Annotated in this window: 66 protein-coding genes and 2 pseudogenes (1 of these 68 running past the window's edge); 6 read left to right on the top strand and 62 right to left on the bottom strand. The window is 43.9% G+C overall.

Annotated features, from left to right (window positions below; all coding sequences use genetic code 11):
• The 5 genes from ADS79_RS14945 to ADS79_RS14925 form a co-directional block, all read right to left on the bottom strand.
• Positions 1-390, bottom strand: the 5' portion of a protein-coding gene (locus tag ADS79_RS14945; protein WP_049739239.1) for a hypothetical protein. 135 nt of this gene lie to the left of the window's left edge; only the first 390 of its 525 coding nucleotides appear in the window; its start codon is at positions 388-390; the stop codon falls past the left edge of the window.
• Positions 391-480: 90 nt separating this feature from the next.
• A complete protein-coding gene (locus tag ADS79_RS14940) occupies positions 481-1,371 on the bottom strand; it encodes a nitrilase-related carbon-nitrogen hydrolase (protein ID WP_049739238.1) in 891 nt (296 codons plus the stop codon).
• Positions 1,372-1,407: 36 nt separating this feature from the next.
• The gene (gene hydA / locus ADS79_RS14935; RefSeq protein ID WP_049739237.1) at positions 1,408-2,793 is read right to left on the bottom strand and encodes a dihydropyrimidinase; all 1,386 of its coding nucleotides are present in this window, start codon (positions 2,791-2,793) and stop codon (positions 1,408-1,410) included.
• 113 nt (positions 2,794-2,906) lie between these two features.
• Positions 2,907-4,184 (bottom strand): NAD-dependent dihydropyrimidine dehydrogenase subunit PreA, encoded by a 1,278-nt coding sequence (preA, locus tag ADS79_RS14930; protein ID WP_049739236.1) that lies wholly within the window; start codon positions 4,182-4,184, stop codon positions 2,907-2,909.
• Positions 4,185-4,272: 88 nt separating this feature from the next.
• On the bottom strand, positions 4,273-5,619 hold the full coding sequence (locus ADS79_RS14925; RefSeq protein WP_049739235.1) for an NAD(P)-dependent oxidoreductase: 1,347 nt from the start codon (positions 5,617-5,619) through the stop codon (positions 4,273-4,275).
• A 187-nt stretch (positions 5,620-5,806) separates the two neighbouring features.
• Between ADS79_RS14925 and ADS79_RS14920 the strand changes: the two genes are divergently transcribed.
• Together ADS79_RS14920 and ADS79_RS14915 are read left to right on the top strand one after the other, a co-directional pair.
• On the top strand, positions 5,807-6,319 hold the full coding sequence (locus ADS79_RS14920) for a hypothetical protein (RefSeq protein ID WP_049739234.1): 513 nt from the start codon (positions 5,807-5,809) through the stop codon (positions 6,317-6,319).
• A gap of 9 nt (positions 6,320-6,328) precedes the next feature.
• Entirely contained in the window at positions 6,329-6,766 is a 438-nt protein-coding gene (locus ADS79_RS14915) for a hypothetical protein (protein WP_049739233.1), read from the top strand.
• Positions 6,767-6,771: 5 nt separating this feature from the next.
• On the opposite strand, the gene ADS79_RS14910 is transcribed toward ADS79_RS14915, so the two are convergent.
• The 6 genes from ADS79_RS14910 to ADS79_RS14885 all read right to left on the bottom strand — a co-directional run bounded on the left by ADS79_RS14910 (position 6,772) and on the right by ADS79_RS14885 (position 13,665).
• On the bottom strand, positions 6,772-6,960 hold the full coding sequence (locus ADS79_RS14910) for a hypothetical protein (RefSeq protein ID WP_049739232.1): 189 nt from the start codon (positions 6,958-6,960) through the stop codon (positions 6,772-6,774).
• Positions 6,961-6,985: 25 nt separating this feature from the next.
• Positions 6,986-8,239: a hypothetical protein gene (locus tag ADS79_RS14905; RefSeq protein ID WP_049739231.1), complete on the bottom strand. Its 1,254-nt coding sequence runs from the start codon at positions 8,237-8,239 to the stop codon at positions 6,986-6,988.
• A 234-nt stretch (positions 8,240-8,473) separates the two neighbouring features.
• Positions 8,474-9,790: a hypothetical protein gene (locus ADS79_RS14900; protein WP_049739230.1), complete on the bottom strand. Its 1,317-nt coding sequence runs from the start codon at positions 9,788-9,790 to the stop codon at positions 8,474-8,476.
• Between the two features lie 176 nt (positions 9,791-9,966).
• Positions 9,967-10,548: an LOG family protein gene (locus ADS79_RS14895; protein WP_049739229.1), complete on the bottom strand. Its 582-nt coding sequence runs from the start codon at positions 10,546-10,548 to the stop codon at positions 9,967-9,969.
• Positions 10,549-10,778: 230 nt separating this feature from the next.
• Complete coding sequence (locus tag ADS79_RS14890) at positions 10,779-12,143, bottom strand: aspartate aminotransferase family protein (RefSeq protein ID WP_049739228.1); 1,365 nt, start codon at positions 12,141-12,143, stop codon at positions 10,779-10,781.
• Positions 12,144-12,156: 13 nt separating this feature from the next.
• Positions 12,157-13,665 (bottom strand): CoA-acylating methylmalonate-semialdehyde dehydrogenase, encoded by a 1,509-nt coding sequence (locus ADS79_RS14885; RefSeq protein ID WP_049739227.1) that lies wholly within the window; start codon positions 13,663-13,665, stop codon positions 12,157-12,159.
• A gap of 174 nt (positions 13,666-13,839) precedes the next feature.
• Here ADS79_RS14885 and ADS79_RS14880 point away from each other — a divergent pair, with 174 nt between their 5' ends.
• On the top strand, positions 13,840-15,513 hold the full coding sequence (locus tag ADS79_RS14880) for a PucR family transcriptional regulator (RefSeq protein WP_049739226.1): 1,674 nt from the start codon (positions 13,840-13,842) through the stop codon (positions 15,511-15,513).
• Between the two features lie 27 nt (positions 15,514-15,540).
• On the opposite strand, the gene ADS79_RS14875 is transcribed toward ADS79_RS14880, so the two are convergent.
• The 10 genes from ADS79_RS14875 to ADS79_RS14830 form a co-directional block, all read right to left on the bottom strand.
• Entirely contained in the window at positions 15,541-17,784 is a 2,244-nt protein-coding gene (locus ADS79_RS14875; protein WP_307725642.1) for a S8 family serine peptidase, read from the bottom strand.
• Positions 17,785-17,843: 59 nt separating this feature from the next.
• A complete protein-coding gene (locus ADS79_RS14870) occupies positions 17,844-20,222 on the bottom strand; it encodes an AAA family ATPase (RefSeq protein ID WP_049739225.1) in 2,379 nt (792 codons plus the stop codon).
• A gap of 91 nt (positions 20,223-20,313) precedes the next feature.
• Complete coding sequence (locus tag ADS79_RS14865) at positions 20,314-21,486, bottom strand: MFS transporter (RefSeq protein WP_049739224.1); 1,173 nt, start codon at positions 21,484-21,486, stop codon at positions 20,314-20,316.
• 70 nt (positions 21,487-21,556) lie between these two features.
• Complete coding sequence (locus ADS79_RS14860) at positions 21,557-22,054, bottom strand: MarR family transcriptional regulator (protein ID WP_049739223.1); 498 nt, start codon at positions 22,052-22,054, stop codon at positions 21,557-21,559.
• A 109-nt stretch (positions 22,055-22,163) separates the two neighbouring features.
• On the bottom strand, positions 22,164-22,367 hold the full coding sequence (locus ADS79_RS14855; protein WP_236699990.1) for a hypothetical protein: 204 nt from the start codon (positions 22,365-22,367) through the stop codon (positions 22,164-22,166).
• 81 nt (positions 22,368-22,448) lie between these two features.
• Positions 22,449-23,126, bottom strand: a complete 678-nt coding sequence (locus ADS79_RS14850) for a metallophosphoesterase family protein (RefSeq protein ID WP_049739221.1) — start codon at positions 23,124-23,126, stop codon at positions 22,449-22,451.
• 56 nt (positions 23,127-23,182) lie between these two features.
• Positions 23,183-23,845, bottom strand: coding sequence for a nitroreductase family protein (locus ADS79_RS14845; protein ID WP_049739220.1), 663 nt, complete (start codon positions 23,843-23,845; stop codon positions 23,183-23,185).
• A 222-nt stretch (positions 23,846-24,067) separates the two neighbouring features.
• A complete protein-coding gene (locus ADS79_RS14840) occupies positions 24,068-24,394 on the bottom strand; it encodes a hypothetical protein (protein WP_049739219.1) in 327 nt (108 codons plus the stop codon).
• A gap of 28 nt (positions 24,395-24,422) precedes the next feature.
• Complete coding sequence (parC, locus tag ADS79_RS14835) at positions 24,423-26,960, bottom strand: DNA topoisomerase IV subunit A (RefSeq protein ID WP_049739218.1); 2,538 nt, start codon at positions 26,958-26,960, stop codon at positions 24,423-24,425.
• A gap of 2 nt (positions 26,961-26,962) precedes the next feature.
• Entirely contained in the window at positions 26,963-28,933 is a 1,971-nt protein-coding gene (locus ADS79_RS14830) for a DNA gyrase/topoisomerase IV subunit B (protein WP_049739217.1), read from the bottom strand.
• Between the two features lie 498 nt (positions 28,934-29,431).
• Between ADS79_RS14830 and ADS79_RS14825 the strand changes: the two genes are divergently transcribed.
• Complete coding sequence (locus tag ADS79_RS14825; RefSeq protein ID WP_049739216.1) at positions 29,432-29,809, top strand: YflT domain-containing protein; 378 nt, start codon at positions 29,432-29,434, stop codon at positions 29,807-29,809.
• 65 nt (positions 29,810-29,874) lie between these two features.
• Here ADS79_RS14825 and ADS79_RS14820 read toward each other — a convergent pair whose 3' ends face one another.
• The 9 genes from ADS79_RS14820 to ADS79_RS14780 form a co-directional block, all read right to left on the bottom strand.
• On the bottom strand, positions 29,875-30,180 hold the full coding sequence (locus tag ADS79_RS14820; protein ID WP_049739215.1) for a DUF1292 domain-containing protein: 306 nt from the start codon (positions 30,178-30,180) through the stop codon (positions 29,875-29,877).
• Positions 30,181-30,262: 82 nt separating this feature from the next.
• On the bottom strand, positions 30,263-31,696 hold the full coding sequence (locus ADS79_RS14815; RefSeq protein ID WP_049739214.1) for a PAS domain-containing sensor histidine kinase: 1,434 nt from the start codon (positions 31,694-31,696) through the stop codon (positions 30,263-30,265).
• Positions 31,697-31,854: 158 nt separating this feature from the next.
• A complete protein-coding gene (locus tag ADS79_RS14810) occupies positions 31,855-32,058 on the bottom strand; it encodes a hypothetical protein (RefSeq protein ID WP_049739213.1) in 204 nt (67 codons plus the stop codon).
• Positions 32,055-32,921 (bottom strand): ABC transporter permease, encoded by an 867-nt coding sequence (locus ADS79_RS14805; protein ID WP_049739212.1) that lies wholly within the window; start codon positions 32,919-32,921, stop codon positions 32,055-32,057. The genes ADS79_RS14810 and ADS79_RS14805 overlap by 4 nt, the downstream gene beginning before the upstream one ends.
• Positions 32,921-33,850: an ABC transporter ATP-binding protein gene (locus tag ADS79_RS14800; RefSeq protein ID WP_049739211.1), complete on the bottom strand. Its 930-nt coding sequence runs from the start codon at positions 33,848-33,850 to the stop codon at positions 32,921-32,923. The genes ADS79_RS14805 and ADS79_RS14800 overlap by 1 nt, the downstream gene beginning before the upstream one ends.
• A complete protein-coding gene (locus ADS79_RS14795; RefSeq protein ID WP_049739210.1) occupies positions 33,844-36,078 on the bottom strand; it encodes a hypothetical protein in 2,235 nt (744 codons plus the stop codon). The genes ADS79_RS14800 and ADS79_RS14795 overlap by 7 nt, the downstream gene beginning before the upstream one ends.
• 17 nt (positions 36,079-36,095) lie before the next feature.
• The gene (locus ADS79_RS14790) at positions 36,096-37,169 is read right to left on the bottom strand and encodes a PD40 domain-containing protein (protein WP_049739209.1); all 1,074 of its coding nucleotides are present in this window, start codon (positions 37,167-37,169) and stop codon (positions 36,096-36,098) included.
• On the bottom strand, positions 37,166-37,729 hold the full coding sequence (locus ADS79_RS14785) for an RNA polymerase sigma factor (protein ID WP_049739208.1): 564 nt from the start codon (positions 37,727-37,729) through the stop codon (positions 37,166-37,168). Before ADS79_RS14785 ends, ADS79_RS14790 begins: the two co-directional genes overlap by 4 nt.
• A 153-nt stretch (positions 37,730-37,882) precedes the next feature.
• Entirely contained in the window at positions 37,883-39,031 is a 1,149-nt protein-coding gene (locus tag ADS79_RS14780; protein ID WP_049739207.1) for a trans-sulfuration enzyme family protein, read from the bottom strand.
• A gap of 414 nt (positions 39,032-39,445) precedes the next feature.
• Here ADS79_RS14780 and ADS79_RS14775 point away from each other — a divergent pair, with 414 nt between their 5' ends.
• On the top strand, positions 39,446-39,916 hold the full coding sequence (locus tag ADS79_RS14775; RefSeq protein ID WP_084765884.1) for a peptidylprolyl isomerase: 471 nt from the start codon (positions 39,446-39,448) through the stop codon (positions 39,914-39,916).
• Between the two features lie 4 nt (positions 39,917-39,920).
• Here the strand turns inward: ADS79_RS14775 and ADS79_RS14770 are convergent, their stop codons facing one another.
• The 25 genes and pseudogenes from ADS79_RS14770 to thyA all read right to left on the bottom strand — a co-directional run bounded on the left by ADS79_RS14770 (position 39,921) and on the right by thyA (position 53,128).
• Positions 39,921-41,540: a recombinase family protein gene (locus tag ADS79_RS14770; RefSeq protein ID WP_049739206.1), complete on the bottom strand. Its 1,620-nt coding sequence runs from the start codon at positions 41,538-41,540 to the stop codon at positions 39,921-39,923.
• Between the two features lie 80 nt (positions 41,541-41,620).
• Positions 41,621-41,806: a hypothetical protein gene (locus ADS79_RS14765; protein ID WP_049739205.1), complete on the bottom strand. Its 186-nt coding sequence runs from the start codon at positions 41,804-41,806 to the stop codon at positions 41,621-41,623.
• A gap of 95 nt (positions 41,807-41,901) precedes the next feature.
• Entirely contained in the window at positions 41,902-42,513 is a 612-nt protein-coding gene (locus tag ADS79_RS14760) for a hypothetical protein (RefSeq protein ID WP_049739204.1), read from the bottom strand.
• Between the two features lie 39 nt (positions 42,514-42,552).
• On the bottom strand, positions 42,553-43,119 hold the full coding sequence (locus tag ADS79_RS14755; protein WP_049739203.1) for a hypothetical protein: 567 nt from the start codon (positions 43,117-43,119) through the stop codon (positions 42,553-42,555).
• Between the two features lie 234 nt (positions 43,120-43,353).
• Positions 43,354-43,539, bottom strand: a pseudogene (locus tag ADS79_RS36660) (peptide chain release factor family protein); the annotation flags it as partial.
• Between the two features lie 45 nt (positions 43,540-43,584).
• Positions 43,585-43,755, bottom strand: a complete 171-nt coding sequence (locus ADS79_RS35330) for a hypothetical protein (protein WP_161807293.1) — start codon at positions 43,753-43,755, stop codon at positions 43,585-43,587.
• 20 nt (positions 43,756-43,775) lie between these two features.
• Positions 43,776-44,171, bottom strand: coding sequence for a hypothetical protein (locus ADS79_RS14745; protein WP_049739201.1), 396 nt, complete (start codon positions 44,169-44,171; stop codon positions 43,776-43,778).
• 21 nt (positions 44,172-44,192) lie between these two features.
• Positions 44,193-44,408 (bottom strand): hypothetical protein, encoded by a 216-nt coding sequence (locus ADS79_RS14740; protein WP_141261135.1) that lies wholly within the window; start codon positions 44,406-44,408, stop codon positions 44,193-44,195.
• Positions 44,409-44,462: 54 nt separating this feature from the next.
• The gene (locus ADS79_RS14735) at positions 44,463-44,810 is read right to left on the bottom strand and encodes a ribonuclease H family protein (RefSeq protein ID WP_049739199.1); all 348 of its coding nucleotides are present in this window, start codon (positions 44,808-44,810) and stop codon (positions 44,463-44,465) included.
• Complete coding sequence (locus tag ADS79_RS14730; RefSeq protein WP_049739198.1) at positions 44,803-45,531, bottom strand: metallophosphoesterase family protein; 729 nt, start codon at positions 45,529-45,531, stop codon at positions 44,803-44,805. Before ADS79_RS14730 ends, ADS79_RS14735 begins: the two co-directional genes overlap by 8 nt.
• A gap of 15 nt (positions 45,532-45,546) precedes the next feature.
• Complete coding sequence (locus ADS79_RS14725; RefSeq protein ID WP_049739197.1) at positions 45,547-45,825, bottom strand: hypothetical protein; 279 nt, start codon at positions 45,823-45,825, stop codon at positions 45,547-45,549.
• Positions 45,826-45,844: 19 nt separating this feature from the next.
• Complete coding sequence (locus ADS79_RS14720; protein WP_049739196.1) at positions 45,845-46,051, bottom strand: hypothetical protein; 207 nt, start codon at positions 46,049-46,051, stop codon at positions 45,845-45,847.
• Positions 46,052-46,495: 444 nt separating this feature from the next.
• Complete coding sequence (locus tag ADS79_RS14710; protein WP_049739194.1) at positions 46,496-46,759, bottom strand: hypothetical protein; 264 nt, start codon at positions 46,757-46,759, stop codon at positions 46,496-46,498.
• A gap of 36 nt (positions 46,760-46,795) precedes the next feature.
• Positions 46,796-47,086 carry a hypothetical protein gene (locus ADS79_RS14705; RefSeq protein WP_049739193.1) on the bottom strand — a complete coding sequence of 97 codons (291 nt, stop codon included), beginning with the start codon at positions 47,084-47,086 and terminating at the stop codon, positions 46,796-46,798.
• 21 nt (positions 47,087-47,107) lie between these two features.
• Positions 47,108-47,308, bottom strand: a complete 201-nt coding sequence (locus tag ADS79_RS14700; protein ID WP_141261136.1) for a hypothetical protein — start codon at positions 47,306-47,308, stop codon at positions 47,108-47,110.
• Between the two features lie 3 nt (positions 47,309-47,311).
• Positions 47,312-47,884 carry a thymidine kinase gene (locus ADS79_RS14695; protein WP_049740997.1) on the bottom strand — a complete coding sequence of 191 codons (573 nt, stop codon included), beginning with the start codon at positions 47,882-47,884 and terminating at the stop codon, positions 47,312-47,314.
• Between the two features lie 164 nt (positions 47,885-48,048).
• Complete coding sequence (locus tag ADS79_RS14690) at positions 48,049-48,315, bottom strand: hypothetical protein (protein WP_049739191.1); 267 nt, start codon at positions 48,313-48,315, stop codon at positions 48,049-48,051.
• Positions 48,316-48,380: 65 nt separating this feature from the next.
• Positions 48,381-49,010 (bottom strand): hypothetical protein, encoded by a 630-nt coding sequence (locus ADS79_RS14685; RefSeq protein WP_049739190.1) that lies wholly within the window; start codon positions 49,008-49,010, stop codon positions 48,381-48,383.
• Between the two features lie 97 nt (positions 49,011-49,107).
• The gene (locus ADS79_RS14680; protein WP_049739189.1) at positions 49,108-49,479 is read right to left on the bottom strand and encodes a hypothetical protein; all 372 of its coding nucleotides are present in this window, start codon (positions 49,477-49,479) and stop codon (positions 49,108-49,110) included.
• Between the two features lie 377 nt (positions 49,480-49,856).
• A complete protein-coding gene (locus tag ADS79_RS14670) occupies positions 49,857-50,108 on the bottom strand; it encodes a hypothetical protein (RefSeq protein ID WP_049739187.1) in 252 nt (83 codons plus the stop codon).
• A gap of 426 nt (positions 50,109-50,534) precedes the next feature.
• Entirely contained in the window at positions 50,535-50,690 is a 156-nt protein-coding gene (locus tag ADS79_RS35325) for a hypothetical protein (protein ID WP_161807292.1), read from the bottom strand.
• Positions 50,691-50,707: 17 nt separating this feature from the next.
• Positions 50,708-50,887, bottom strand: a complete 180-nt coding sequence (locus ADS79_RS14665; protein WP_049739186.1) for a hypothetical protein — start codon at positions 50,885-50,887, stop codon at positions 50,708-50,710.
• A 40-nt stretch (positions 50,888-50,927) separates the two neighbouring features.
• Positions 50,928-51,311 (bottom strand): annotated as a pseudogene (locus ADS79_RS14660) (reverse transcriptase-like protein); the annotation flags it as partial.
• A 426-nt stretch (positions 51,312-51,737) separates the two neighbouring features.
• Positions 51,738-52,238, bottom strand: coding sequence for a dihydrofolate reductase (locus tag ADS79_RS14655; protein ID WP_049739184.1), 501 nt, complete (start codon positions 52,236-52,238; stop codon positions 51,738-51,740).
• Positions 52,238-53,128, bottom strand: a complete 891-nt coding sequence (gene thyA, locus ADS79_RS14650; protein WP_049739183.1) for a thymidylate synthase — start codon at positions 53,126-53,128, stop codon at positions 52,238-52,240. The genes ADS79_RS14655 and thyA overlap by 1 nt, the downstream gene beginning before the upstream one ends.
• Before the next feature lie 126 nt (positions 53,129-53,254).
• Here thyA and ADS79_RS14645 point away from each other — a divergent pair, with 126 nt between their 5' ends.
• Positions 53,255-54,007, top strand: coding sequence for a geobacillin-26 family protein (locus tag ADS79_RS14645; RefSeq protein ID WP_049739182.1), 753 nt, complete (start codon positions 53,255-53,257; stop codon positions 54,005-54,007).
• Positions 54,008-54,272: 265 nt separating this feature from the next.
• Here ADS79_RS14645 and ADS79_RS14640 read toward each other — a convergent pair whose 3' ends face one another.
• The 7 genes from ADS79_RS14640 to ADS79_RS14610 form a co-directional block, all read right to left on the bottom strand.
• Positions 54,273-54,497, bottom strand: a complete 225-nt coding sequence (locus ADS79_RS14640; RefSeq protein ID WP_049739181.1) for a hypothetical protein — start codon at positions 54,495-54,497, stop codon at positions 54,273-54,275.
• 19 nt (positions 54,498-54,516) lie between these two features.
• Positions 54,517-54,810, bottom strand: coding sequence for a hypothetical protein (locus ADS79_RS14635; RefSeq protein WP_049739180.1), 294 nt, complete (start codon positions 54,808-54,810; stop codon positions 54,517-54,519).
• A 39-nt stretch (positions 54,811-54,849) separates the two neighbouring features.
• On the bottom strand, positions 54,850-55,263 hold the full coding sequence (locus tag ADS79_RS14630; RefSeq protein WP_049739179.1) for a hypothetical protein: 414 nt from the start codon (positions 55,261-55,263) through the stop codon (positions 54,850-54,852).
• A gap of 3 nt (positions 55,264-55,266) precedes the next feature.
• Positions 55,267-56,433 (bottom strand): hypothetical protein, encoded by a 1,167-nt coding sequence (locus tag ADS79_RS14625; protein ID WP_084765879.1) that lies wholly within the window; start codon positions 56,431-56,433, stop codon positions 55,267-55,269.
• A 1-nt stretch (position 56,434) separates the two neighbouring features.
• Entirely contained in the window at positions 56,435-56,701 is a 267-nt protein-coding gene (locus ADS79_RS14620) for a hypothetical protein (RefSeq protein ID WP_049739178.1), read from the bottom strand.
• A gap of 41 nt (positions 56,702-56,742) precedes the next feature.
• On the bottom strand, positions 56,743-56,988 hold the full coding sequence (locus ADS79_RS14615; RefSeq protein WP_049739177.1) for a hypothetical protein: 246 nt from the start codon (positions 56,986-56,988) through the stop codon (positions 56,743-56,745).
• Between the two features lie 112 nt (positions 56,989-57,100).
• The gene (locus tag ADS79_RS14610) at positions 57,101-57,622 is read right to left on the bottom strand and encodes a pyrophosphohydrolase domain-containing protein (RefSeq protein WP_049739176.1); all 522 of its coding nucleotides are present in this window, start codon (positions 57,620-57,622) and stop codon (positions 57,101-57,103) included.
• Between the last annotated feature and the right edge of the window lie 49 nt (positions 57,623-57,671).

Here is a 57,671-nt window from a genome sequence, read left to right as displayed (position 1 = left end):
GTATAGACGCACCTCATCGCCTGTCCATTCCAGCCACTCCTGAGTATCCATCGTTCGGGTACGAGATTTCAGGTCTTTGGTAGAATGTCGCGTACGCAGAGCATCCATCCGTAGTTCGTTTTCTCCGTAACGCTCGTCCAGGCAAAAAAGTCCTGGCAACAAAAGTTCCTGACGAAGCACCGCAGCTTTATCCCACATTGTCTCTGCATGACATATGGCATACTGTGCAGCGATTTCAGGATTACTCACCAAATATACGCCTGAGCCAAATACTGCTTTTGCTCTGGCGCCATTCAGAAATAAGCGGCGTTCCTCTCTTTCATAGCGCTGCGCCTGTACCACTCGCAAGGCTTCTCCATGTTCCACACCGCGATAAACAATTTGCTTCATCCCTGTAACTCCCCTTATGTCCCCGTGATAGGAGCCTGTCTGCTCATGCCAAAACGAGGAAGGTGCCTGGCTAGCACCTCCCTCTCCTTGTTACGGCAACAGTTTTACCATGTCATCGTAAGTCTCCGGACGACGATCGCGATAAAACTGCCAAGTGTCTCTTACCTCGTGAATTCGGTCTCGGTCCATTTCCGCTACGATCACTTCATCCTGATCGCGGCTTCCTACCGCTACAAACTGACCACGCGGGTCGACAAGATACGATTGTCCGTAAAACTCGCCCATGTTCCAAGGAGCCTCGAAGCCTACCCGATTGATTGCTGCCACATAATAGCCATTGGCAACTGCATGCGCTGGCTGCTCCAGCTTCCACAAGTATTCCGATAACCCGGCTACTGTCGCGGAAGGGTTAAACACGATTTCCGCGCCATTTAATCCAAGCAAGCGTGCGCCTTCTGGGAAGTGGCGATCATAGCAAATGTAGACCCCAATCTTGGCAAAAGCCGTATCAAAGACCGGATATCCAAGATTACCTGGCTTAAAATAATACTTCTCCCAAAAACCGCATCCGTTGTTTCCAACTCCCACATGTGGAATGTGCTGTTTGCGGTATTTTCCCAGATACTTCCCGTCCGCATCAATGACTGCAGCGGTATTGTAGTAGGTCCCGATTCCCACTTTTTCGTACACCGGGAGTATTAGAACCGTTCCCAGCTCACGTGCCAGGGAGGAGAAAAGCTGTACCGTCGGACCGTTTGGCACTTCTTCCGCCGATTCGTACCATTTTGTATTTTGTTCCGAGCAAAAGTATGGTCCGTAGAAAATTTCTTGTAAACAAATGATTTGAGCTCCCTTAGCCGCAGCATCTCTAACCAATCTGACATGCTTTTCGATGGCTTTTTCTTTGTGGAGATGAACAGGTTCGTCTCCATGCACGTCGTTTTTCGCTTGAATTAATCCGATGCTTACTTTATTCCCCATTCTGCTCCTCCTCTCTTTTCCTGATTTTCCACGCTTCTATGGTCTGGCAAAGGTGGATCGATTGATATATCGCCCTGTTCCTGCTTGCCCTACGAACTGCTTGTTTCGGACAACGAATGAGCCACGTGACAAGACCGAAACGACTTCCCCGTAAACCTCTTTGCCTTCAAACGGGTTGTAATCTACGTTCATGTGGTGCGTCTCAACGGAAATCGTACGCTGAGCCATCGGGTCGAATAAGACGATATCCGCATCAGAGCCTACCGCAATCGTCCCTTTTTGCGGGAACATCCCAAACAGTTTGGCTACTTTCGTAGAAGTGATATCTACGAACTGATTGAGACTGATTTTTCCTTTTCGTACCCCTTCCGAGAAAAGAAGGGTCATCCGGTCTTCAATAATCGGACCGCCGTTCGGTATTTTCGTAAAATCCTCTCGGCCCAATTCCTTTTGACCAGAGAAATTAAACGGGCAGTGATCTGACCCAACCGTTTGCAGGATGCCATTTTTCAGAGCATTCCATAGCACTTCTTGATTCCACTTCTCGCGTAGAGGAGGTGACCATACGTATTTCGCACCTTCAAAATCCGGTTTTTCCAGATCAGTAATATCCAACACGAGATATTGCGGGCAAGTCTCACCGTAAATATTCCAGCCTTTTTCACGAGCTTCGGCAATGCGTCTTACCGCATCCGCACACGACACATGTACGACATATAGCTGGGCATCCGCCAAAGCAGTCAAAGCAATCGCCCTGCCTGTCGCCTCTCCCTCTGCTTCGGGAGGACGAGTATGCGCATGATAAACAGGATCTGTATTTCCGTCTGCCAGAGCTTTTTTGGTCAAATAGTCGATCACGTCTCCATTTTCGGCGTGAACCTGAACCAGTGCCCCTAGTTCTTTGGCACGAATGAGTGTTTTGAACAAGGTCTCGTCATCTGCCATCAAAACGTTTTTATAGGCCATGAACACCTTCAGCGAGGTAATACCATCAGAAGCAATAACCGATTGCAATTCTTCGAGAACCTGATCGTTCGCATCGGATATCATCAAGTGAAACCCATAGTCGACGACAGCTTTCCCTCTGGCTTTTTCATGCCAGGTTGAGATTGCCGAATGCAGAGACTCGCCCTTGTTCGTCAGGCAAAAGTCAATTACACTCGTCGTTCCGCCAAATGCTGCCGCTTTCGTTCCTGTAAAGAAGTTGTCAGACGTAACTGTGCCTCCGAATGGCATGTCGAGATGCGTATGGGGGTCAATTCCACCCGGCAACAGGTAGCAGCCTGTAGCATCAACAACCTCCGCACCTACCGTATCCAGGTTAGAGCCAATCGCGACTACCTTTTCTCCTTCAATCAGAATGTCCGCCAGGTACGTATCGGACGCAGTCACAATGGTGCCATTACGAATCCATTTTTTCATGCCTGCTACCTCCCTTTCCATCGCTAGAATAGGCACGTAAAAGACGTGCCTCCCCTAGTACACGCTATGCGGGGCGAGCCTAAATCATTCTTCTTCCCTACTCATTTGCTCCTTTACGTTTCGCAGGTTCCACCAGCAGCCAGTGCTGCCTGTCTCTGGTTCCAGCTCAGCGGTGGCAGATCATTCGGAATTTCGACCATATCAATCGTGCCTTCCACCGGGCAAACGATCGAGCAAAGATTGCATCCTACACAGTCTTCTTCACGCACAACAAGTCGTTCTTTTCCCGTCGCAGCATCGCTTATGATATCAATGCATTGATGGGAAGTGTCCTCACATGCGATATGGCATTTGTTGCAATTGATACAGGTTTCTTCGTTGATTCTAGCCACTACCTTGTAATTGAGGTTGAGGTGTCCCCAATCTGAATACGTCGGTACGGCTTTTCCGACGATATCCATGACAGAAGCGATTCCCCGCTCATCCAGGTAGTTGTTTAGCCCGTCAATCATGTCTTCTACAATCCGGAACCCGTGATGCATAGCCGCAGTACATACTTGAACCCCAGATGCACCCATAAGTAAAAACTCAACGGTATCTCGCCAATTCGATATCCCGCCGATTCCTGAGATTGGGATGCCAATCTGAGCATCGCGGGCACATTCTGCCACCATATTCAGCGCAATCGGCTTTACCGCAGGACCACAGTAACCACCATGCGCACCCTTCCCATCCACATGAGGAATTGGCAGCCATTTGTCCAAATCCACACCCATCAAGCTGTTGATCGTGTTGATCATGCTGATGGCATCTGCACCGCCCTGCCTCGCCGCTCGAGCTGTAAACCGGATGTCGGTTATATTGGGGGTGAGCTTGACGATTACTGGCGTCTGGGCCACTTCCTTTACCCATTCCACTTGCTGACGGATGAGATCAGGATGCTGCCCGACCGCTGAGCCCATTCCGCGCTCTGCCATTCCATGCGGACAACCAAAGTTGAGCTCAAGTCCATCGACACCAATTGCTTCCACTTTTTTGACAATCTCATGCCACGCTTCTTGCGTATGCTCTACCATCAGGGAAGCGATCAGCGTATGGTTTGGAAAACGCTTTTTCGTTTCATCCATTTCTTTGAGATTGACCTCGAGTGGTTTATCCGTAATCAGCTCGATGTTGTTAAATCCGAATACGCGCTGACCGCCATAGGTCAAACCAGCAAAGCGCGAAGTCACGTTAATAATCGGTTCACCCAATGTCTTCCAGACGGCTCCACCCCAGCCCGCTTCAAATGCACGCTGTACCTGATATCCGGAATTGGTTGGAGGTGCGGAAGCCAGCCAAAAGGGATTCGGGGATGTGATGCCCGCCAGATTTATACGAAGATCAGCCATGATAGGACTCCTCCATCTTTATAGCGATTGTTGAATCGCCGTACTCTCTGACACAAGCTTTGCCTTGTATCAAAGGCCCCTCTTTGCTTTATACCGGCTGCTTCTGATCGCTGAGTGCACGGTGAATGGCGTGAGCGGCTCGCTTTCCATGGTTTGCAGCATCTACAACCATCGCATCTGTCTTCCCGCCACCAAAAATGACATCGCCTGCGGCAAATACTTTGGAATGACTGGTGCGATACGTATCGTCTTCCACAGTCACTACACCGTTTTTATGGGTAATGCCAAACGATTCAATCATCGCTTGATGACGTGTTTGGCCGATCGCCTTGACAACAAAATCCACATCAATGACAAACTCGCTGCCCGGTACTTGCGCCGGACGCTTTCGTCCTTTTTCATCCGGTTCACCTAATTCCATTCGTATCAATTCCAGACCAGTGACTTGGCCGTTCTCTCCGATAATGCGAGTCGGAGCGACTAACCAGCGGAATTCCACACCGTCTTGTTTGGCAAACTCGTATTCAAATTGATAACAGGACATTTCATGCTCGGTCCGTCGATACAAAATTTGAACATTGCCTGCTCCCATCCGCTTTGAACAGGTTGCCGCGTCGATTGCTGTATTCCCTGCTCCGATGACCACTACTTTTTTGCCGAGCATCTCATCGGTCAATGGCTTCGTTTTTGTCTCCTCCACCAAGCTAATGGCATCGAGGACACCGCTCAGGTCTTCACCTGCAATGTGGAGATTCGGCACATTTCCCATTCCTGCAGCAAGCAATACGGAGTCATAGTCAGTCAACAGCTCCTCAGGCTGCACATCTACTCCAATACGCGTATTCGTCCGAATCTCTACCCCCAATGCTTCTATTTGCTCTACTTCCCAGAGAGATATTTCCTGAGGCAGTCGGAAGGATACAATCCCGTACGTATTTAAGCCCCCCGCTTTTTCTTTTGCTTCAAAAATCGTTACCTGATAGCCAAGCCGCGCCAGCTCCCGTGCTGCTGACAAGCCTGCTGGACCTGCCCCTATGATTGCGACACGCTTGCCATTGTCCTCTCCTTTTTTAAACAATGCGGCCTTGTTGTTAATTGCCCAATCTGTAGCGTGACGCTGGAGCAGCCCGATCATGATCGGTTTGGAAGCGTGATTGAGCACACAGGCGCCCTCGCATAGCTCTTCGGTTGGGCATACACGGGCACAGCTTGCCCCCACTGGGTTAGAATCCATGATCGTCCGAGCAGAGCCATGGAGATTACCAGTCGCAATTTTCTGAATAAAAGAAGGGATGTCAATGGAAGTCGGGCACGCCTTGATACAGGGCGCATCATAGCAATACAGACAACGATTTGCTTCATCGATGGCTTCCTTTGGCTTTAAAGCTGGTACGACTTCCATAAAATTTTTCTGCAATTCGTTGGAGACGCCCATCTCTTAACAACCTCCTTACCTGATCTAAAAACTAGCTTGCTATTAATCAATGTGGCGTTTTGGCATTTTATGATTGTTTCATTTCCTTTTTCACTACCTGCATGACGAAATCATTACTTCTGTCATGGAATGAATGATTTCACGGACGAATAAGCTGGAAGAAAGATGATGGAGAGGAAGGAAACGAATGAGGGATTACGAACAGGAGATTGCGCGGCTTAAGAGCCAGGTAACGGAAGCAACAACATTGCTAGCCGAGCTCGAAGCGGAGCATCATGCCTACGTCACACAATGCGAGCGACGCACCGTATACCTCTCTTCGCGTGAAATTCTGGAGCTTTTGGAATCCCGAAAAGGCAGAGTCGGGAGTATGGCAACGATAAAGAGGTGGGCGGATCAAGGCTATTTGGGCAAAGTCGTTGACGAACGAGAGGCTTTTCCACTTCTTGTCAGCAAGCAAGGAAACAAGCGATTTTTATATCCGCGTGAAGCCGTTTTTCGCTTTCTTCATGAAAAAGGCCTCCTCCTCCCTCTCTACGATGTCTTGGATCGTGTGCAGATTCGGATTGCAGAGAAGAAGGTATCAGGCTTGGTCACCGCGATCGAACGCTACGATCAGAACTTCTCCTATCAAGTTCAACTGGAAGCAACGGGAGAGATCCTTTCGTCGATTGCTGAGGAAGACTTGTTTCTCCCATAAGGAGGCGCTATGGAGCTCGCAACGATCACTTTGGAAAATACGGTACAAAATCAGGAAGTATCGCGACAAATCCGCGATTATCATAAAAAAAAGGGGCAGCCCCTCGCAATTCGTTTTAGCGAAGAACTGACCCATATTATTTTGGAGGCACCCTGCCTGTATGTGCCTGATCTCGAACAACTAACTCAAAATATCGTCATAGAAGGCCATCTGCGAAAATGCTCGACTCATAGCGAGGTACACCCACGTGGCAAGGGGAAAACGGTCAACCTGCATCTCGATTCAGAGCTGGTGGCTGAACTGGAGCAAATCCGTTCACACGTTAACAGCAAAACACAGCAGGAGGTCATCCGCGAATTGTTTATCCGTGGTATGCGTTCTTATTTGGCTGAACAGGATGAGCAAAAGGAAAATGCCTCTCCTCTATCCAAGTCCTCCGATGCCTAAATGTCCTATCCTTGTCTACCTTGTGGTCCGGCAGGCGTTTTCCATTTGCGAAATCGATCCTTTTCCTTCCGATTCCAAAAATACTCAAAAAGACTGACCAAAAGCTCTCCCGAACCAGCAAGCACTCTAATGGTAAGAGTCGCACCTTTTTTGATTATGCTTCCGAGTCCTTCCAGTGCATCTAACACTTCCATGCGAAACACCTCCTAAGCAAACCACTTATCTGGAAAACTTGATTTGATTCCCATTAATTTGATAGGTTAGCTTGAATGGCTTTTGCTGGTCAGAAGCTAAATCAAACAGGATGGCTTTATTTTTGATATCTACGCTCACACGATCAACATCGTAGAAATCCGACAAGCCCTCTGGCTTCTTATTTGGGGAAAGCAGCACAATATGCTCACCTGTGACCTGATTAAAAACGCCGCTGCCCTCCATTGTCGTATACAAGATCCAGTGATTGTCCAGCCAAGTGACATCATCCACAAAATAGCCTGGGTACAGCTGCGTGAGCGGAGTAAAGTCTTTCCGATAAAAACGAATATTGGCGGAGCTATACAACCCATCAGAATCAATCAGGGCGATCGTTTGTTTATCGGGGGAAGCCACTCCCTCGTTTTTGGCGTACTGAATCATGATTTTTTCCCAAACGACCCGGTTCTGTTCTTCCAGGAAGATAGCATCCTGGTTGGAAAAGACGACGTTCTTCGCATTTTTTATGGCAGCAAGATCATTCTTAGCTGAGAAATTGCTGTAAATGGTCAGGGTCGCGTCTTCCTCTAAACCATCATACGCAATCCCTAGCGATGGATACTCCCAAGCGAACGTCCCGATCCCGTGCAAATGATGGGTAAAATCGGGTGCTCCCCATTCTCCAAAAATCGAAAAGGTTTGAGCAGTTGAAGGAGACGAGAGCTTCTCTCCATAGGCTTGCAAATTTTTTGCCATATCAATCAGCGTACTTGTATTCTTTGCTTGATCACGACGGTAGATTGAGATCCCTTTGATTTTTTCTTGGGCGAAGGTAGCAAACAAATAGTAGCCTTCGTATTGGTAGCCCAGTAGCTCATTGGTCTGATCAACGAATGCAGGAGTTCCAAGCAGGCGTGTGAAATCTTTTTTGGAGGTCTTGACAGTGATCCCCTTGACGATCTCACCCGTGTACGCAGGATCAACCAGAATACCGTAGGCTCGGTTGTTTTCATCCCATCTAACCTTGATTGCATTTGCATATGTCTCATAATCATCAAAGCTTGCAAGCGACTTCCCGAGCAGATTTGTGAGGGAGTCTTTTTTCCATGCGTTCGTCAAAAAGGTTTCTACCAAAAGCCCTTTCGTCAGGACTTGAGCATTTTGTACCGTGGTTCCAGGTACGGAAACCTGAGTTGTTGGTGTACTGCTCAAACTCTCTGCAGAAGCTTCTGTCGCAAAGCAGAAGCAGGACAGCAGAAGGATCAGGTGCTTCTTCGACACTGTATTCCCTCCCAAGCTCTACGCCTAATATCGGCTGTCGTCATTGCCATGAATGGCTTATCCCTAAATTATACCAGACTTTCTCCTAAAACCGAGCAAGCAATTTTCAACGTTTTTCCAAAATACCCTACGTTTTGCTTCATGTCAATTGTACAAATAAAAAAGCGCCTCTCGACCCATCCAAAGAATCCTTAAAATTGGATTTCATTGAACAGGAAGTAGAGGCACTAGATTTTACTTATATTCACCAATCAGGTAGTTATAAAACGGTTGATCAACCCAAAACTTGTAGGATTCAACTTCTACCTTGCTGTCGAGCTTTTTGAAGCCTTCGATCACTTTTGCAGATTGATCATTCAGCGAGAAGGACTGGACGACAAAGCGTCCCTGCTTCAACACGTTGTTTGTAATGACAGGATAGTCGGCAAGCTCTGTGCGGGAATGATACAGCGGCTGCCACCAAGAGCTCTTCAAAAGACCAGTCATATCCTCGTCATCTTTTTTCGCATACTGCAAAACGAGTGGCTGGAAACGTTTTTTCTCTTCTACAGAAGCAAATTCAAAGCTCAGATCGTATTCTTTTGCATAGGCAATAAAGTTGCCATTCTCAATTTGAACGACCTGATAATCATCGGTTTGGACTGGCTCGCCCCACTCTTTCAAGTAAATGAAAGCAGATGTTTTTGGTTCAAACTGCACTTTTGCATCGATGCCTTCACTCTTCAGCAGACCGATGAGCTGAATCGCATGAACAATATCGCTATGACCATAAGTAATCGTGCGCTCTGGGTCAAAATGCGGGTCGAACGCAGCATCCTTCAAATTGTAGCCTGTAATCAAATTTTGCTTTAAGCCTTTGTCTACCAGATCTTGCAAAGCTCCTGCCTTGATCAGCTGGGACTCATTCCATGCTTGAGCCAACTTGCCATAAATGCTCTCTTCGGAAGTCGTGCCCAGATAGTTTTTGTACTTTCCGTGGAACTCTGCAACCTTGCCGAGCAACTGGTTAGCTAAGTCTGCCGTTACCTCCCCGTCCGTTTTCAAGGAAGAGAGTGTCGAAGCGCTTACCAATCCGGTATCAATCGCAACTGCCAGCTCTTGTGCCGCAGAAAGAGTCAGTGCTCCGTCTTTTTTGTATGTCAGGCCCGCTTTTTTTAGCGAAGCTGCTAGCTTGTCTTCCTTATAGGTGTAAGCCAGCTCCTTTAGCTCCGCTGCCTTCACTGCTGCGCTGATTGCTTCCCAAGCTACGAGCTTGGTTGTTCCTGCTTTTACTTCCGGCAAGAAAGATTTGGCTGCGGCTTCTTTCTCCGCTATACTAGCAGTAGATGCACTAATCTTTGCCAATGCCTTCGCGAATTCATCACGCGTAACCGTTTTGGCGAAAGTAATGCCGTACTGTTGTTTTACATAGCTATTCCACTCAGCTTGAGCTGCTGCAGGATTCAGTAAAGCAACCGGTTGACCTGCTGCTCCAGCAACTGCCGGGAATACGAGCGCTGTGAGCAATGTTGCCGATGCGGCAAGCTGTACCCATTTGGTAGACTTGTTCATCTGTGGTTCCCCCTCTTATGTATGAAGCTGTGCCATATTAATATTATTCCTATTTGTTTACTAGGGAATATTGCTATACCTTATCATCTATCCTTGTGCGTTGTCAAGGACTCATACAAAGGAATTGAAAAAAAGCAGTTCCCTGGAGCCCCAGGGTGAACTGCTTTCTTTATTGACTACTTTTCAAGCTCCGACCATTTATTGACTTTGACAGGCGGCTTGTAATCTCTCATCCGATCCAACAACACTGCAGGGTCACTCTCACAAATGACGAGATCTCCTTGCATGGCGGGGATAAAACCTGCCAAGGTTGCATGATTGACCATTTCCATTAACGGAGTGTAAAAGCCGGCCACATTTAAAAGACCAATCGGCTTGCTATGAATACCAATTTGCCCCCAGCTGATCACTTCAAATATTTCTTCGAACGTGCCGTATCCGCCCGGCAGCGCGATGAAGCCATCCGACAAATCGTTCATCATGGCTTTTCGCTCATGCATCGTACCTACCTCATGCAAATCAGTCAGACCGGTATGCACGATTTCTCCACGAAACAAGCCAGTTGGCATCACTCCAATTGCCTTTCCTTCTGCTGCTAGGACTGCATTGGCTACGCGCCCCATCAATCCCATATTGGACCCACCATACACCAAATCAAGGTCACGTGTGACCAGCTCCCGCCCCAACTCTTGCGCAACCTGCTCAAAAGCTGGATTCACCCCTGGATTTGATCCTGCAAATACACAGATACGTTTCATGTTATCCTCCCAAGATTCGATGAAGTAGAACGGCTTTCTACAATTGCCACTCTTTGCGTATGGTCCTATTATACAAAAATACAAAAAGAGCAGAAACATGTGATTCATCCGTTTTCGGTCTGGGACAGACTTCATTTCATGTAAAAAAGCCGCTACCTCGCTGGGTTTCCCCCATAAACGAGCTGGTAGCGGCTGCAAATATTATTTTTGTGTAACATTTTTTGATGGTTCTATTCCAATGTTTCGAACGCTTCCTTCATGACATGGGCAATAAAATCAATATCATCACTTGTCGTTGAAAACGGTGGAGAAAGGGTGAGGACGTTATTGAAGCTAGGAATCGTATCGCCATTTCGCCCAATAATCAGCCCGCGCTTTTTGCACTCAGCAATAACCTGTGTCAATTTTGCTGGAGCTGCAGGTTCTTTTGTCTTCCGGTCCTCTACCATTTCAATACCCATCAAGAAACCAAAGCTGCGGATGTCACCGACAAACGGATGATCGGCTAAAAATGCCAGCTTGGCGCGCAGCTCTTCCCCTAGCTGCTCGGAGCGCTCAACAAGCTGTTCTTCCTCCATGAGCTCCAGATTCTTCAAGGCAAGTGCACAGGCTGCCGGATTGCCACCAAATGTATTTACATGGCGGAAGTGAAGGTTGTTACCCTGTTCATTAAACTTGTCTGCGATATCCGCCCGCACAGCAGTGGCAGACAGTGGCAAATACGCGCTTGTAATCCCTTTTGCCATCGTTACGATATCCGGTTTGACTCCGAAGTTTTGATGTCCAAATTTTTTGCCGGAGCGTCCGAAGCCACAAATGACTTCATCTACGATCATCAATACGCCGTACTTGTCGCAAATCTCGCGAACCTTTGGCATGTACTCCGGTGCAGGAACAATCACACCGCCACCTGTAATTGTCGGCTCCATGATGACGGCTGCCACAGTTTTTTCGCCTTCCCAGTTGATCACCTGATCGAAGAACTGCGCGCACTCCATACTGCATTTTCCGTAGGACTTCCCTACTGGACAGCGATAGCAATACGGCGGTGGAACATGCAAGAATCCAGGTGCAAGCGGTTCGTATTTTTCTTTGCGGATAGATTGGCCGGTCGCAGCAAGTGCGCCCATCGTATTTCCGTGATAGGCACGATGTCTGGAAATGAATTTGTAGCGTCCTGGCTCCCCGTTCTGATGATGAAATTGGCGGGCGATTTTAAAAGCCACTTCATTGGCTTCAGAGCCGCTATTTGAAAAGAAGACGCGATATTCTGCACCCAGCCACTCACTGACCTTTTCTGACAGCTTGATTGCTGGCACGTGGCTTTGTGTCAGTGGAAAATAAGCCAGCTGCTTGAGCTGCTCGTACGCCGCATCCGCCAGCTCCTGTCGTCCATAGCCGATATTGACGCACCACAGACCTGACATGCCGTCGAGATAGCGGTTTCCATCAATATCGGTAATCCAGGAGCCACTTGCCTCTGTGACGATCATCGGGTTTGGATTGTATGGCGACATATGATGCCACATATGTGACCGGTCCGAGTCTAGCAAGCTGTCCTTGTCATAAGATTGTGTCAGTTGATCTTGTTCCATCCTGAGCTCCCCCTTATTTTACAAAGATTCGTTGCGAGCCAATGCTCGTATCGCCGTCATCAAACCATCTCGAAGTCACCGTCTTTTTCTTGGTGAAAAAGAGCACGCCGTCCTTGCCGTTTGCATGCAGGTCACCATAGAATGACTCCTTCCAGCCAGAGAAGGCGAAGAAGCCCATTGGTGCCGGTACTCCCACATTTACTCCGACCATGCCTGCTTCTACGCGCTGGACAAACTCTCTTCCCCATTTGCCATTGTTCGTATAAATAACGGCACCGTTGCCAAAACGCGATTTGCTGATCGTGTCCAGTCCATCCTCAAAATCCTTGACACGCATCACGCTCAAAACAGGGGCGAAAATTTCATCGCGAACGATCACCATTTCTGCGTCCGCTTTGTCAAAGATAGTAGGTCCGAGGAAATAGCCATTTGGTTTGTTTTTGGCATCCTCGCGACCATCCCGAACAAGCGAGGCTCCTGCAGCCACACCTTTGTCGATATAATCATGCACCTTGGCCAAATGGGAATCGCGGATAACTGGTCCCAAGTCAATTCCTTCCTCAAGGCCATTACCCATAGCCAAAGCACTGGACTCTTCGATCAGATACTGTACCAGCTCATCTGCGATCTCTTCTACAGCTACAACAGCACTTGCCGCCATGCAGCGCTCGCCTGCACAACCAAAAGCCGAGCTGGTTATCGTCTTGGCCGCGCGTCGCAAATCCGCGTCAGACATGACCAAGTGATGATTTTTAGCTCCTGCCAGCGCTTGAACGCGCTTTCCGTTTGCCGCTGCAGTCTTGTACACGTATTCAGCAACAGGCTGCGAGCCCACAAAGGAAATCGCTTTGACATCTGGATGCTCTAGCAAGCCGTTTACGACATCATGAGCACCGTTCACTACGTTGAATACGCCGTCTGGCAAGCCCGCTTCTTTCAACAGCTCCGCAATGCGAATCGAGGACAGAGGTGTACGCTCAGATGGCTTGAGAACAAAAGTATTTCCCGCAGCAATCGCAATCGGGAACATCCACATAGGCACCATCGCAGGGAAATTAAACGGGGTGATTCCCGCAACGACTCCAAGCGGAAAGCGAATCGTTTGGCTGTCGATACTGCCTGCAATATTCGGCAGATTTTCCCCCATCAATAGCGTCGGCATTCCACATGCAAACTCGACCATCTCAATACTGCGCAGCATCTCAGCCTGTGCTTCTGGGAGATTTTTTCCATTTTCTAAGGTAATCATGTGTGCCAATTCATCCTGATGCTGCAAAAGCAAGCTTTGGAATCGAAACATGATACGGGCACGGTCTACAACCGGCGTAGCGCTCCACAAGGGAAAAGCCGCTTTGGCAGCCTGCACAGCTTGGTCCACATCTTCCTTGGTAGACAGCGGTACTCGTGACAGCAGCTCACCCGTAGCAGGATTGGGAACATCCTCATAGCGGGTTGTTTGTGATTCGACCCATTGTCCCCCAATATAGTTTTTCAACGGATTTCCAACAGTTACTGTGTTCATCCTTTCAACTCCTCACGCTCAATTGATTGACAATTCCATTTTATCCAAAAATAATGCCTGTCATCACTAGACAAAGCGCCAAACATTCGTTATCTTCTATCATACAGAGTGTCCATCGATATACGGAATGAACCCCCTATTCACTTCTTGCAGTGGCATGAGAGGAGGAAACTGATGAGCAGCGACTGGCGTTTAACCATCGCCGAAGCGATCAAGCGCCCTCTGTTCCAGCAATCAGAAGTCGTCGCTGGGCATCGCGGACTAACACATCCGATCCGCTGGGTGCACGTGCTCGAGTCTGCGGATACCGGGCAATTCTTGAATGGTGGGGAACTGATCCTTTCTACCGGACTCGGATTCGGTGAGGCGCGCGAAAAACGACTCGCTTATTTATCCGAGCTGATACGCAGGAAGGCGGCAGGACTTTGCCTGGAGCTTGGCACGTATTTCCCTCATATTCCAGATGATATGCTGGATTTGGCAAATCACCATGAGTTTCCTGTGATTGTTTTTCATCAGCCTGTGCGATTCGTCGATATTACACAGGACTTGCATGAGCATTTGATCAACCGTCAAATGCAAGCCTTGCGCGATCTGGAGACGTATTCTCGCGGCTTGCAGCAGCTCAGCCTGCAGGCGCAAGGTATCCCAAAGCTCTTGCAGCACTTTCAGTCAGCAGTCCAAACGCAAGTATTCATCTATTCTCCCGGGACAGCACCCCAGTTTGTCCCATCTCCACCCCATGCTGTACAAACAGAGCTGGCAGAGCTCATGCGCACACATTTTCCTGCTGATGCAGCCACAAGCGCGAGTGCTCATTTTTTCGATCTGACCGAGACTAAACGGATTTTTTATCAACCAGTCATCGCTATGGGGCATTTGCTTGCCTATGTCGGGATGGTCTTGTATGAACGAAAAGCGGACGAGTATTTGCAGCTCACGTTGGATAATACCGTTAGCGCCATGGCACAAATTTTGATGCGCAAAATGTTTGTAGAAGAGCAAGCCCGCGCCACCGAGCAGCGCTTGTTCGATGATTTGATCGCCAGTCGTCCCATGCCAGAGGAGCAAATTCGCTCGCTCCTTGGCTTATCTGGAACTTCCAAAGTACCGACGTACCACGCCATGATGATGTCTTTTGAACAAAAACTGTCTACTCATTCTGATTCCTTGCCTCCTCATGACTTGACTGCTGTTTTTCGTTCGCTTTTGACCAGGCTTGGCTTTCGTACCTACATTCGCTGCATTGGCAATCGTTTTTATTTTTTGTTACTGGAAAAAAACACGACCCCCGATACGCGTCGGCTCCTCGAAAAAGCGATGAAAGAAATTACCCGCATTACGACCTCCATTATGGGAGCAGACACACTGATTTCATTTGGAGTGGGAAGGGTGGGCAGACGATTGTCGGAAGCAAGCAAGCATCTTGCGGAGGCAGAGCAGGCTCTCGCCTTTCATCACGAATCGCCAAGTCCGTTTTTCTCTGATCTTGGCCTTTTTCGCCTTCTTTTTCACGTGCCGTATGAGCCGGTATTGAAGAGCTTTATACATGACTACATCGGGCCGCTCATCGCCCACGACGAAGAGCACGGCTCACAGCTGGTGCATACGCTTCGGGTCTATTTAAATACCAATCTCTCCAAACAAGAGGCAGCAGAAAAGCTATTCATTCATCGCCAAACACTCTATCATCGACTGGAGAAAATTTCGGAGTGTCTGGGAGATGATTATGCGACACCAAATCGCCGAATCTGCATAGAAATCGCCTTGCGCGCGCTGGACTGGTTGAGTAAGGAGAGCACACCTGTGGGAAGCGATAGCAAAGAAAGGGAAAAGCCTTGGCACTAAATTGCGTCAAGGCTTTTCCCTTTTTTCTTATTTTCCCGGATAGGAAATACTTAGCCGAAAATGGGCCTCATCGCCTTCGTCCAGTACGACCCGGATTTTATAGAAGCCTGCCTTTTGCAGCTTGACCGTTACTTCTTCTGGATGATCCGTTCGTTTTGCAGAAGCAATGGCGTTCTTCTGAAGGTCATACACATACAAATCGACATCTGCTTCCCCTACCCAATCCACGGAAGCTTTCAGTTTTCCAGGCTTGGACACACGAATCCAATTGTCAGCAAACTTCTGTTTCTTGTTCAGCTCTCCTATGATCACATCATCAGGCTCTTCCTGCTCGACCTGCACCCATGCCCCTGTCGTCGCCAAAGCATAGGCTTGGGGACCTTTCGGAATATTGTAGCCCTCGACGATCACTTCATAGACGCCCGCATCGGGCTTTCCGATCCACACCTGCTCGACGTTGTTCAGATTATCTACCTCATCGTCAAAAGGCGCTTCAAAAAAGTCATTGCCGTTTCGCTTCTCTCCCGTTGGGGTGGTAACCTGTAAATTCAAGTCGTTTACCAAGGTACGGTTCGCGACCAGAGAGGCTGGATAATCCGTCCAGGCAAGTGTGATGACAAATGGCTTCGTAGTATCCTCGACTTTAATAGCATAGGTCCGCCTTTCTTTTGTTCGCATTCCCTTCTTTTCGTCTACGAAGTTCGTTTCTATCGCGTTAAGAAAATTCGCTCGTCCGAATCCCTGACGCCGCATGTCTTCTCCCAAGTCGTCAGCCCCTGTGAGCAGCATAGCCTTTTGCAAGGCACTGCTCGGCTCGTCGTGTCCATGCTCGATTAGGAATTGCCTGATTTGCGCGATGCCTGCAGCTACAACAGGCGTAGCCATACTGCTTCCACTCATATACGCATAAAATTCATCAAAACGGCGATCAAAATTTTTGTTTGGAGCAAGTGAGGAGCGTGTCGAGAGGATTGCCGTTCCAGGAGCAACAATATCTGGCTTCAATCTACCATCAGCTGTCAGACCACTACTACTGTATTGCCATATTTGGTCGGGATCGTCAGACCAATCACCCCAGTCAGGTCTGTCGTTTTCGCTTGCACCCACAGCAATCGCATTTTTGGCTGTCGCCGGGCTCCCGACTGTCTGAAATCCATCGTATCCCGTATTGCCTGCCGCGATGAGCGCAGTCATATCTGGATGCTGCCATAAAAACCGATCAAATAAAAAAGAGGTCAAACTATACTCGCCGTAGTCATCAGCGCCCCATGAGTCTGAGTGTATACGTGCCCCGTCTGCATAGGATTGCGACAAAAAGGTTTCCACATCGATGAAGAGTGCTCCATATCGATCCTGAATCGAATGAAATACGAGCTCGGCATCTGGGGCCAGCCCTTTGTATATACCATCTGATGCTTCGCCTGTGCCTACGAGCGTCCCCGCGATATGGGTACCATGCCCGTGGCGATCGCTCGCATCCCCTCTTCGTCCCCAGGCGTACAAGCTCTTGATTTGACCAAGAAAATCTGGATGCATCGATGCTGCGTCACCTGTATCTAATCCTGTATCCGCGATCCCAATCAGTTGACCTTTGCCAGAGTATCCTGTTGATAAAAGCGTAGATGATTGTGTCAGTGCCGATGCTCGATCATTATGCAGCTTGTTCTCGGGCACAGGAATGACGGCGATCACATCTTCGGACAAGATTACCTCTTCCAGACTTTGTGCGTTCAACGTCGCAATCGTGATGTGACTTGTATCTTCTATCGTCTGCATATCCGCAAGCTCCTCATCGGGTACCAGCTCCCTCACTGTACGCTGCATGTTCACCTGATGATCAAAGCCAATGACCGCAACATCGACATTCCGATTTTTCCCCAGCGACGAACGCAGAGAAGGAGCAACCTTTGTCACTGGCTGGAACGGGACTACTCTCTCCACATACGGCAGTTTTTCGATTTTCTTCTTCGCTTTTTTGTCAGCAAGCTTGGCAATAAACGCATAGTCCGGTATGTAATCTCCAAGCAATGCTCCCCAATCCTCCGTTTGTTCCTTCCACTCTTCCCGAATCGGTCCCGTAAATTGAATGATCACCAGCTCTGATTTGCTTTTCTCCGCTTCAACCAGATCGATAGCCAGCTCTTTCTTCGACTCAATGGGAATGGAGCCTACACGCTCTCCTGGCTGCTTGGCTGAAATGGGTGCATTCCAGAAAACAGTTAACATAATAAATGTTATGGTGATGATTTGGCATCTTTTTCTTCGCAACACAAAACACCCTCTCTCCCAAGGCATGATGCTACCATTGTAGGAGAAAGGGTGGGACACAATTAAACTTCGCTAGGATCCAGCAAAGCTGAAAAATCTTCCCAAACCAGCTCTGTCAGCATTTCCTGCGACCATTGATCTTTCGGAATTGTAATGAGCCGCAACGCCTGATTTTGAATCGCTTCTTGTAAAAGGTTATGGCTGAAACGACCATTCCCATCAAGGCTATGCTTGCTCGATATTTCTAGCAGCTTCTGTTTGATCTGTTCCAAAGTAGAAGCAGTGAGAGAATACCCGGAGGAATGCGCAGCTTGCTCTAGTATCAAAACGAGCTCATCTGCTGTGTAGTCCGGAAAATGGACATATTTTTTAAAGCGGGACAAGAGGCCAGGATTGCTATCCAATAATTGATTCATTTCGATAGGATAACCCGCCAAAACGATAACGAGATTTTCTTCGTGCCGCGTCATCTCTTCTACGAGCGTATGAATCGCCTCTTGACCAAAATCATTCTCTCCGCTTCCTAAAAGAGCATACGCTTCATCGATAAACAATACCCCGCCTAGTGCTTCTCGCACTTTTCTGCGTGTATGAGCAGCTGTTTGCCCGACAAAGCCGGCAACCAGGTCAGCACGACTGGCTGTAACGAGATGTCCACGTTTCAAGTACCCGATTTCTTTCAAAATCTCGGCATATAACTGCGCTACCGTTGTCTTCCCCGTACCTGGATTGCCTGTAAAAACAGCGTGCAGCTCAATCGGACTCGTCGTCATTCCACGCACGGTTCGCTCTTGTGCAACAGCAACGAATGCAGCAATCTTTTGCAGCTCCGCCTTCACTTGTGCAAGACCAATCAAGCTCTGCAGCTTGTCCAATGCAGACTGGCTATTCGTTTTTACTGGTTCTTCGCTTACGTCCTCTGGGAGCAAAAGCGTGAAATCCTCCCACTGCAGCTCCTTCCCAGCCGTCACGCGCCCTTTGGCAAAAATAGAATCGAGAACGAGATTCGTAACCGTTCTGGCGTTTCCGAAAGTATCATCGACCTGCGCCTTTTCTATCCGCTGTCTCAATGCTATTTTCGCCGCTTCTGTCAAAGCGAAATCATTTCGAGTTGCTACCTCATCTGCAATGTGAATAAGCTCATCCGGCGAATAATTCGGCAAAAGAAAATGACCTGTTTGCGGAAAACGGCTGTATAGACCAGGATTCGCAAACAGAAAAGAGCGCATTTCCTCAGGGTAGCCAGCCAGCATGACGACAAAACGCCCGGCGTATTCCCCGCTTGTCATAGCTGCAACGAGTGTATCGATGGCAACTTGTCCATAATCGCTTCCGGAGCTATCAGGTCGTTTCAGGCTGTACGCTTCATCGATAAACAATACGCCACCGTCTGCCTGCTTCACTGCTTCCATGACTCGCTGCTCTGTTTGGCCGACATACGCACCTACCAGATGAGAGCGGTCCACCTCTACCAGTTGTCCTTTGGTCAGCAAGCCTAATTCATGATACAAGGTGGCAATGAGGCGGGCTAAGGTCGTTTTTCCGGTTCCAGGGTTCCCCATCAAAACCAAATGCAAGGGAAGCTGATCGTGCATGTGCCAGCCTTTTTCTTCACGGATTTGCTGGTATTGAAGAAATTGCGCGAGCTGCCTGACGCGATGCTTGATATCACCCAGCCCAACCAGCTGCTCGAGCTTTTCCAATGCACTAAGCGCAATCATGGACTCTTCTGCCGTGTATTCTGTCACTGCTTCTGATAAAAGCTGTTCTTTCTGTAGCTGCTGCTCAGCTAGTGCACGTATCGTTTCTTGCAGCTGTGAGAGCATTTCTATCGAGAAAAAAACACCTGACAGGGAAGCTGAATAAGCCTGTACCCGTTCCATCAATTCGTGCAGCAGCCGCTCCCTGTTCATATAGAGCTGCTCCAGTTCATTTGCCTTCGACGCCCACTCAGCATGGGAAAGCTTTTGTGCGATATCACGTGCAGCTTGCGCAAGCTGACGCCACCTTGCCACCTCTTGAAGCTCGGCAGCAGCCATTTCCTGCAAATCTTCTGCCTTTCGTCTACGTGCAACGACATTGTCCGTTTCGCGAATGACAGGATATCCTTCAGCCTGTATGGACTCACGCAACTGTGAAAAATAGAGGCGAAGCTGCACGCTCAATGACTGCTCATCATCCGGCTCCAGCTCCAGGGCACGTTTTATCCACTCACCTGCGAGATTTTCACCGCCCTTTTTCTTCAAACGAAGGGTAGCCATTTTCGTTAAGACGACTGCTTCTGCTTGATCGAATGCTGGATCTGGACTAGTTTTTCGCCGCTGCTCGATTTCTTGAAGCAACGCCAGGCATGTCCCTTCCGTGATTTTTTGTCCGCCTGCCGAATCGTTTTTCCAGTCTGCGATGATTTCGAGTACATCCCGTTCCTGCTGCTGATGCATCTGTGTCTGCTCCTCCCGCTCCGTTCATTCATTCCAGTTGTAGCATATTTCACGGAACATGAAAAGCAAATCACTAAGCGTTTGAGCACAATCAACGACTGCCAACTGCTAAAAGCCCTACCTTACGACCTGCAAATAATACGGCTCCCGCAATCGTTAGACCAGCAACGCCAAACTCTAGCCAGGTTCCTCCCCATCCAAACAAGGCAATCCCGACCACTGGACCCGCAGCCATCCCTCCATAGCGAATGAAGTTGTACACACCGATCGCTGTGCCTCTTTCTTTTTCAAAAGCTTCGGATAACAGTGTTGTATGCACTGGCATACCGATTCCTAGCGTAAAACCAAAACATGCACTGGCGATTACAAGCAGTATGAGTGAAACATCTGCCAATGCCATAAACAAAAACGTGGCAAGGGCATTGGCACCGGCCGTGACAAGCAGGGCCCATCGCGTTCCCAATCGCTTTTGCACCTTTCCAGAAACCTTGCTGCTAATCATAAAGGTAGCGGAAACCAACAGAAAAACGAGGCCGATTTGTTCTGCGCTCAATTGATAATGATTCGTTAATTGCACAGGTATATACAACAGAAAGGAATAGTACGTAAACATTTGCGTGAAGCCCAACAAAATCACCGAAGCGCCGATCGGTTGTTTCAAAACATAGCCAAACATACGAAAATGAAATCCCCCTGCAGCAGACTGCTCTTTTTTTGTTTCAGGCAGCAAAGTCGTATTGGCAATCAGTAAAAATACGGCGCTTATTGCCAAAAACAGAAAAACGGCAGAATGACCACCTACACCTCCGATCCAGCCTCCAAGAAGCGGTCCAATTGCCGGACCAATGCCGAGCATCATTTGGTACGTCCCCATCGCTTCTGCGCGTTTCTGTCCGGAAAACAGATCACCGATGACAGTGGCAGCGACAATCGGAATAGCGGCAAAGCCAATCCCTTGCAAAGCACGGAAAAATAAAAGCGGGTAAATCGACTCGACCATGTAGCACCCAAAGGAAGCTAACATATAGAGAATGAGGGCAGGTACCATAACCTTTTTTCGCCCCCACAAGTCTATCAGAGGTCCATACACAATCTGCATGACGGCAAGCGCAACGGTAAAGATAGAGATCGTCCAGTTAATGATGTATGCCGTCGTGTGAAATTCTTCTTGCATGGCGGGTAAAATCGGCATAAATAAGTTTTGGGCAAATGTACCCAACAGAATCGTGACACCTAGCAGAAATAATACGTTTTTTGGGTTCATATGCGGTTTTGCTCTCCCTCTTGATTCTATATTGTGTCCGCGGAAACAATCAAGGTAAAAAAGGGGAATGTCATTCCAGTTCATCCACCCAATTTTTACTCATCTCGTCCGTTGCAGCGATCATCACTTCAGCCAAAAAAGCTAGTTCCTTCTCGCTATAACGCTCCAAAAATTTGTTCATATGCTGCTCCAAGCGATAATGATAATGCTCGTGATAGCGATAGACGGTTTCTCCTCCTCTGGTGAGACGAAAAAATACCTCTTTTTGGTTGTCCTCAAGCTGATAGCGCTCAATCAATTCCTTTTTGATTAGCCTAGCCGTTATTTTCGAAATGGCGCTTTTTGTTACGCCAATCTGTTGGGCAATCGACGTGACATTCATTGACATTGAGTTCCCAATGGCTTGAATGACATGTAACTCTGTGATGGATATTTCCCCTACATGATTATATTCAGGAAGACTCTTCTTGATTTGGCTAAGTAGGATCGACTCGCGGTGCCTACTGCGCTCCTCCTGTTTGTGAAGCATGGTTATCCATTGGCTCCACACTTTCGTTTTGAGATCCAACAATTTCACTCCTTTTGTGTCCGTGGAAACAATAATAATTTACCACATGATCTTGGCCATGTAAATAAAAGAAAGCGCAGCCCCATAAATACAGGCTGCACCTCTTCGTTCATCCATTTACATTTCCCATCTCGATATCCGCAGAGAAATGGGCGATTGCCGCGTCAAAGACCTCGCTCTCAGACTCAGCAGATATCTTGAACATGGTCACCACTTTATTGCCGCTGCGCACCTGTACGTTGTATTGCGAGTCACCGTCGTACGTTGTGGCGAAATTATACTCTCTGCCGTTCACACTCAAGTTTCGTTCCACAGTGATCACACCTCCCACTGTAGTGTGACCCATGTCTTTCCCCTTCATCCATAAATCGGACGGTAGATACGAATCGTCTTGTTACACGGAATAGACCTTTTGACTTGGCAGCTCTAGACAATTGAGACGCCCACCAAAAACCGCTCCACCATCGATCCCGATAATCTTGTTTTTGCCAAAATAGACATCGTGCTTTCCATGCAGATTTTCGGTTGGCGTGTGTCCAAATACAACGGTTTTTTCTCCACAGTAGCCTTTATGAAACTCCTCCCGAATCCACATAAGCAAGTATGGATCTGTCTCTGCCAGCATAGTTGTTGGATGAACCCCACCGTGAACGAATACGTAATCATCGGTTTCATAATAGCAAGGGAGCTCCGCCAAAAATGCTACATGGTCTACGATTTTCTCGGTTTTCTCCAGGCTTTCGGGAGCACCTGTCTCTGTTTTCGCCGCACTGTGACCATAGCTAGCGAGTGTTTGCAGTGCACCGTTGCGAAACCATCGCTCGATAAAAACGGGCTCTTGCTCAAAAGACTTGACCATCATATGATCGTGATTGCCCATCAGTACAATGGCCCCCTGTTTGTGCAGCTCCTTCACTTTTTCCACTACCCCTTTGGAATCAGGGCCGCGATCTACATAATCTCCAAGCAGGATCAATTGATCCACCTCGGGATTATATTCGGCATTTTTCAGCAGCAGCTCCAGCTTTTCAAGCTCGCCGTGAACATCGCTGATCGCTAACATTCGTTTCATTCTGCATCCTTCTTTCCATTCGACATACGCTGGGCATCTGTGTGATCAGCGCCCTCTTACTTTTCAGAAACAGAGGAAGGCATTTCATTCCAAAACGCAATATCGTCTACATCCAAACGCACAGTTGGATGACCCGGCTGCGCTGCTTTTCCTAATGCGATGAGCATAATGGGCACATATCGATCTGTGATGTCGAAGGCTTCCATGAACTTGTCAGTATTATAGCCTCCCATTGGCACTGTATCATATCCTCTAGCCTTCGCTACCAGCATGAATTGCATCGCAACCAGTCCACCATCGACCAGTGCAATCTCTTTAATTATTTCACGCGCTCTATTGCTGTAACGGGAGTTTATGTTCTGAATAAGTGAGCTTTTTACTTCTTCGTTCATGAATCCGGCGCTCACTGCTTTTGTATAGATGGTTTCAGCTGCTTTGTACCCTTCATAATCGCCAAGTACTGCGATAATAGCCGAGGCTTGGACAACTTGCTGCTGATTAAAAGCAATGGGCAGCAATTTCTCCTTCAACTCCTGATCATCAATCACCAAGAATCTCCATGGCTGCAAATTGGAGCTGGAGGGAGCCAATGTAGCTTCTTTCAGCATTTCTTTTATTTCATCTCGCGAAATTTTTACACTGGGATCATAATGACGAACCGAGCGGCGCTCTGTAATGACGTCGAGAAAAGCTGCTCTTTGGGTCGTAAGCTGTTCCATGATTTTTCATCCTCCACCTATCTGTCTCATACAGTTCAAATGATTTGGTTTGTCCAAACTGTACCATGATTTCATTTTGTTGATCAACTTTCTTTGTTTCATCGAAGTGTATGACCTGCTTTTGTAAACGGTCCAGAAAGAGCAAAAATCGCTCCAGAAAAGAAGGTCCTATTGATCTAGGCCCGACTTCCAGAGCGATTTCATTATCAATCGTGTGATTTGTTATACTGCTGAAAACAAGGACAGGTCTGCCGCCTGTCTTACTGTATCACCAGTCGGCAATTGGACAACAAGTGTACCATGCCCATCCTGTTCGCCTTCTTCCCAGCTCAGTGCGAACGATTTGCGGGTAAAGGCGTCCTGCTCGTCCAAATGATTCAGCATGGCGGTCAGCGTCTCTGCTGTGATGGGAACAGCGACGCTTGCTCCCTCCTCCTGAGGCAGAGAGAGCAGCTTTGGTGCTTCTTCAAAATACTGTACGGTATCCAGCAACAGAGATACTTGTTGCCAGCTCAACGGCGAAATAAATGACTCAAACACAGCTGCCATCTACACATCATTCCTTCTTGTCGCCAGGTTACTCATCAAAAAGAGAGCTTTGTCCTGAGTTTGGCGTTTTCTGTGAGGAGCCACCAGAGGCTGCTCCCTCTCCCGATGCTTTAGTGCTTCCATCATCTTTTGCTTCGTCAGTAGGCAAAATGGTTTCAAATGCGATGGCTTTCAATCCACCTTCAATGACAGTCCGACCAATGCCACCTTGTTCATTCACAATAACCAGTTCTTTATCGATCAGCACCCACTCATTTTGCTCGATCCAAGCATACATCGTGTCTTCAATCGTGATCGCAAGCAGCTGGTGCGGATTGCTCTTTCTTTTCCGAATCAAGGTCACGCCTTTACCTGCACGTCCCTGAAGTGGAATATCAGTAATCGCTGTCCGTTTTAGTACGCCATCTGTCGTTACCAAGCTAAACGCGCGCTTGTCCTCTTCTTCAATGGGCAGCATCGTGATAACTTCATCGTCAGCGCCAAGTGAAATAGCCTTCACACCGCTAGAGGCACGTCCAGTCGTGCTCACTTCACTACGCATAAAACGGATTCCCATGCCATCCTTCGTCGCGCCGAGAATACCACCTGCTTCATCGGCAATAAATACGTGGACGAACTCATCTTCGTCTGATTTCAGCTTGGCAGCAACCAACGCACTTGATCGATTGGTTTCGTATTCGGAGAGTGCAGTCTTTTTGACCAAGCCGCTTTTGCTGACGTGATAGACATACAGCTCTTGCTTGAAGTTCTCGACGATCGTAAAACCAACGATTCGCTGCTGCTTCTCCAATGGTATTACGTTGACTAGAGCGGAACCGATATCCTTCCACTTGTCATCAGGGAACGCATTCACCAGCGTGGCGAAGTACTTCCCGTCATGTGTAAAGAAGAGAGCGGTATGCGACGTATTCGTTTCCACGAAGTAGCGGACACGATCTCCCTCCTTGACCCCACAGGTTTCGAGAGTTCCCCCCACTGACTTGAAGGAACGCGGACTGGTCCGCTTGATATAGCCTTCATTGGTGAGCGTCACGATGCAATCTTCTGCATTGATTTGCATCGCGATATCGATCTTGATCTCCTCGATCTCTCCCTGAATCTCTGTCAGGCGTTCTTCGGCATATTTTTTCTTAATCTCATTGAGCTCGCCTGTAATGACCTGAATCAGCTTTTTCTCGCTGCCGAGAATTGCTTTGAGCTCCTCGATTTCTTTTGCCAAGGTGGCCAGTTCCTTCTCCAGCTTGACAATATCAAGACGGGTCAAGGAAGCCAGCTGAATGTTCAGGATTGCATCTGCCTGCACATCGGTAAAGCCGTACTTTTCCATGATGTTGCGTTTGGCATCTGCTCGGTCTTCGGAATCCATAATCGTATCTACAATTTCGCGGAGAATCGATTTCGCTCTGATCAAGCCCTGAACAATGTGCTCACGATTTTGCTTTTTGTTCAGATCGTACTGGGAGCGATTGGTAACGACTTCCTTCTGGTGATCGACGTATGCTGCAAGCAGAGCCTTGAGTCCCATCTGGCGGATGGTTCCCTCGTGAATCACGTTCATGTTGTAGTTGTAATAGATTTGCAGATCGGTATTTTTGTACAAGTAATTGAGGATCGCCTTTTCATCCGCTTCCTTGCGAATGTCGACAACGATACGGACTTTTTTCTGCTCCGCTTCCTTGCGACCGGTTTCATCCCGAACCGCAATAGCTCCCTCAATTTTTCGCTCCATCACCAGCTCATCGATCTGTGCGACGAGCTTCGATTTAACGACCTCATAAGGAATCTCGGAAACGACGATTTTCTTAACCTTTGCACCTTTTGGCTCTTCGACATGGGTTTTTGCGCGAATAATAAATTGTCCACGCCCTGTCTCAAATGCCTTGCGAATGCCTGACAATCCTTGGACGATGGCACCTGTCGGGAAATCAGGTCCTTTTACAAGCTGCATCAGCTCATCCAAAGTAATATTCGGATTCTTCATCTGGGCGATAGCCGCATCGATTACCTCGCCTAGATTGTGTGTAGGAATATCCGTAGCAAATCCAACAGCAATCCCGGATGCACCATTCACCAACAGGTTAGGGAATCGCGCAGGGAGAACCGCAGGCTGCATCGCTGAATTATCGTAGTTTGGAATAAAGGTGACGGTTTCTTTTTCGATATCACGCAATAGTTCATTGGACAGTGCCGACAAGCGTGACTCCGTGTAACGCATCGCAGCAGGCGGGTCGGCGTCCAGGCTACCGAAGTTTCCGTGACCCTGGATCAGTACCTGACGCATTTTCCACCATTGGGCCATCCGCACCATCGTTTCGTAGATGGCTGAGTCCCCGTGTGGATGGTATGTACCCATTACGTATCCAACTGTTTTGGCGGATTTGCGGTATGGCTTGTCATTGGTATTGCCCTCTTGGTACATCGCATAAAGAATACGGCGTTGTACAGGCTTGAGTCCATCACGAGCATCAGGAATCGCACGGGAGAGGATGACCAGGTTGGCATAATCCCCAAAGCGTTTGCCCATGATTTCAGCAAAGCTCTGTTTAATAATCTGATTGGACAGCATACTTATTCATCCTCCCCCATTTCAAAGGTGACGTGGCTTTCAATCCACTCGCGTCTTGGGGGAACCTTGTCACCCATCAATACGGTAACCAATTTTTCGCAGTGAGCGAGATCCTCTAGCTCTACCCTGATCAGCTTGCGAGTCTCAGGATCCATCGTCGTTTCCCAAAGCTGGTCAGCGTTCATTTCACCCAAGCCTTTATAGCGCTGTACCTCGGCGCCACGCCCTGTTTTTTTCAGAGCCTGTTCCAGTTCATAATCGGACCAGCAGTAGATCGATTCTGTCTGCTTTCCTTTGCTTTGCTTCTTCACCTGATAAAGCGGTGGTTGAGCGATATATAAATGACCCGCAGCAATCATTGGTCGCATGTAGCGGAAGAAGAAGGTCAGGAGCAACGTTTGGATGTGCGAGCCGTCCACGTCCGCATCGGACATGATAATGACTTTGTCGAACGCACAGTTTTCAATCGAGAACTCTTCACCAATATCCGTTTCGAGGACTTCGAGAATGGTTCGGAACTCCTCGTTTGCCAGTACCTCGGACAGCTTTGCTTTCTCCGTATTCAACGGTTTGCCGCGCAAGCTGAACAGAGCCTGAAACTCTGAATTACGCGCCTGCTTGGCCGACCCGCCAGCGGAGTCCCCTTCGACCAGAAACAATTCATTCCGTTTGGAGTCCTTGTACTGCGGTGGGGTAAACTTTTCAGAAATGGATTTGCGCTTCTTCGCTGATTTTCCTTTTTTGTCACCACGCAACGCTTCACGTTGCTTGCGGAGCTCCTCGCGTATTTCAGCAGATCGAAGGGCCTTGTCAATCAGCAGCTTGCCAGTCTCGGGGTTTTCCTCAAGAAAAAAGCCGAGCTTTTCTGATACGATCTGTTCAACGATTGCCCGTGCTTCCTCGTTTCCCAGCTTGTCTTTGGTTTGGGATTCGAATTGAACATCTGCCATTTGCAAGGACAAGACACCTAGGAAGCCTTCGCGCAGATCGTTCCCCGTCAGGTTCGGGTCTTTTTCCTTCAAGTACCCTTTTTTCCGGGCAAATTCGTTAAAAATCCGGGTAGTCCCATTGCGGAAGCCCGTAACATGTGTTCCACCGTCGGTCGTTACAATGGAGTTGACATAGGAGACGAGGGTTTCGGTATAGCCGTCGTTGTATTGGAACGCCAGCTCAACATAAACGTTGTCTTTTTCCCCTTCAAAGTAAACAATCGGATGAAGCGTGTTCTTTCCTTCGTTCAGATAGGACACGTACGATTTCAGTCCGTCCTCAAAGTAGAACTCTTCCCTTTTTTTCTCTGGCCCACGCTCGTCAATCAATACCATTCTCAGCTTTTTCAACAAAAAGGCTGTTTCACGGAAGCGATCACGAATCGTTTCGTAGTCAAAGCGAGCGTTTCCAAAAACGGCTTCGTCAGGTAAAAAACGTACGGTCGTCCCCGTCCGTTTCGTATTTCCGGTAATTTCGAGGTCGGTTACAGGCTTACCAACGTGTTCAATGCCTTTTTCGTCCACGATATACGCGAATTTTTGCTTGTGGATTTTGCCTTCCCGGTGAATTTCTACCTCGAGCCATTTGGACAGTGCCACTACTACACTGGAGCCTACCCCGTGCAAACCACCGCTTTTTTTATAACCCCCGCCGCCGAACTTGCCGCCAGCGTGCAGCGTTGTAAAAATAACCTCTGGAACCGGTCGCCCGGTTTTGTGCATACCTGTCGGAATCCCGCGTCCGTGGTCTTCCACGCTTACGCTGCCATCCTTGTAGAGTGTAACAATGATGCTATCATTTACACCAGCCAGCGCTTCATCCTTTGCGTTGTCCACGATCTCCCACAAGAGATGATGAAGGCCTCTGCTGCCAGTGGAGCCTATGTACATTCCTGGCCGTTTACGAACGGCAATCAAGCCCTCCAGGACCTGAATATCTTCTTCCGTATACGTTAAAGTATGTAGTGTGTCTGTTTCCTTCAATCGCGCTCTCCCCTCTACTGTAAAAGCAACTTCCTCAAAAAGACTTGGCTTGAAGCCAGGTTCAAAAGCGACAGCTCGCTTTTCTTATCCATTCTGCATGATCACGAAAACAAATTTGGATGAAAGGATAAAAAAGCGAACACTTAATCGCTATTGTACCGTAAGGCTCCTATAGTATTCAACGATCATAGCAAAATGCGTTAAAAAAACCACCTCGCCCCTAGCGAGATGGCCGATTGCTTTCATCAGTGCTCCGTCCACAAACGTATCGACTTCACCCCTACCCTGCATGATTCCTCATGCCTTCTGCGGGTATCGAAGCTGGCGCCAAGGGTACGAATTTTTGGGAATCGTTTCATACAACTACCAGTTCATAGTGTAGCATTACTGACAAAGAAAGGTCAAAGAGAAACCACAAGTTTTTCCAATCATCTGTCCAGTTTCACAGGGCATTCTAATAAGGCATCGTCTTCAGAGACGAAAAAGGGGGAAATCAACTTGATTAGTGCTACCAAGCCGTTTGTTAAGTTCCACCGCTACGATCAGGAGTTGGTCTCCGACATTCAGGCATTGAACTCGTCCGGATACCATAAGGATGATATCTGGGTTTTAAAATGGAACCCCGATAAAAATCACTCCAATCAACGGAACAATTTTTATAAATTCAGTACCCACTTCGAAAGCGCAGTCGGAGATATCGACAGCAAAGCCCATTTTTTTGATAATGGCGGAGAAGAGCTACGTACTCGTCTCGAAAAACTGGGTCTGACAAAGGACGAATGCTCTTCCCTCGTCCGAGAGTTACAGGAAACGGACTATACGTGTCTGCTCGTCGTTCGCGATCTCAAAGACAACATCATCAAAATGAACGACTAGACGACGAAAAAGCCACTGCATGGTCGTGAATGAATAAACCTGCAGTGGCCCTTTTTCTTTATGAATTAATTTTCTTCTTTGATCAGTTCGATGCCTTCCAAAACCTCGTTCAGCTTCGCATATACAGTGCTTTCCTCGTCTTCTTCAAGCGGAACCATTTCTCCACCATCGACTTGGAATACGAAGATGTCTACTTCTTCGTCCAGTTCTTCTTCGCTTTCTTCATCTTCGATTGCTTCGGTCAGAGCAATATATTCTTTACCGTTCAGGTCAAACAGTGCAATAACTTCAAAGTCACCCAACGGTTCACCATTTTCATCATCCAGGGTAATGATATCGCCCAATTCAAGGTCTTTATTTTCTTCTGTCAATGTGTTCACGTCCTTATGCGGTTATTGGCTCACTATTCCATCATACCGTTTTTTTCCGGGAGAAGCAAACAGGCGAATGATACTATCCCACAGGAATTCTTACTTCAAACGTCGTGCCTTCTCCCTCTTTGCTTCTGACGCGGATCGTACCGCCATGCGTTGCAATAATCTTGTAGCTGACCATCAGTCCTAAACCGGTACCTTTATCTTTTGTCGTGAAAAAGGGTTCTCCCAGTTTTCCCAAACGCTCCTCTGGTATTCCACAGCCTTGATCCGCAAAAGCCACAAGCAGCATCTGTCCTTCCATTTTCGCTGTTACGGTAACCTTGCCACCGCCAGGCATGGCTTCGATTGCGTTTTTCAGTAAATTCAGAAAAACCTGCTTTAACTGATTCTCTTCGCACGGAACGAGTGGCATCCCTTGTTCATAATGTGTCTCGATCTCGACGTTGTACATGATTGCGTTTGTTTCTGCAAGAATGACGATGTGCTCAAGCAGCTGTTTGATCTCATGTTCGCGTTGAATGACGACATGCGGCTTTGCCAAGACCAAAAATTCACTGATAATGAACTCGATTCGATTCAGCTCAGCCAGCATAATGCGATAGTACTCTTTGTTGTCACGAGGTTGTCGCGAAAGCAACTGTACAAAGCCTTTGAGCGAGGTTAACGGATTGCGTATCTCATGAGCGACGCCTGCGGCCATCTGGCCTACGATGGACAGCATCTCTGACTTGCGGATCATTTCTTCTGCTTGCTTGCGCTCTGTCACATCCTGCAAGATCCCGATGACTGCCGCTTTTCCTTTATACACACTCGTTTTTTGCAAAACCTCGACGTCAACCATGCTCTGATTTTTACGAAGCCCGCGGAATTGATAGCGAATACTGGATCGCTCCCCCTGTAATCTCCGCTCCTGATTCGCACGGATGATGGACCGCTCTTCCGGTATGACCAGGTCTGCCGCCGTCATCTGCACCAGCTCGTCCTGCGAGTAACCGAAAATCTCTGCAAGCCGTGGATTTACGTAGACAAAGCCCGGATGCTCCACATAGGCAATATACACCCCCACAAGTGTATCTTCTACCAGACTGCGGTACAAAGCCTCCGTTTCCTGCAATTGCTGCTCAATCTGCTTTCGCTTCGTAATCTCAATGGAAGAACCTACGACCTCTATGACCATCCCATCCTTGATAATTGGAGAAAGCGTTGTAGAAAACGTTCTCTCACTGATTTTAGTCTCAAAATCAACGACACGCCCCATAAACGCTCTTTCATAATAGGGCAAAACGTGTCTATTTATGCCCGCACATATGCTGTCTGTGAGTTTTTTTCCAAGTAACTGTTCCTTCATGAGTCCGAACTCTTTTGCCAGTTTTCCTTCCGACAAGGTGACAACAAAATCACCAGCGTCATCCCGTATCATTTTAAAGATATGATTATGTCCTTTTTCCATGGTTTGAAGCAGTTCATCGGTACTCGGGGCTGTCCCATCGCTTTCTGGCTTAAGCAACATTATGCACCTCTACTTTATCCATAGGCATATAAGCTTAAAACTATTCACCGAAAACCATGCTTTTCCTCTTTTTAGCAATAGAAAACTTGATCACAACCGAGTCTTAAGACCCAGAAAAAATAAAAAACAACCTACCGACCGGGCAGGTTGTTTGCTGTTTACTCGCTGTACTCTTGCAAAACGCCTTTTTCCATCAAAAACGCTTCTTCTGCTTGGAGAATGGTAATAATCGCATCTCGTTTCACGAGCATACCTGCAGAAGCTAAGCGGCTTTCAATAAATCGCAGCATTTCTTCAAAATCAATAATCTGTACTTCTTGTTCACTCACGTAAAAACCCCCTTTCTCCTCAACGTCTCTCATTTTACACGAACCGGTCGTTTCTTCCAACTCCACCAGGTTCGACGAATTGGTTTTAACAAGTACGCACTCCAAAAAATAAAAATGACCGAAAGAGTCAAGTAGAAGCACGAGAAAAACAACCATGGTGAAAATGTAATCTGGTCTGAATGGGCAATGGATTCGCCCAAAATCCCAAACAAGACGATTACCGGATTGATGCCCGCCAGCATTTGCAGCTGCGATAATTTCCAGACGCCGTCATCAGGAAACAGCTCTGGATATGCTTGCTGCAAGGATTCACCAATGAAGAAAAAGAGCAGCCCTGTTCCTACCACAAAGAAAAACGCGATGCCATACGAGGTAATTGTACTGACCGAGGTTCTCTTGACCCATGTGGAACAAAACAAGCCAAGTGAACCCAAAAACAAAACATTGATGGCAAGGAAGAGAATGAGCTTGGCCATTTGCTCTGGTGACACGCTGCCATAGAGCATCACGACACTATATAACGGCATGGACGCGATCAAAAGCAGGCAGGAGAACGCCAGTGATGTAATCAGCTTGCTCAAGACAATCGTGCGCGTAGAAAGCTGTGTCGTCAATAAAATCTGGAGTGTTTGCCGCTCACGCTCCCCACTGATCGCTCCTGCTGTCAGTGCAGGAGCAACGAAGCAAATCATCGCATAATGAATCCCTGCTGACAAAAGAAACAGGTTGCGATTTTCACCGAGTGCTGCTGCTTTCATTGGGTCCATGAGCAAAAAGCCGAGTGGTATTCCTCCCATAATCAGCAAATAAACAGCCAATATACAGACGGTTTTCTTTGAGCGAAAACGTTCTCTCAGCTCTTTTACCAGAATGGGGTTAAAAAAGAAGCTATTCATCAGCCACCTACCCCTTCTGTAATGGACAAGAAAACATCCTCTAAATTCGCTTTGGCATCACCAAAATAGACGACAGCGACCTGTGCATTAATCAGCTCCTGCAACAAATCGGCTTTTTGCCGCTCTGTTCCGCTGAAATAAAAGCGCAATCCCCCCATGTACTCCTCGAGGTTGGATACTGCCGAATGATTATCAAGAATCAAGGCAGCAGTATTTTGGTTGCTTAACGCCCTCAGCTGCATGACGCTCATTTCTCGATCCCGATTGCTTACTTCGTGAACAGATCCGCAGGCGATCAATCTTCCCTGCTCGATCACTCCGATATCATCGCACAGCTCTGCCAGCTCCGGAAGTATATGCGAGCTGATCAGGATGGTTTTGCCCATCTCCCTTAGCTGCTTAATGATCTCTCTCAGCTCGATTCGTGCACGCGGGTCCAAGCCAGAGGCAGGCTCATCTAAGATCAGCACAGCCGGATCATGTACAAGACAGCGTGCCAGCCCCAAGCGCTGCTGCATCCCACGGGAAAGTGAGTCTACAAACGCATCTGCCTTGTGAGAAAGATTGACCAGCTCCAGCAAATCCGCAACCAATGCTCTTCTTTTTGGCGCAGGGATCTTGAAGGCACCCGCATAAAACTCCAAATATTCCACGGCTGTTAAATTATCATACACACCGAAGAAGTCCGGCATGTAGCCGAGAGATTGACGGACACTCACCGGGTCTTTGCGTACGTTGTATCCGCACACATACGCATCACCGTCAGATTGTTCCAGCAAGGTAGATAAAATCAGCATGGTCGTGGATTTTCCTGCTCCGTTCGGTCCGATGAAGCCGAACACCTTGCCCGCATCGATCGACAGGTTCAAATCAGTCAAAGCTTGCAAATTTCCGTATTGTTTACTTAAATGAACGGTTTCAATCACCATTTCCGTTCACTCCCCTCTGCTTGGAAAAACGGCGTAGGCAAAGACAATCGCGTTGTTCCATTATGGGAAAAGCGTAGTAACAAGGATTGCTGTGGTGTCAGCACATCTTGCAGATCATGATCCAGCACAAGTCTAGCAGCTCTTTCCACTGGCACCCATCTCCCACTCTTTTGGTGGAAGTATTCGATTTTGAACGGTCGGAATGAGCTGTGATCCAGAGGAACAATGAGTCGTTCCAATTCCATTTTTGCGTTGCCTGCTTTCAGCTCGAATGTAATACTGCCTTTGCCTAGTTGCCACAGGTTTGGCCCGCTGGAATCATATTCTCCGACGGTTTCATTTACATATACTCCCAGCAAGCCATACGGATAAGTAACCAGCCCCTGCTCATTTGGTTGCAAAAATACGGCTTGATTTACGACATTCCAGTAATGAGCACGATGTGGCTCACGCATCGTCAACAAGGGAAGCTCTTCATTGCTGGTCCCGACGATTCGCACTTGATTTCCTTGTCCATACGTCAAGACGACTTCCTTGAGCCTTTTGTATTGCTCTTCGATTGTCTCTTGCTCTACCTGCTTCTCTTGCCTTGGCATGAATAGCGGTTCCAATAAACTGTCGATCTGTTTTTCTTCACCCTTTTTCAGTGAACCAATCGGTATGCGCTGCAAGCCGATCTCAATAAAGAGATTGTCATAGGAGAATCGCGTATTGTTTTTTACCCGTCCCTGCAGACGATCGCGATTGACCTTCAAATCCGTTTCGAACTCACCAATATCGCGGACGATGCCATAGCCTAGTGCTTGCTTTGGAGTGAGATAAGGGAGATTTCGATAGGACAGAAATTGATCTCTTTCAGCCAGTCCTTCTGGCTCGTAATCATTCCGACCAAGAGTCAGCGGCAGGGCGATGATCGGTGCTTTGACCTCTACATCGAATTGATCCTGATCTACGGTTAAAAAGGTAGCAGCCGTTCTCGTCTGTGCAGTGTGCGCATCCAAAATGCTGATCTCTGAAATAGCGTTACTCGCGCTCGTTTTCACGACCAAGGGCTTACCGATCGCAAAAATCCCAACCGTTATAAGGATGGCAAAGCCTGGGATCACTCCCCACGCCCAAGCCCCTTTGCCAACTCGCTTCAAGACAAAATAAGTGAGTGGTGCGATCAAAAAAACATACCCGCCCCAAAGCACTACCATCCAGATCGGGGATGGAGTCTGCACATCTGGTATCATTCGACTTAGTTCAAGAAATGGACGTGTCATTTGATCCATATAGTTATTTTGTTCCAATACATCCTGCGCTCCATGCTTTTGCAGCACGCTTTGCCATAGCTGCAAATTATGCTGCCAGGATGCCAACGGCTCAGCTGTCACATCGTAATTGACAAACAGCATCATGCCCTTGCCAGCTTTTTTGGAAACAAATAAAGGAACATCCTTGTTGTAAACAGGGATCGAGCCCGAGGGAGCCACCTTGTCCCCCGTGTAGGAACGCAGGCCTTCTGCCAGATCAATACTGCCCCCTGCTCCTGATGCTATCGGGAAGATATCAGCAAATTTTTGAATAATGCCATCCTGTCCGGGTCCAGCTGACAAAATGACAATTCCCCCCATTTGCACCCATTCCTTGATGGCGATGATCTGCTGATCATTAAGCAGCGAAGCTTCTTTTCCCCCAAGAGCCAGCACATCCAGATTGCGATAAATCCAGGCTTGATCGGGCAGCATCTCAGGCGCCAAATTTTGCACCGACATCGGTCTGGACATATTGTATTGGGACTGATTGATCGCTAGAAAATGAAAAGCATTCCCGCCTTCATGTACAACTCCAACGATCCGGCCGTCTTTTGGATACGGCAACCGCAGCTTCTCACTTTGAACAAGCTGCCCGTTTTGTGTCAAAAGGACATTCCACTCATCGAGCATGACCTGAACAGGCATGTCAAAATAGACTCTTTTGCTCTGCCCTTTTTCAATGACTACCGGCTGACGCAGGGCTGGCTGGTGAGCGTTTTTCTTGGACCGACCTTTGGACAGCTCAACAAAACCGTTGAACGCCTCTTCTTTACTCGTCACGTTAACTTCCAGTCGCATCCATGAGTCATATTTAAGAATCCCACTCAATGGTACGTTTACTTCTACTTCTATGTTGCCCTCTGCTTTTGCTGGCTGGACAGCGACGCTGAGCCAAACCATCAGGAGGACCAACATCCATTTCCATCTCATGCTTGTTCCTCCGCTCGTTATCGTGACGCCAGTGAGATAACCAGCGTTTTTGGTTGCTCTTCGTGCGATATGAGCAGTAATTGCTTACCCTTCGTGGACCAGTTGGCTCGAATTAACTTTTTGGTAGAGCTATTAAATAGGGGGACTTCCCTCGTCACAACAGGTTGTGCATCCACAGTACTTTCAACGAGCTTTCCTTTGTCATCTGTGTAGGTCACCTGTGTATCCGCACTCCAGGAGGGCCATTCTCCTTTTCCCAGAACCGTTATTTTACCCGTCCTCGTTTCCATGATTCGGATTTCACCCTCGTTTACAAACGCTAGAAAGCGACCGTCTGGTGACCATTCAGGCTGTGAGCCTTCTGCGATTTTCCATTCCTGGAACGAAATCGTGCTGCTCACCCAAATCTCCTGAACGCCATTTTTGGTACGGGAATAAGCGATTGAATCGTCGTTTTGCGACCAGCTGGGAGCCTGATACGAGACGCCTTCCTCTTCTTTTAGCAATCGGCTGCTGCCCATGCTGTAGGTCGTTGGCAGATCAACGACCCATAGCCTTGAAAGCTGGTTTTGGTGCTCGACAACCGCGATCTTCGTACCGTCATTCGACCAGGAAACGGACGAGTATTTTCCCTCCGTTGGTGGCAATTTCACTGAAATGGGTTTCTGATCAGTGTTTAACGGAAGTGTACGTAATACAGACGATTGGGAAATGTACGCGATTTGGGTGCCGGCAGGGTCCATATCTACTTCTTCTGCTGTTGCTTGAACAGGAAGTGTGAGCAGCTTAGGCTCACGCACGGAAATCGCATCCTTGGTCCACCATCCATAAGTTCCAAAAGCTAGAGCCACAACCAAGGAAACAACACCTGCCTGAATAAGCTTCTTTCTTGCTTTAGACAAGCTGGCATCAGGTGACTTTTTCTTTTGCGCCTCTAACTCTTTCATCCTCTGCAGCAATTGCTTTTTCAAATCAGATTTCAATTGATAGTTGACAGGGACGGAACGCCGCATCTGTTTTAAATGGGTCAGGAGCATAGGAACCGTCTGGTCTTCGTCATAACCCCGGGGGTTTTGATTCTCCTCTCTCATTCGGAGTCCCCCCTTTCGTACATTTTCTGCAATTTTTGCAAGCCACGGTAAGAAATCATTTTGATGCTTGACTCGGTTTTATCCAGAACCTCCGCCACCTGACTGATTTTGAGATCGGCAAAATAACGGAGCATTAACACGTCCTTTTGATCCTGTGACAATAAGTCGAGCCGGTCACGAAGCAAACGAATCTCTTCATTCGTTAATGCTTGCCGCTCCGGCTGCCAGGTATCATCCTGTTCTGCTCCCAGAAATTCCTCCTGATCTACTGGGATCTCCCTGTTTTTCCGCATGAAATCCACATAGGCGTTATGTGCAATTCGAAAAATCCAGGAAGCAAACGGACTGGTTCTGCTATATTGTTCAAATTTTTCCAGCGCTTTCAAAAAAACCACCGTCGTCAAATCGTCTGCGTCCCATGAATTTTGAACGCGGCAACGCAAATATCGGTTGACACGATCAAAATATTCGTCATACAGTTCTGTAAATGGACGAGCTTCATAATAGTTTTCATTCGATTGGACCGATGATTGCGCGGAGCGGTTCATTGCCATCCCCATGTACGGTTTCCTCGGTTTCTTCCAGTCTTAATAAGCACATCTCTTCATGACGAGGCGTGCTATTAATTACTCAGACTTTTTATTTCTACTCTAACTTCGTATTACGTTTGGACCCCGAAGAAAGTAACAGAATTTAGGATAACTTTTTTTGAATTATTTTTGAAGGGCACGATTCAGCTCAAAAATGATATCCTCTGCTGCCTCAATCCCCACTGACAAGCGAACAAGCCCCATCGTAATCCCGGTTGCCTGGCGCTGTTCCTCCGTGAAGGCACGATGCGAGGTTGTCACCGGATGGGAAACACTGGTCTCCACACCAGCAAGGGATGGGGCAAATTTAATCCAGTCCAGCGCACGATAAAAATCATAAATTTTGCTTTCATCCGCCAAGGAAAATGAGACCATTGCTCCCTGTTTCTGTCTGTGAAAAAAGGAAGTTGCTTCTTTGCTTGGGTAGTATACTCGCTTGATGGCAGAGTGTTTTTCCAAGAAATCTGCTACTTGACTGGCATTGTCACATTGACGTTCCATCCTGATCGCAAGGGTCTTCAGACCACGCGCCGTCAACCAGGCCTCAAATGGGCTGAGTGAAGCGCCGTAGTTTACAACAATTTCTCGAGCACGGGCAATTCGTTCCGGATCCCCGACTAAAACACCAGATGTGACATCACTATGCCCACCGATGTACTTGGTGGCGCTGTGCACAACCAGATTAGCGCCCAAGGAATATGGCTGTACCAAATAAGGAGTGGCAAACGTATTGTCTACCATCACGGTCAGCCCATGCTGTTTAGCTTGCTCGATCCAGTACGGCATATCTACGACTGTCAACAGTGGGTTCGTAATGGTTTCCAGGAAAAAGAGCTTGGTATTGGGGCGAACATGGTCTGCGAGTGATGCTTCTTCATTCAGGTTGATAGACGTCAGTTCAATGCCAAAACGTGATAGCTCCTTGTACAGCAGTGCGTAGGTTCCTCCATAAATTTCATGGGAGGCCAATACGTGATCACCAGGTCCCAAAACTGAGAGCAGCCCAGCCATGATTGCGCCCATTCCTGAAGCCGCACTGACACCTGCCTCTGCCCTTTCAAGAGCAGCGATTGCATCAGAAAGCTCCGCCTGATTGGGATTGCCATTTCGCGTGTATAGATACTCCCCATCGCCTGTATAAAACTGCTCTACCTCCTCCAAGCCTGCAAAAGCAAATACGGAGGTTTGGTAAATTGGAGTCGACTTACTTTTAACTTGACGCAAAGGCTCATGCCCAATATGTACTGTTTTGGTTTCAAAACGCTCTCCCATGTTTAACCACCCTCACCATCATATATGTTATAATGCCGCATCATTCCCAATAGAAAGGCAATTGCGAATATCATCTCAACCTTGAGTCAAACACCGCATTTCATCTGACTCCATCATACCACGAGTACAGGTGGAGCATCCACGTGATTGGCATTTTGCTTCGAATCGATTGCTTATCCATCGAGGAATCGCATATGGGGTCACCTTTTAAACTTTAAATATACTCTTTAATCATATGAACATAAGCATTAAAGCAACAAAACATAACATTCTAAGTTAGAAATAGCATTTATTCCTGTATTTTCTGTCGGTTTCTACAACTTTTACATCGTTCTACCAAAGTTTGACCACACGCATCTTTTTATTATAATGTGATGTGGAGCGTAAAACGAGCATATGAAGGGATGAAGATGAATGAAACGTACGCTACTAGCGGTAAGTTCGATTTTACTTTCAATAAGCCTACTAGTGGGATGTAGTAACTCCACTGCACCTACATCACCCGAGTCTCCTGAAGCACAGCCGACTCAACCACAAAAGCCAGCGGATACCACCCCGGCGCAGCCACCTGGTCCAACCGGTGCGAAGAAATATGACAAAGCGCCAACTATGCAGATCGACAAAGCAAAGACGTATCAGGCAAAAATCTCCACAACCATGGGGGATATTACCGTTGATCTGTTTGCAAAAGACGCTCCTATCGCAGTAAACAATTTTGTTTTCCTTGCAAAGGACAAGTTCTATGACGGTGTTACGTTCCACCGTGTAATCAAGGATTTCATGATCCAGACTGGTGATCCACTTGGCTCTGGTAAAGAGGGGAAAACACGCCAACCATCCAGTGGGAGTAGCGACGAAACCATAGCTAGTGAAACGGTTGCTTAAACGCCTACTTTGACAGGATTTTAAACGCTGCCTTTAATAATTCATTTAGATCTATTCGGTAATCTATTACCACTTTTTTATCAAAAAAACTTACAGATCGAACTAGTTTTGAAACCATCATTTTTTTTGATGGAAGATCACATTCTTGATATTTATTGCTCCAATTGAACAAGGATGATTTTAACTCTTTGATTTTCTTCTCATTCTTCGTATTTACCTCAATCTCATGACTCACATTATTTATTCTTTTTGTACCCTCCTCCATTTCACTTTCTTTTAGTTTAATTTGTTCCATTACGTATTCTTCTGATAAAACACTCTGCCCTACAGCAATTTTTAGAATAAGTGATTTAACAGCTTCTAGTTCATGCATAATTACCTTTTTTTCTTTTTCTAAAGATTGCTTTGATAATTCAAGATTACCGATTTTATTTTGTTGGTTCTCGTCAAGTAGTGACTCGAATTGCTCTAGATTGATTAGGTATTCGACAGTGCCGTTTAATTTCTCTACTGTAAGATTTTCGTACACCTTTGCCCCAAAGTAACTTTTTGGGTGAGTTTCGCGATGATTTAAAGACTTTCTACATACATATCTCCAATACGTATAACTAGTTTTTGTTCCATCTTTTCTTGACTTGGTTTTGGTGCTATTGTCAGCATACAATTTAGAACCGCAGTAACCACATTTGGCAATGCCATTTAGGAGTAGATTGTTGCTGTGAGTGGGAACAATCCCCTCATTCATTTTCTCTCTTCTTGCGTCAATTATCTTCTGTGTATCATCAAACACTTCTGATGGAATAATCACCAAATCGTCTCTAAATGGCTTTAGTTTTACTTCGTTATCATTTGCTCCTTCTTTATGCACCACATTATATCTTTGAGTCCCAGTGTAGACTGGGTTTCTAAGAATTCTTCTTACAACATTACTTCTCCACTCAACTCCATTTTTAGACTTATAGCCAGCCTCATTTAAGTAATTAGCAATCTTATCAGCTCCATAGCCTTTTTCCAATACAAGATAGAAAATCAACTTAACAATTTTGGATTCTGATTCACTTAATCTAATATCTTTTATTGTTTTGTCATACTTAGGATGATTCATTCCAGTATCAAATATCTCATACCCATAAGGAATGGCACTTCCACTCCATTTCCCTTGCTCATTCATTTGCTTAATTGCTTCTGTAACACGTTCAGATGTCTTTTTACTTTCCCCTTCAGCGCTCCAATACCTTAAGAAGCTAATTAGAGAATCAACATGATGCTCATTTTTATTTATTAAGCCATCCATTACTGACCAAACTTCTACACCATGTTTATTTAAATACTCCAACATAAAAGGAATTTCGTCTTTCTTTCTCCCTAGACGGTCATCCTTCCAAACTACAAGGATATCAAAGCTTTTTTGCTCTGCTCCTTTTTTAATTTGTTGTAACTCATCTCTATCCTCTACACTCTTTTTAAATCCTGACACACCTAATTCAGTCAACTCTTTTGTCAAGCTCCATTCTGGTCGAGTACTGATAAACTGCGCAACTGCATTTCTTTGCATAGGAATATCATCATCAGTTACCTGTCGTTCTGTGGAAACTCGATAAAGCGCCCATACCCTTTTTTTCAATTTATCCACCTCATCAGCTTTAGTATATGTTAATTATATAATTTTATTTAAAAAAAGAAAAGCCCTGTGGTAAACAGGACTTAACTTGCATAAAACCTTCCAACTGCTTTCATAGCATCATTGTGTTCATTTAAATCATTAGTAAAATTCATAATTACATGGAAGCCGTTTTTGTCTTTTTTGCATTCAGCAGTCGCAGTACCATCTCCGTTAAATCTTACAATAAAGTTATCTCCATTTATAATCAGTTTTCTAATGATAGCCATCCCTCCCAGACTGCTTTTAGTAATTTTATGCTTAATGTTTTGTCCAACTTGACTGACAGGCCTATATAACTAATCCATTAATCCACTCGACAGTTTTATGTAGATATTTTTTTATCAATGATTCCTTTAGAGATGTACTTCTTTATGCTTTCATCTACAAATTCATTAATTTTATATCTATAGTTAACCTTTAATTTTTTGCTTTCAATTCTAACTCCAATGCTCCGAGCATCTTCTCGACTGACACTTGATTTACCTGTCTCAACTGCAAAGTTCCAAAAGTCATTAATATGTATAAAGAACACTTCATTGTCTTTAGTTTTTGTCTTTAACTTTTGTTCGCGGTAATTGACAACGAATCCAGCGATAACGCCCTGATGTTTAACTGCTTGTCTAAGTCCTTTTACTTGACTGGCCTTAATCATTACATTAGTTGTCGTATTCTTAGGCTTTTCTTCAGGCGAACTCTTACCCTCTATGTATGGATTGAAACTAATTGAAGCATCTTTTGTGCTTTTCAATTCAAGCAACCAGAGAAATGGCATCGTGTGTTGAATGGCATCACACAAATTAGATGGCGTAAAGGAAGAGCCACTTCCCTGTAGCCATTTAGCCGTATCCTTTAATCTCATATAATAATGATCGGAGTATTTGTAACTGTCCTGCCAATTTTGCTCAAAAACCTTTCCCTGTTTTGTATTTGCCATCTCGTCTCCTTATCCCATTTGTCCCATCAAACATACATTTCATTGTGTTTTTTGTTTGTAGAAATCCTCGAATCCCTCATGTGTTCGTATGTATTCAATAACTTTCTTTACATGCACTTTATATTTTGTGTTATTACCATCTATACCTTTAGTCATGTAAGGGTACTCGTCTTTCTTGTCTTTGTAATATCTAGCTTCAAGAAAGTATCGGTCTCCAAATTTATCTCTGCCAAGTGTGCGCACAGACAGTTTTATTTGTCTTTTACCCTCATCTATCCAAATGTAGTGATAAAGTTGCATTGTTCCGTCTTTATCGAGCTTCGGTCTTTTAAATTGATATATTGCGCCATTATGGTATTGGTATTCAGTTTCCCCGTTGTAAAATAGTCCTTTTGGAATTTCAATGATCTGATCATCTGCTTCAAATGTTCTCAATTTTGTTCTTTCTCTTCTGAGAATCGCGTTCAATTCCCTTTCCAGTTGTCCGATTTCAGTGTTCAGGCCTGATCGAGCTAGTCGTTTCGTCGGTTCATCTAACCCCATTTGGTCTAGATTCTCAACGACTCGCTTCAAATCCTCAATTTGTTTTTCATAAGTATCCTTCAAACAACCCTCTCCTTTTCAATCAATGTTAGATTTCATTCAAAGCTCCTCATACAAATGTTCTGTGGCGTATTCTGGAGTGAACTCAACCCACTTTTTAAGCTCTCCGTTATACACCTCTACTTTTAGGTTTTCAGGTTGCATCATATCTTCTACTTGTTTCTCAATTGAATATTTTCCATGAAGAATTTCTGCACATTTCATGTTGTGCCAAGTTTGGAACTTTTTACTTTTTACCAATCGTTCAAACGCTTTCTTTTTGTTTTGATGTTGGCTACGCTCATCTCTACTTTCACCTGCCGCACCGCTTTCAAGATGAACAATTCGAACACCAGAATCGGTAGTGTTTTGATGCTGACCACCTTTACCACCAGACCTAAATGTATCAACTCGAAAATCCTTCTTCGTTAATGTAAATAACAATTCTCTAGACATTTAACAACTCACTTTCCCTATGAAAGATAAATTTTATTGCTCCACCATAAGCCAGACAACGAAACCTGCGAACAATACACATATCATCGTAAAAATCAGGCTTACGATTTTGGCACCACGACTTTGTGCATTCATCCAGTCATTGTATGCCCCATACGCAAATAGTAATGGCAATGCAACAAACAGTATGAGTCTAATTAGCAAATCCATTGGCCTCCACTGATTCAAAAATTAATTTTCATCCACTTTTTAATTTTAGATAAAATCTTTTCTTCATACTTTTTACAGCTGCCATCCTCTAATGGGATGTATTTGCATTCCCATGTTGCTCTAAAGGTGCTCTCACACCATTTACAATTAAGACACACGCTGTTTTCCAATTCATCAAATTCTTGATCATCCATCAACAAACCACTAATCTCATACACAGATTTGTAATTGGATAAATATACTGACTCTTCGAATAATTCCTCAAAGAGATAAATGCCCTTTTTATATCTATGACCTAATTCATAGCATTTAATTGGCAGATTTTTTTGTGAGTATTCTCTCAACTCATCTAAGTTATCTACTTCTTTAACCAGATATCTATCGTATCCATCACACTCAATTAACAGCATGCACAATCCTCCATTCTATCTTTAAATTGTAATTGCACTAATCAAATCTTGAGTAAACTCTTTACCATTCTGAAAGAACCTAAATTGATACTTCAACTTACCATCTTTCCAAGTTTCCATCCGATATGTATAGTCGTTTCCACTCTTTTTTGACAGATCCAATGCTTTTGCAACCACATTCTCAATGTCTTCATGCTCATAGCATAGCTCTTCATCATCCCAAGCATATTTCTGCAATTTGCAGGTCTCCCCCATACACACCCACCCCTCTTTGAAACTTAGATTTCATCATTAAGCAAAAGCCAAATTTACAACTTTTTCTTTATTTGAGTTACCAATCAACCTTACAATAAAGCGTGAGAACTTATTCTTGTTTAAGGAATAGGCCTTATTCATTCTCCAGTTCGTAAATACATAATTTGATTCAGTATATACAACAATTTTATTTACTTCATTTTCTAAAAGCCAATCCATCAGTCTACTGAAAGCCAACATCTCAATTTCAGTGCAATTTCGCTTTTTATCTAGCAACTCATAGAATTGATACTCAGGATTGTTCTCTAGGTCAGTAATCGAAAATGCCAATGTTGACCTGTTGTTAATTGATTGAGATGCGCCATCAATATATGCCCTATACATTCGACTCCTCCTTTGTCTTAATGCAATATTGCTTAACCTCATTATTCGTGACCTCTAAGCAGTTTAATTGATATCCGTAAGCTGCTCCTCCATCAATGCCAATCTTACCTTCTGAGAACCATACATTAGCGCTTCCATGTAGGCTTACGCATGGGGTGTGACCAAACACAATCGTCTTATCAGTCTGAACCTTTCCATTGTGGAACTCATCTCGAATCCAAATCATCTCTTCATATGGAGTTAACTTCCAATTTTCATATTCAGGATTTAATCCTGCATGGACAAAGATGTGATTATCTGTCTCATGGTAGTAAGATAATGTCTTTAGGAATTCCACATGATACTTGAAGTTGTTCAAGATAAACCGTTTAGCTTTAAGCGTATCGATACCTGAGTCAAAGAAATCAAGGCCACAATATGATTCAACTGTTTGTAAGCCACCATTTCTGAAGAAGTTGAATTCATTCATTCCGTCATTTGTTAGTAACCAATCTAAGAACATTTTGTCATGATTACCGATTAAAGCAATTGCATCATATGTATTTACAAGATCAATTACTTTATCTAAAACCTGCTTACTTTGACGTCCACGATCTACATAATCACCAAGCAGAATAAGCTTGTCTTGTGTTGAGTTGAAATTAACCTTATCTAATATCCTGATAAATTGGTCATAGCACCCATGTATATCACTTATCGCAAGGATTCTGTTATTTTTCAAATTCTAGTCACCTCTTTATTTGCTAACATAGGTGGGCGTATTGTCATATTCATAGTTGTTAGCATTATCTCCCCATCCTTCGTCATAGCCCATTAAATAACCATCATTGAATCCTTCTTCAAAACCTTTATCAAATTGATCTTGAGCATTTTTCAAATGCAGCATGTCCAATAACGATTCAAGTTCATCAGGCGAGAGACCATTTTGACCATTGTTTCTATCAAACAGAAACCAGCCCAATTTCTTTAAGTCATCTGATTCAGAATTAATCAGGTCATTAATTTTATTTTGCATCTTGTCCTCCTTTGTATTTTTATTTTGTTTTAGTTAGCCAATAGTCTGGATAGTCTCGTCTCAACACTCTCATGCCTAAAAGATGTTGTAGTCTATGAATTGCATCTCCAAATTCTACTTGGTCATTCGGATGTGTAGGCTTTAAAGTTACAAATCCATTCCAAGCAGCAACAATATGATCAGCAATTTCTTTCTCTTCGGTTGTCATTCCTCCGTTTGAGTCCACTCTAACGACCTCCTTTCGTTAAAATTAGATTTTTAATTGATCTTCTCCATATAACATTCTCTTGAGCAAAAGTCAGGCATGTCACTTGGATAGCCAACAATAAGTTTGAAATTAACTCCGCATGCCTTGCAATTATTATGTGGTTCTTCGATTGCTTCTTCATATCGTATGTATCCATTTGACATCTTTTCGTCTACTTGGACATCGTATCCGCGCCACATATATCCACCGAAGATCGGAGTGCCATTATGGTATATGTATTTTCAAAAACGTATGGTGAAACTGTGATTTCCTTTCTCCAATTCGGCTTTGATTTCCATTTGGTAACTTCCCTAACCTTCCTGTGTAATTCCTCATTTTCTTGCTGAAGACGATAAACTAACGACTCCAGTTCTCTTATTTTCTTACCGCCAAACAACATACCAACTCCCTTAAGGTAGATTTTTATTCAGAGGTCTTAAAGTATTGAGGTGGGGCATATCCTTTAAAAAACTTGTCTGGTTTAATACCAAATGAATTTTCTAAAGAAATTTGTTGTTTTTCATGTCCTCCATTTAGTTCATAATTAAAATTTTCAACTAAATATTCAACCATTAAATCTAAGATCTTATCAGGAAACTCACTGTCAAACTTGTCATAAAGGCGACAAAGCGTATCGTTATCGGCAATATCGCTCAGATACTCGATGAAAACTTCTTTTCTATTCACTAATCTAACTCCCTAAAAAGTAATAATTTCATTGTGTTATTTTACTTTATTAAATACTAGCCTCTCACCACTAACCTGCAATTGCACTCGATCATTTGAACGCACTCTATATGCATGACTAAATTGTTGTGGAAACCTAACTTTATTGTCTCTAACCTGAGCACCTCTTCGTTTATCATCCGTTTTAACCAAAGCAAAGTATCCTGTCCCAACTCTGAGTTTCAGCCAATCACCGTTTTCAATGCATAACTCATCCATCATAAATGTAGGAATCTTCATGAACACGTTATAACCAGCTCCTTTTAGGTTTTGTTCAAATATTGTCAAATGGTTTGATTTCCTCCTGTTTTAAGTAACATTACCTTCTTTGTCTAAAAGACCATACATTGCACCGAATTTCTCAATACACAACTTCTTAAAGCAATCACTGTCATCACAAATTATGTAATCTTCTACTTGATATGTTTGATCGCCCTCATATAGTTCCTGTTTGCAAATGCAGATTGCTATAGGTTGTTGCTCTGCTTCTTCATATACAAATCTGTCCATCATTCATTCTCCTTGTGTGGGGATTCTATGATAGTGTATTCGACAAACAGATTTATATTTATCATTTAGTCCAATTTCTACCACTTTACCTGAATATACTGGCTTACCATCATTAAACTTTAGAATGTGAGTCGCTTTTCTTGTACAGTATGAGCACACCGTTTTGATCTCTTCAATCTTGTCTGCTGCACATATAAGAGCCTGACTTCCCAAGAATAATTGGTTTCGAAAATCTTTAAGCAGTCCATAGCAAATAACTGGGATATTAAGCCAGTCAACAATATTAGCAAGCTGATTTACATGTTTACTTTCTAAGAATTGTGCTTCATCAATTAGTACACAGCTGGGGAGATTTTGTTCAACTAATGAGTAAATATCTGTATCACCATGTATTGGAATTGCTTCTCGACTAATGCCAACTCTTGAGGTAACTCTCCCTACGCCAAACCTGTCATCTAACGCTGGAGTGAAGATCATAACCTTCTTACCAGAATCTTCATAGTTATGAGCTGAAGTCAATAACTGAAGCGACTTAGAAGCTGACATTTGACCATATTTGAATATCAACTTTGTTATGTTTTTCACCACCATTATTTTTGTTTAATATGTTGATTTATTACACTGCCAATAGTCCATAAGATGTTTGACAGTGTTTATAAACAACGTCTATAATGTGTCTCAGATAGGTAAGATGGGGTCTTACCTATCCTCTGTATTTCTTCTTTTTGACTTAGGCTTGCTTAATGTGGCAAGTCTTTTTCTTTTAGTAATTCGTATCCTGATTCTCCTTCCTCCTCTTCTTGCCTCCACAGAACTAGTCCATCATATGTATTTAGGAATCCATGAAACACTTCTCCATAGTCTGTGTAGTATTCGACTAGTTCTAGCTTGTGGGCTAATCTGTAATCAAAATCATGCGACTTGGCTAATTCCTCACTGTCTGTTATTTCATATTCTTCCGAATCTTGCGACTTGAAATGATAAATGTTTCTGACTTCGAATGACATTAGGATTCCCCCTATTATTGTGGACTGGTGTGGTTCGCTGCGAGCTCACATGATGATGCACCTCCTTAAAGTTTCTCAGTGTCAATGAGCTTTCTATACATGTCCAAAGCTTCAATTTGTATTTTCAGCCTGAATATTGCTTCGTACTCATCAAATGAAATATGTTTTGTTTCATTGGGAGTAATGTTCAATAACTCAAGTATCCCAGACTCTTTAATGTGATTAGTTAAATCAACTACTTTTTTTCGAATGAGTAGAATTTTAAGCATAGAGATCATTTCTTCATTGTCAGGTAGTTTAGATTCATAGATTTTTTCTTGTTCTTCTTTGATTTCTGTTTTCGTCAATTCTTTAGCTGCAAGCTCTTCATATTTTACTGCTTTTAATTTTCCGAAATGCTCTTTAAGTTCATCCATTGAAGGTATTGTTATTAATACGCTATCTTTTCTCAATTTTTGGGTTGGGAAAAACTTCTTAGTTTCATCGTCCCTCTTCACTAATTGAGGTAGAATAACATGTAAGTTGTATAATGCAGATCTGTATTTGCCCCTATTGTACGAATCTGGTTCAAATATTTCTCCAAGCTCTTTTTCTGTCATGGCTTTAAGACTTGCGGACGATACCCCCTCTGGATACACAGCGAGTATTTGAAGGGCTTTTCTTCTGATGATCTCTGTTGCTGAAAGTTTTTCCATTGTACAATCACAACTTTCTTAGAATTTCTAAGAATAGAATACTATGACTGGTAAGATATGGTCAAGGTATATTTTCTAAGAATTTCTAAGAATTTATCTATCCTATCTTTCTTGTGTGAAGCAGCTTCAATATACGGTTTGCCCTGCGTATGTATTTAGTTTCGTTACTATTAATGCTGCAAAAGAATTTATGTAATGTCATCAGATCATTATAAAGATCAAGTGCTCTATCATACCTGTCTATTCTTGCTCTTCTATCATTCTCTTCTTGTTCTGCCACAAGGATCAAGTTGTCTGCACTTGTACAATATACCTGCCCATTTGCATCATCCTTCACATCATACTGAATGATTGATTCGTAGTGAAAGTTAATGAACATGGCACTACTCTGTAATCTTGTAATTGTAAATACTCTCTTGCCAAATCCTTTCATGTAAACTTTGTCTTTCACTTTGAATATCTTGTCCATTATTAACACCTCCATCGATATATCTCTAATGAAATAGGACTTTTATCTAGAGTTTAAAGAATTCCTTTCGCTTAGTTGCCCAACATCCACACTGACATTCGTTGTCGTTCGTACACCTCCTTATTCTTGCACTTGGTAAACTGTATGGACGATTAGCAAATTGGAGCCTACCTTCTTGACAGTCAATTTCATCAAGGATTCGTACAAGTTTTGATTTTAGTTCGGTTTGGCGAAACCAAGAGAAGAATCCATTAATTGAATCCATTTCTTCTTTAAGTTGATATGCCTTTTCTTTTAGTTTAGAAACATTTACTCCTCCGAAAAATTCACCCCATAGCGAACTCAACATCTAGTCTCCTTTCGTTAAATACATAATTTTATTTATTTTTGAATATCTTAGACATCGTATCAATCAAATGTGCAGCATCTTGAGCAGACTTTTGACTTGCGTCATACTCGTTCAAAGTATCTAGGGCCATTTGAGTTTCCTCATCAAGTACAACTCTGTTCTCATTTAGATAATTCTGTCCCCATGGTATGATCTCATCCATCCCTTCTTTCTTTGCTGCTTCTTTGTCAGTTTTACACTCAATTACCCATTGAATAAATGGAGCTAAGATTGCTGTCATTGGAATAATGACTCCACACTAAATTAGAATCCAATCAAACATTTCATGATCCATAACTCTTGCAAATAGGATGCCGAAAAGACTAAGAGAAAGACTCCCAATAAATTTAGGATAGTAAAAATCCCTCCTATCAAAGATGAACACTCTAAATTGTTTTATCATATATCTGCTCCCTCCGAATGAATTTGCGGTTCATGTTGTTCTTCTACTTCATTCTTCACCGCCCTTTCCAAATCAAACTGACAATTCATTGGTTTTTTACATTTTGAAGCTTTTCAAGTCTTGATATGCTCTCCAAGGTTGTATGACTCGCCTATAAGATTCGATAAACTTTCGAATGTCATCATATGTATCAAACAAGTTCTTCTTTGATTTTGATTTTACATAGTACATGTAATCACCTCACATCCCATTGAAATTGATGATTTATTGCATTACTGAAACAACAAGGCCAGTCGCACAGATCAAGCCCAGAGAACTAAAGCTAACTTTCTCCGCTTTGTTAACACTCGTTAGAAGTCCACAAAGTGTACAGCCTGTCCCAAAAGCAAACATGGATACCTGAAGCAGAACTAGATCCATTGATTCTCTCCTCTCATTTAATTGTCCAAACCAGTAACCCTTGAATAAAGTCCATAAAATCTACCTCTACGTAGCAGCTCTTCAAATCCTTTTCGATCCATCATTACGTACTTGTCATATACTTTAATTTCCCATCCATCTTCCTCAAGAACAATTTTGCGTTCAGGGTATTTTTTTGTGTAAGGTAATTTACTCACCTATTCTCCACCTTTCAATGAAAGTAGCATTTGATTGAATCTATTTTACATATACTCTTCGTTTTGATTCCTTGTATCTAAAGTTTAGATCAAAGTACTTTGGAGTTGTTTCATATGTATTAATTTTGTTCTTGTTCACCTTGCTCGTTGCACCAAGACTACCTGTAGTAATTATTAGTTTCTTCTCTCTTCTAGTTAGACTGTCTGCAACCTTATTATTTTTTCGACTAATCCAACTAAAGCAAACATGTCTAAAACCACTTGTGATTTCATTTATCATATTAAATCTTTCACGACTCTTGTTATCTGTCTTCTGACCATTTGCAGTTTCAATCACGCCTTTATTGTCACCATGTACACTTACATCTCTTACTCCCAGAGCTCTCAATCGTTTCAACAATTTAATCAATGCAATCACTTCTGCTTCATTGCTGTCGTCTGTTCATGTCATATACACAGTTTCATCTATTACTTTACCTTTGTGGTTGTAAATGACATAAGCAAGTGCAGCAATACCTTTATTCCAGTCATACGATGCATCAAAATAAGCTCTATGCATGTAGACATCCTCCTTTTTTATTTGTCATGTAATGTATTCATAATGCCACGCACCATTTTTCCACTGATAATACACTGGCCTAGAAAAATACTCATTACTCTCATCAACGTAGTAAATCTCACCCTCCTTCGCTTGCATTGGCAAATCTCTGAAGTAGTTAACTGTGTTTAGCATATTGCTCATGGGTTATCCAGTACTCCCCTCGGTAAAAAAGAATCCAACAAGTTATTTACTCGTTGGATTCATAATATCATTTATTTTAAGTTAGTAAATAGGTTTTATTATAATTTTTTACTTAATATTTTTGTCGTATATCTTAAAGTAATAGTCGTATGGATTCTTATTGTCTTTGACTCCCTTAGCATTGCTGATGTGTTTCCACTCACTCATATCGATCTCAGGGAAGTGTGTATCACCTACAAATTCATGGTCAATTTCAGTGATGTACAGTCTATCTATGTAAGGTAAGAACTGTTTATAGATTGATGACCCTCCAATAACGAATACTTCTTCACCAGCTTCAGCGTGACTCTTACACTCTTCTAAAATAGGCTCAATTGAGTTGTAAACGTCACACCCTTCTGCTTGATAATCTGGATTTGATGTTAGGATGATGTTTGTACGATTATGCAGTGGTCTACCAAGTGATTCGTATGTTTTTCTTCCCATGATTACTATTTTCGTTGTGGTGAGTTGTTTAAAATATTGTAGGTCATTAGGAATAGACCAAGGCAAGGAATTATCCTTACCCACTAGACGATTTCGATCATGGGCGACAATAATTGAGATCATTAAATTGCTACCTCCATCTTAATCGATGGATGGTACTTGTAATCAATCAACTTAAAGTCATCGATAGTAAAGTCATAGAAATTTTTAATTTCAGGTTTGATCCATAGAGTGGGTGCTGGATACGGGTCACGTTTAATTTGTTCAATTAATGCTTCTTGATGTCGGTCATAGAGATGACAATCATCAATATCAAATGTTAATGTGCCAAGTTCATACCCTGTCACTTGCGCAATCATTCGCTGCAATACATAGTATTGAAAAACATTGAATGGATTCCCTAATGCCAAATCGTTTGACCGTATACCTACAACCAGGTGCATCTTGCCTCTTTTTATAATCCAATTTGTCTTCCACACACATGGAGTTAGGGACATTTCATCTAAGTCATCTTTATCCCATAAAGTTGTAAGATGTCTTCGAGAAGACGGATTGTTTTTCAATGACCATAGTAGATAATCAACCTGATCAATTTTTGGGTAGTCAATGCCTACGTTGTATTTGTCTTGTTCAATTGTTTGTGAAGGAATGGCTCTGCAAGGTTTTCCGAGTTGATAGCCATAGGCTGCTCCAATAGTTCCTTTCCACTCACCTTCTTGAATTTCCCATTCATTCCAAATGTGAAAGTTCATATTACGCAAATCCTGAACCCTGTTTGATTTTATTTGCCATATCCATAAGAGTTCCTTAATTGCAGTTTTCCAATAAACTTGTTTGGTGGTAAGGATAGGAACCTCTGTGTTATCAAATTGCAATTTCTTGGAAATCACACTTTTGGTATAAGCAGGCTTTCCATCTAACCATATAGCACGTACTTGCTTATCGTTGTCCCATTCACCGTTTTGGATAATGTCGCTAATTAATTCCTTATACTTAATATCTGCTATCGACAATTAAAAATCCTCCAATAAATAAAAAGTGTAATTAATTTTCCAAATATTTGTTGATCGAGAATTAATGGTATGGTATGGTAATTATGGTTGTACAACTAATATTTTCCATAAAAGGAGTTGTTTGTTTTGAAAAAGGCTCTTCTTGCAACATCTTTGTCGCTAACTTTGTTAGCTTCTGTAGCACTACCCACGTCTGCCAATTCTCAAGATTCCATCCAAAGTTCTCAAAAATCCAGCCAAAAAATTGTAGTTAATGACAATGGACAGAATGTAGTTGCAAATGTGGACATACTTCAAGATGATAACAAGATCAGGAAAGTAAAAGTTACAGTAGGAAATAATACAAGCATTGTTGAATATGATAAAGTATCACAAGTATTTACAATTAATGAAAATGGTGCAATTTCTAAAATTGATCAACGAGCAGCAGAAATGAAACTTTCCAATAATAAACGTGCTGCCGCTAAGGACATCGGTGACTATGATTTAATCGATAGTTATTCTGAGTGGTGGTATGACTCCTATTATGATATCTACTATTATGACAAGGTAAATCGGTATTTCTGGGCTATTTCAAACGGAGATAGATCAAAGACTACTTGGGAAACAAGTTCTAATGCTTCTGATTTAAAAGAATTTAGATCAACACTTAACACTTTAAGAAGCCATGAGCGATCTGCTGAAGTTGCGGCAGGTGTTATTGCGACTTCAGTCACAGCGGCAGTCCTGTCAGCTCCTGCTACGGCTGGTATCGGTACAATCATTGGTCTTGCTGTGGGTGCTGGAGCTACTATGTACGCTGCTGAAAAATACTGGAACGCTGTCTCTACATACAGAGATCTCAGATACGTCTATGCTAGAGTAACAATTCAAAGCTAATTAACTTACTAGAGTGAATCTTTTTTATGGATTCACTCTAGTTACATCCACTTCAAATAAGGGGAGAGATATTATGCCATATTTAATGCCATCCTTGTTGACAATATCGGTTGTATTAGTTATCTGGAACTTTATAGTTTCATACAAATATAATTTGCATAGAGTTACATTAATCCCAACTATTCTTGTTCTTGTGATACTGCTTTATTTACTGTTTAATTTTTTAAGAATGTAGATTAAATCATTTTTCAATCAATTTCTGCTTTTATTGGATCTCTAACACCTGTAAATTGATACTTTCTTTTATAATTACAACTTTTGATTCCCCCTCCAATGCAGCTCCAACAAACTCATGAATGTTCTTTGCTTGCTCGTATGTATAGTCATCAGGTACTTTAACAATAAGGATGCTGCCCTCATTTAGCGATAGAGTAGATTCTGCAATGACATCATCATTTTGATTTACTGTCTTAAGAACATATTGTTTCATGTGATCACCCTCCTATGAATTAAAACTTGGTCTTTATTAAATCTTCACTTATTTGTTTGATAAATGTTTCTGGATCAGGAACCCGTGACATATCTAAAGTGATGTTTGTTACATTCTTAATCTTGGACGATTCCCGAAGTTCCTCTACGATTACACAAATGCCATCTGCTATTACTGCTAGAAAGATGACAGGCATTGCGAATGCCAGTGGACCCCCCTCAAGAATCATCAAAAGTATCGCTATGATTGTAAACAACGTTTTTCGAATATATTGCAATGCGTAATCTCCATACAACTTGATTTGATTTACCACTTTATCAACTCCCGTTAAAATATAATTTTATTTAGTTAATTAACCTTGTAACATTGATTCAATTTCACCAATCTCAAGTTCAACCTTCTTTTCACTTGAAAGAAGTTGGTCAAGTTTAGATTCCATCGCTTTAAGTTTCCGCTCTTCTTCTTTTCTACCTAAGAACTCAAGTTTTGCCTTCAAGTCAGCGATCCAATCCGTTACATTGTAGCCACTGATATTGTATTCATTGAGCAAGTCTAAATCTTTCGCTGCAATTGCATATGTATTGAGCTTGACCATGAGAGTAATCAGCTGTTCTTTGTTGAGCACTTGAATGTTGTGTCTTACTCCATCAACCTCAATTGAGCAATTTGTGACTGGGGTGAATTTCTCAGACTTGCTCAGTTTACTTTTCTTATCCTCGATTTGCTTCTTAAGCACCAAGATTTTTTGATCGTTACTATTTGCCATCTTCTACTCTCCTTTTTGGTATAACTTTCCATTTACTAAGTATTTGTTTCTGTACATTGGTTTATATTCTGAGTGGATCTCTTCAAGTGTTCCTTCGAAGATTGTTTTATCTTGATAGGAATAACCTCTGCTAAACCATCTGTCAGTTACACGTTCTTGTACAATAACGCTATATAGTATATTGTCTTTATTGTTTACTTTTATTTTAGCTGTTTCGTCTTCATTTTTATTCAGATATACAATTCTATCCCAGTAATTAGATGAGTTGATCTTATTGATAAATGACTCAAGTGTGTATTCAATATACTCATCTTTAGTCTTGTCGTATGGGGAATAATCTGTCATGTGTTCCAATGATTCAAACATAGCAGCGTAATTATCCACTGGTTCAGAAGACACTACTTCAATGAATTTATCTCCAAGTGATTTCAACTTCAATAGTTGTAAGTACGGCTTTCCTTGATAATCCTTAGAATCTTTTGCGAAGAAGTAATGCTTCCCTTTGTTGACATCAGTGTAATAACCACTTTCCCCTTTCTTTTCGGGGCTATTATATTTAGTAGTGTGATAGTCGAACCGTCCCATATAAATCCATTCGTCATTGTCTTTAGTTTTATATGTTCCACCAAGTACTAAGTCTTTTGATTTAACATGTTTGTTCTCATGGAGCACCTTATTGAACTTGGATATTTCTGTATAATCAGGTGAACTTGTCGGAATCAGAATCAAGTCAGTTCCATCCCAACCATATACAAACTCACCTTCAAGGCCTTTGCCCTTAATCGAATTTGTGTTCTCCAGTATGTACAGTAGATTAGGTATGCTAATTTCAAACTCGAAATCGCGTGGGTCATATACCCTAACATATGTCTGACGATGATTCCACCCTGTAGAGTAACCACCAGCTTTTTTATTCAACACAAATCCAGAAGTAGGAGTATTCTCAAAGTCTTGATCTTGTATTTTTTGATCTCTCCAACTTTGCCAAGACTTCTCTTTTCTTAGAGTTCCCTTCTGATCATAGTAAATCACATACGCAAGCTTACCTGTATATGTGCCACTTCTTTCTTGAAAGCCTACCTTAATCTTCTCAGGTATGAATATGTTTGTTTTAATGCGATTTCCCTCCCATTTTTTTAGATAAAATCTCTGCTTTATTGTGTTTCCCATTTCATAATAACCCACAATTATTCAAATAAATTTTAGTTAAATACGCTTCAATAACTTTGAAGAGATGTTGCTGTGATTGCTTGTAAAATGGATGTTCAAATTTAGTCCTTTCAACATATCCATAAGATATTAAGAATTTTTGAGACTCTGAAATCCAGTTATTAAATATAAGAGTTTGTTCTTTATCGATAATTTTGTCGTTACTAAATCTAAAACTTTCCCCTATTGTCAATAAATTATCTATAAACCTATCTAATTCATAGTTCAAGTTATCTCCCCCTCTCTTCTCGTGATATTTTTCTGGAGAGCCTACAATTTAAAATTACCCCCTCCATATTTAGGCATATCTCCATAAAGCGTTTGAAATAGGCAATGATAATCATTGTTTTGTTTTGCAGATTTCTTCAATTTCAATTCAATTAGTTGAGTATTTCTATACTTTGTGTTTATCTTTAAAAACTCATCCTCAAATGTATACCTGTGGACACTCTCTCCTCTTTTCATTTTACTTACATAATCATCAAATATATCTTTTAAGCTCTTGCTTGAATTCATTAATTATTACCTCCCCATTGATCCAATAAAAGACATCTTTCATCAGAATTTTTACACTATATGCAGTGTTTTGTTAAAGACGTAAACACTACATATAGTTTGTTTTTTAATTCTATTTCCTGTTCTCGATCATTTGTCTCTCAATCTCTTGCTTAAGTTTAGGTTCTGGGCCTTCCCAGCCCTCTGGTTTAATAATCTTACCATCCCCTTCACGGTAGCGAGGCTTACCATCTGGGAATAGCTTAGCCATGTTGGCACTTTGTACGATATCAAAGAGAGGTTGAGGATCTACACCCATTACATCAAAACTACCTTGTACGAAGTAATCTACATCAATAAGTGCGTCTGCCTGAGCTACAAGCACATCATCCACTGGTTCGTTTTTATCAATGATTTTCTTGGCAGTAGTATTAATGGATTGCTGAAGTGTCTGAACCATTTCTGCAAATTCATCCTGATCACCAGCTGCTGTTGCATACAAAAACTCAACCAATTCCTCTGCTGTCCAGCAAGTACGTGCAATCGCAATTTCTTTTGAGATTGCTTTAGGTGAACTACTGCTCGCATGATTGAAAGCATGATGAAATTCCTTTACTTGATCCTTTGCGTAATCCAAACCTTTTGTAACCGTCAAGTAAAATTGAACACCTTTTGCTAATTAATTTTGAACACTTTCGTGTTCA

The organism is Brevibacillus reuszeri, assembly GCF_001187725.1.
Taxonomy (GTDB): Bacteria; Bacillota; Bacilli; order Brevibacillales; family Brevibacillaceae; genus Brevibacillus; species Brevibacillus reuszeri.
The sequence above is the reverse complement of the archived record's forward strand: the minus strand, read 5'-3'. Positions and strand labels throughout refer to the sequence as shown.

Coding starts and splice junctions, on each gene's coding strand:
- ADS79_RS14760 (WP_049739204.1), bottom strand. CDS start 42,513: ATGGCAAATACAAAACAGGGAAAGGTTTTTGAGCAAAATTGGCAGGAC.
- ADS79_RS14790 (WP_049739209.1), bottom strand. CDS start 37,169: ATGAGAGAGGAGAATCAAAACCCCCGGGGTTATGACGAAGACCAGACG.
- ADS79_RS14870 (WP_049739225.1), bottom strand. CDS start 20,222: ATGCATCAGCAGCAGGAACGGGATGTACTCGAAATCATCGCAGACTGG.
- ADS79_RS14670 (WP_049739187.1), bottom strand. CDS start 50,108: ATGACAGCAATCTTAGCTCCATTTATTCAATGGGTAATTGAGTGTAAA.
- hydA (WP_049739237.1), bottom strand. CDS start 2,793: ATGAAAAAATGGATTCGTAATGGCACCATTGTGACTGCGTCCGATACG.
- ADS79_RS14915 (WP_049739233.1), top strand. CDS start 6,329: ATGGAGCTCGCAACGATCACTTTGGAAAATACGGTACAAAATCAGGAA.
- ADS79_RS14800 (WP_049739211.1), bottom strand. CDS start 33,850: ATGGTGATTGAAACCGTTCATTTAAGTAAACAATACGGAAATTTGCAA.
- ADS79_RS14850 (WP_049739221.1), bottom strand. CDS start 23,126: ATGAAACGAATGTTAGCGATCAGCGATGTTCACGGCGAGCTTGAAAAG.
- ADS79_RS14840 (WP_049739219.1), bottom strand. CDS start 24,394: ATGGCAGCTGTGTTTGAGTCATTTATTTCGCCGTTGAGCTGGCAACAA.
- ADS79_RS14900 (WP_049739230.1), bottom strand. CDS start 9,790: ATGAACAAGTCTACCAAATGGGTACAGCTTGCCGCATCGGCAACATTG.
- ADS79_RS14725 (WP_049739197.1), bottom strand. CDS start 45,825: ATGCAAAATAAAATTAATGACCTGATTAATTCTGAATCAGATGACTTA.
- ADS79_RS14775 (WP_084765884.1), top strand. CDS start 39,446: ATGAAACGTACGCTACTAGCGGTAAGTTCGATTTTACTTTCAATAAGC.
- ADS79_RS14810 (WP_049739213.1), bottom strand. CDS start 32,058: ATGAGAGACGTTGAGGAGAAAGGGGGTTTTTACGTGAGTGAACAAGAA.
- ADS79_RS14815 (WP_049739214.1), bottom strand. CDS start 31,696: ATGTTGCTTAAGCCAGAAAGCGATGGGACAGCCCCGAGTACCGATGAA.
- ADS79_RS14895 (WP_049739229.1), bottom strand. CDS start 10,548: ATGAAACGTATCTGTGTATTTGCAGGATCAAATCCAGGGGTGAATCCA.
- ADS79_RS14780 (WP_049739207.1), bottom strand. CDS start 39,031: ATGGGAGAGCGTTTTGAAACCAAAACAGTACATATTGGGCATGAGCCT.
- ADS79_RS14655 (WP_049739184.1), bottom strand. CDS start 52,238: ATGATCTCAATTATTGTCGCCCATGATCGAAATCGTCTAGTGGGTAAG.
- ADS79_RS14885 (WP_049739227.1), bottom strand. CDS start 13,665: ATGAACACAGTAACTGTTGGAAATCCGTTGAAAAACTATATTGGGGGA.
- ADS79_RS14845 (WP_049739220.1), bottom strand. CDS start 23,845: ATGGAACAGCTTACGACCCAAAGAGCAGCTTTTCTCGACGTCATTACA.
- ADS79_RS14785 (WP_049739208.1), bottom strand. CDS start 37,729: ATGGGGATGGCAATGAACCGCTCCGCGCAATCATCGGTCCAATCGAAT.
- ADS79_RS14625 (WP_084765879.1), bottom strand. CDS start 56,433: ATGGGAAACACAATAAAGCAGAGATTTTATCTAAAAAAATGGGAGGGA.
- ADS79_RS14865 (WP_049739224.1), bottom strand. CDS start 21,486: ATGAACCCAAAAAACGTATTATTTCTGCTAGGTGTCACGATTCTGTTG.
- ADS79_RS14890 (WP_049739228.1), bottom strand. CDS start 12,143: ATGGAACAAGATCAACTGACACAATCTTATGACAAGGACAGCTTGCTA.
- ADS79_RS14805 (WP_049739212.1), bottom strand. CDS start 32,921: ATGAATAGCTTCTTTTTTAACCCCATTCTGGTAAAAGAGCTGAGAGAA.
- ADS79_RS35325 (WP_161807292.1), bottom strand. CDS start 50,690: ATGGATCTAGTTCTGCTTCAGGTATCCATGTTTGCTTTTGGGACAGGC.
- ADS79_RS14690 (WP_049739191.1), bottom strand. CDS start 48,315: ATGTCATTCGAAGTCAGAAACATTTATCATTTCAAGTCGCAAGATTCG.
- ADS79_RS14640 (WP_049739181.1), bottom strand. CDS start 54,497: ATGAAACAATATGTTCTTAAGACAGTAAATCAAAATGATGATGTCATT.
- ADS79_RS14925 (WP_049739235.1), bottom strand. CDS start 5,619: ATGGGCGTCTCCAACGAATTGCAGAAAAATTTTATGGAAGTCGTACCA.
- ADS79_RS14615 (WP_049739177.1), bottom strand. CDS start 56,988: ATGAATTCAAGCAAGAGCTTAAAAGATATATTTGATGATTATGTAAGT.
- ADS79_RS14910 (WP_049739232.1), bottom strand. CDS start 6,960: ATGGAAGTGTTAGATGCACTGGAAGGACTCGGAAGCATAATCAAAAAA.
- ADS79_RS14795 (WP_049739210.1), bottom strand. CDS start 36,078: ATGAGATGGAAATGGATGTTGGTCCTCCTGATGGTTTGGCTCAGCGTC.
- ADS79_RS14680 (WP_049739189.1), bottom strand. CDS start 49,479: ATGGACAAGATATTCAAAGTGAAAGACAAAGTTTACATGAAAGGATTT.
- preA (WP_049739236.1), bottom strand. CDS start 4,184: ATGGCTGATCTTCGTATAAATCTGGCGGGCATCACATCCCCGAATCCC.
- ADS79_RS14685 (WP_049739190.1), bottom strand. CDS start 49,010: ATGGAAAAACTTTCAGCAACAGAGATCATCAGAAGAAAAGCCCTTCAA.
- ADS79_RS14765 (WP_049739205.1), bottom strand. CDS start 41,806: ATGGCTATCATTAGAAAACTGATTATAAATGGAGATAACTTTATTGTA.
- ADS79_RS14940 (WP_049739238.1), bottom strand. CDS start 1,371: ATGGGGAATAAAGTAAGCATCGGATTAATTCAAGCGAAAAACGACGTG.
- ADS79_RS14880 (WP_049739226.1), top strand. CDS start 13,840: ATGAGCAGCGACTGGCGTTTAACCATCGCCGAAGCGATCAAGCGCCCT.
- ADS79_RS14700 (WP_141261136.1), bottom strand. CDS start 47,308: ATGGACAGATTTGTATATGAAGAAGCAGAGCAACAACCTATAGCAATC.
- ADS79_RS14745 (WP_049739201.1), bottom strand. CDS start 44,171: ATGCTGTTAATTGAGTGTGATGGATACGATAGATATCTGGTTAAAGAA.
- parC (WP_049739218.1), bottom strand. CDS start 26,960: ATGCTGTCCAATCAGATTATTAAACAGAGCTTTGCTGAAATCATGGGC.
- ADS79_RS14630 (WP_049739179.1), bottom strand. CDS start 55,263: ATGGCAAATAGTAACGATCAAAAAATCTTGGTGCTTAAGAAGCAAATC.
- ADS79_RS14735 (WP_049739199.1), bottom strand. CDS start 44,810: ATGTATAGGGCATATATTGATGGCGCATCTCAATCAATTAACAACAGG.
- ADS79_RS14920 (WP_049739234.1), top strand. CDS start 5,807: ATGAGGGATTACGAACAGGAGATTGCGCGGCTTAAGAGCCAGGTAACG.